This is a genomic window from Acinetobacter sp. YH12105 (genome assembly GCF_013419095.1).
In the GTDB taxonomy this organism is placed as follows: Bacteria; Pseudomonadota; Gammaproteobacteria; order Pseudomonadales; family Moraxellaceae; genus Acinetobacter; species Acinetobacter pseudolwoffii.
Window position 1 is genome coordinate 1 of record NZ_VPAU01000024.1, and the last position, 44,252, is coordinate 44,252.

Below are 44,252 nucleotides of genomic sequence, written 5' to 3' on the forward strand. Positions count from 1 at the left end.
CGTTGAATTTCTTTGTCAGACATAGTGATCAGCATCTATATTTCATATCCAGTCCATGATGTTTAAACCATCATAAACTAGACATTTTTATTGGTGAGAATATAGACATTTTGAATGGTGAGTAACATTTCAACTTCGTATAACGTGTATTATGTTAATTTTAGATTTACTAAAACTATTTTTTGAGAACTAGGCTGTTATGGGAACTGTAAAGCTCAAATCTTCTGATGAAGTTTTTCAATTAAAAATTAGTCTGCTAGGTAGTGATCCTGAAATCTGGAGAACTATTCAAATTTCATCGGCAGCTACTTTATCTAGGCTCCATAAGGCAATTCAATCTGCTTTTGATTGGGAAGATAGCCATTTACATGAATTCACGACTATTAAGCATGAAAAGATCAATAAAAGACAAAAATTGAAAGAAGTTCTACGTGTAGGTAAAAAAATTATATATACATATGATTTTGGCGATTGTTGGGAACATTTGATTACTGTAGAAAGCAGACAATCTCCTGATTTAAATAAAAAATATCCATGTTGTATAGATGGTCAAAATCATGCTCCATTTGAAGATATTGGAGGAATTTTTGGATATCTTGATATTTTAGATGCATTACAAGACCCCAAACATCCAAGATATGACGATTACATGCAAATTATCGAGGATGAAATAGGAGAGATAGAGTTTGATCCGACCTACTTTAATTCACATGATATTAAGTTTTAAACCTGATTTAACATAATGTTGATTATACGCAATACACTTGTTAGAACCCATTTAAAGTGTCTATATTCTCACCAATAAAAATGTCTGGTTTATGATGGTTTTTATCACCATGGACTGGATATAAAATATAGATGCTGATCACTATGTCTGACAAAGAAATTCAACGTCTTGCAGTTCTGCAAGACGTTCGAGATCATCGTATTACCCAAGTCCGTGCTGCTGAAATCCTGAATCTTTCCACCCGTCAAATTACCCGGTTATTGCAGAAGCTCAATCAAGATGGTGTTTCAGGCATGACGCATGCCAGTCGTGGTCAACCGGGCCATCATCGCCATGACGATTTATTAAAATCGCAATGTCTTTCCATTATTTCTGAACATCTGCTGGGCTTTGGACCTACCTTGGCGCATGAGAAGCTCAGCAGCATGTTTGACCTGAATATCCCGGTAGAAACGGTTCGGCGCTGGATGACTGCAAATGACCTTTGGATTCCGCGATCCAAACGTCTAAAACGCCCATACCAGCCACGCTATAACCGTGATTGCTTCGGTGAGCTGATCCAGATTGATGGCTCATATCATGACTGGTTCGAAGGACGCGCTGCTAAGTGCTGTTTATTGGTGTATATCGATGATGCCACTGGAAAGCTGTTGCATCTACGCTTCTGTGAGGCGGAAACCACCTTCGACTATATGCTTTCAACCCGAGCCTACATTGAACAATACGGCAAACCTCTGGCCTTTTATAGCGATAAACATTCAGTCTTCAGGGTGAATCAAAGCAGCAAGAAAGACACCAAGATTACGCAATTTGGGCGCGTACTCAGCACCCTGAATATCGATATTATCTTCGCTAATTCACCACAGGCCAAAGGCCGTGTAGAACGAGCCAATAGAACGCTTCAGGACCGTCTGATCAAAGAAATGCGCCTGGAAGGCATCTGTTCGATTGAACAAGCGAATGCCTGGCTACCCTGCTTCATTGAGCAATTCAATCAGAAGTTTGCCAAGATGGCCTTTAATCCCAAGGATCTACACCGGACTGTCACTGAAACAGCCGAAGAATTAGATGATATTTTTACCTGGCGTGAACCCCGCAGAGTCACGAACAGCCTGACCATTACTTATGATAAATGCGTATATCTCCTGGAAAACACGGAAGAAAACCAAAGATTGATTGGCAAGTATCTTGAGTTCCTTGAATACCCGGATGGTACAGTTGCAATTGAATATCAGGGAAGAAAAATCAATTACAGCATCTTCGATAAATTAAGTCAGCTTAACCAGCGAGAGATTGTTGAGAATAAACGTTTAGGTGCTGTTCTCAATCATATTCAACAACAGCACGAAGAATTAGAACAGCAAAACAAACGTAATCGTTCTCAAAAGATGCCAAGCAGACGTGCACAGAAAACAGTAATCAAAGAACGAAATCTGAATCCTGTACTTGACTTGGAAATGTCTGTATAGGACATTTCTATTTGGTTTTAAGGTAGGACATTTCTACTTTGGAGTTACAACACTTGTATATTAATTTAAATATCAACTACTTAATAAAAATAGAAAAATCCAAAAATGCCCAAAAAGCCGATTTTGAAACAAGTCGGCTTTTTTATGAACGGTTTTGATATTTTTTGCCAATAAAATCGGTTGAAAAACGATCAATTTTGGCATTTTCCCAATGTTATCAAATCTTCCAGGGTGAAAACTATCCCCAATTTCTGTGGATGAAATTTAGGCTATTTTGTAGGCCTAGGCTTACGTGAATCTCGGCCCTTTGCTGCTATGCGGCATACTGGAATTTTCATATTATTGAATGGTCAGGAACAGGAAGTTCCATATAATAAAAAATAAGCACCAGGATGGCGCTATATAAGACATGCAAGAGCACAAAGACCTAATGTTCCAATAAAAAACCCCGGCAGGATGCCGGGGTTTTTTATTTGTATAAGCTATTTAAATAATAGCTTGTTCTTTTAAATGAGATAGTGCAGCAAGAATATATGATGAGTTGAAGGTTACATCGGTATAGGTTGATGGAGATCGACTTCCAGTTTCCTTAAAAATCTTATAAAAATTATCAATTTCATCAGTGCTTAAAGGGCGAATATTATCTTTGTTATTGTGAACAAATAATTTTCCGTCCTCACTAAACATAATAAATTTAGATTTTCTAGATTCAGTTTCTAAATTAACTGGTGTAGAAAAAAATTTAACGAGAGTTTCATATAGATTAATATTCATGTAACTTAACCCTTTGTTTTCATGTATATATTTTTTCGATAAGCTCTCAATACTCATAGAAATAGCTTCTCTGGCTAAAAATGATTTCGTTCTTTGACTCTTTTCAGCCAGTTGATCTAACTGTTTTTCTAATTCTACAGGTAATCGAAGCATCAACATTATAAACAACCCAATCTAAATGTATATCAATTAGAGTATATCATTAAGATGATAGTTTCAAATTTTTTGAACCGCTCTTTCTCTGATTTCAGGGGTATATTTTAATTTTGTCATCGGGATAGTCTCTCAGAATATTGACTCTCCGACAAACCCGGTACGGTTCAAAGCCCTCAAGAATAGCTTTGTGCAACAAAGCCATCTTTCTCTAAAAATCTAAGATGAGTTGAATATAGCATACATTCAACTCAACTAATGAGCCGAATGTGTTGGTTAATTAGCTCATCTATTTATCTAGGACAGTTTTAGAATTTTTCCTGATTCCATCAGATCTCTAGGGGAAAAGTTATCCCCAATTTCTGTAGATAAAAGCGGGACAACTTTTAGCCTTTTTTGTACGCCCTGGCGCACAGACATTTAGGGATTTTGCGGCTAGGGGATCTGTGCTTTTTTACTTATGATGAAATCATGCAGGAACAGGAAGTTCCGGAACAGAAAACAACAACGATAAGTTCTAACACTAGGATAGTGAGGGTAGAATAGCAGCTACCAAAGATCGCACTGTAAAAAACCCTGGCAGGATGTCAGGGTTTTTTATTGCTTGGATTCTCAGACGAAATGCAACAGAGATTAATTTAGGTAGGAAGTGGGATGAGATAGTATCTTGCTTCCAGACCGACCAAAGTCAAAGTTGCACAATGAAGTGGGATTGATTAATAGCAGACAGTGGTAAATTAATTTGGAAAATTTTCCCCCGAATATCTTTTATTCCAAAATTTTTCAGGCGTGCAGTATGCATTTTTAAATACTTTTCTGCATTATCTTGACTATCAAACAGGTAAATTCCCCCTGCTTCCTGAGCATCGCTATTTTCTGTCCATATTTTCCAGATCATGCCAGCTTCCTGATTAATACTTTCTGCAAGTGTTTGATAGGCGCGACTCATCTCTTCTCCAAATGGGCCTGGCGTCGGAAAGTCTACCTGAAGAATAACAGCCATGGTTTTATCCTCTACCGTCCAATAGCAATCTTCATACTCTAGCATTTTGCTAATGATTTTAAAGAAAAATTAGTCCTAAAATTGACTATTAAAAATTTTTGAATTTACTAGGCACCGTTGATATTTACTATTTATAATTAAAACTATGAGAATAGCTTCAATAAAATTAAGTAAATTTGAATTATGATGAATGGATAAATTACGCAGAATAACTTTTAAATTTTACCAGTGTTGATCTTTCAGCATGGTACGAGGCATATCGAATAGTGAAATTAGGTTTGAAGATTTGATTTTACTACTTCGCTATTTGTTAAGCTAAAATGTCAACACACCCTAATATTTCATGATCATCACTGGTAATTCGGTTGAGCGAAGTACAGCTGTGGCCACACTTCCGAGTCTCCATTTTTTAAAACCTCTGCGACCATGCGATCCCATCACAATGAGATCAGCCTGTATCTGTTTGGCAGTTTTCACAATACTTTCTTCAAACACTACACTTTTTAGGACTTTAGTTTCAACTTGAACGCCCGCTGCATATGCAATTTCACTTGCTTGTTTTAATACCTCTTCTGCATTCGCATAAGCTTGAATAAAGTGTTCTTTCATTGGAGCAGAGACATAATAATAATAGAAATCTGCATCTGTAAATGGATCTTCAGAAACCAGACTGATGAAGGTCAATCTGCTATCGAATACCTGAGCAATTTCGACCGCATGTTTTACCGCGGAGAATGAAACTTTTGAACCATCAACTGGTACTAAAATATTCTGGTATGACATCGATAATGCTCCAAATACGAACTTTCTATTCAGTTATAGATAACATAAGCATGTTAGCGCTTCAATTTAAAGCATTAAACAATATCAAATTTATCCGGAATACTACTTAACTAAAAAATAAGTGAATAGCTTTTTGGCTGCTATTCACCTGATGATCAAGACTGCTTAACTTGGCAAGACGTATCCCTTTTCCCTAATTAAACGTACTGCTGCATCACATACTTCTACATCATAAATCGTTCCACGTCCTTTTAAGATTTCTGCAAGCGCAACCTCTATGCCTAAAGCAGGACGGTATGGGCGATGTGTAGCCATTGACTCGATCACATCGGCCACCGTCAGAATACGCGCCTCAGGATGAATCTCATCACCTTTTAATCCTTTAGGATAACCTGTCCCATCCATGCGTTCGTGATGCTGACCAATGATTTCAGCAATTGGAATATTGAAAGGAACATCCTTGAGAATTTCATAACCAGCCTGCGCATGACCTTTCATCATTTCCATTTCCAGATAGGTCAGACGAGTAGGTTTGGTCAGAATTTCTGAAGGAATTGAAATTTTACCAATGTCATGTACCAATCCAATTTCTTCCATTTGCAGACAACGTTTTTCATCCCAGCCCATTTCTTTGGCAATGGCACTGGCAATCAAGCCTACACGGCGTTCATGTCCCGCGGTATAAGGATCGCGTAATTCCACCATTATGGACACAGCTTGTAAGGTGCCATACATGGTTGCTTCCAACTGCTCAAGCTGTCGGGCAATCTGGTCCTGTGCCTGCTTTTGCTCGGTAATGTCCTGTGCCATCACAATCGAGGCTGGCAAGCCATCATCCCAAGTGATGCGACGGCTATGCAGGGCAAATTCCCGGATCTGGCCATTTTGATGTCGGAACGGAACCACACAGGATAGGCTCGAATATTCTGCAGCCTGATCCTGCTCTTGGTTAATCAGTGCCGGTGTGTCTGCGGCCATGGTGCTAAATTCCAGAATATTATGTCCAATGAGTGCTGCAGCAGACCTGCCCAGCATATTGGCATAACTCGGGTTGACATACAGATAGTGATTGTCGCGCAGCACATACATCCCGACCACGGTTTGTTCCACCATACCCCGGAAACGCTGTTCACTGTCTCGTAATGCCTGTTCAGTTTTGCGGATGGTGGTCAGATCATTCCAAGCCAGAATCACATCATTGCCGACAATCGCCAGTGTTCGCTGAGCAATACGCTGACTACCATCTTTAGCTAACAGAGTAATTTCAGGAAATTGCACCTGTTTACCGTTTTTTGCCAGTTGCAATGCCTCTTCCCAGTTCTGCTGCATAAACTGTCTTTGCTCTGGATTAGGCGCCACTTTTTCCAGCCAGGCTTCCCGATTTTGAAAATCTTCCAGACTATATCCCAGCCATTTTTCATAGGCCAAATTAACCGCAAGAATTCGTTCATCCTGTACGGAAATAATATGCATTGGCACGGGAGACTGCAAAAATACCTGTTGGAAACGTTGTTCCATCTGCTGAGAATAGGTCTCGGCAGTTTTACGCTGTTGCTCCGCTGAAAAACGCTCCAACGCAGAAGAAATGTCCCTAGAAAGATTTTGCAACAGTAGAATTTGCTCCTCATCAAATTCTCCTTGCCTTGTAGTATACACCCCCACTAGCCCCCAGAAATGTCCATCAAGCAACAACGGGATTAATGCTGCCTGACTTATCTTTTCCTGTTTTAAGTACTGTCTCCATGCCTGGTATTCTGGTGAAACATTCTCGTCCGCGTCATTGATCAAGGAATAGGCATAGACATCTACCTCTGGACTGGTATTTTTCACCTGATGCAATGGAGTATTTTCATCTTGCTGTAAGAGAGTGCGTAAAGTGGGCATAATATTTGCGCTAATATTATGATGGAACTGAATCATCAATGGACTGTCAGCTCGATCCTCTGCTTTGATTGCAATTAAAATTTTAGCAAAACTACCCAGATTCAACAGCACCTGCTGCAACTCGGTTAGCAAATCTTGCCGATTCTGGCTATGCGCAATCACCCGGTTGGTTTCAATGAGCAGCTGATAGAGATAAGTCAACCGTGCTACACGCCTTTGTGACTGTATCCGGGTATATACATCGGTAATCTGACCGGTGATATGATCGATTAAACTCTGCTCTTCATCTAGAAAAGTCGGGGCATCCGCTGCCGGATCATACCAGATGCTTAAGGTGCCGAATTGCTGAGTCTCATTGGCAAAGACTGATTGCAAAAAAGGCATCTGAGCCGGAGGGGCTGTGCCAAAAACACCCCAGTCACTATCAATCTGCAGCTTAACCCGCTCCGGAGAAGAGAAGCCGGAAGGGATTGTCTGCATCACTTTGTGCAACAGCTCGCTCATGCCGGTATGGGTATTATTGCAGAGTTGATTGATCTGATTCAGACATCGCACTTCTTTTACACGTTTCTGCAGATCCTGCAGCAAAAACTGGCGATCGGTAATATCGTGTACCACCATGACCCAGACGGTTTTTTTACCCAGGCGTTCTGCAAAAGGTGCCACATGACACTCGACCGTTTTGTGATCCGGCAAGGTCATCTGGATTAAAAACTCTTGCGGTGCCTGTTGCAATCGGGAGCACACCGGGCAATCTTCGGCCTTTACCCGAGGATCATGCACCAGTTCATGCACAGAGCGTCCGCTCAATTGTGTCGCTGCAATGCCGTGCAGCTGGGCGGCCGCTAAGTTGACCTGCTGAATCATTTGGCTAGAAGTGACAATATAGGTTGGATCAGGAATGGTGTCATAAGTGCTTGCAGCCTTGGACAACATGCTAAAAGGCTCTTTAATGGTCGATTCAACCAGCGCCATATAAATAAACCAGTATGAATAAACTTTCAGAATATGCCCCAGCAGATTGGCATCGGCATATACGGACACATATTGGGTAAAGGCAAATTCAGAAGCCATCATGGTCAGCATGGAAAGACTGACACCAAACGCCAGTTGGGCTGATAAATATTCACGGCGCTGCCACACCAGTACTAGCGCAATTGCCAGAACCGCAATAATCAGATATTCACTATAGATTTTAAAAGGGGTCAGGCCTTGCCCATCAACAAAGGCGGTTGGAAAGAAACCCAACATGACTGCAGTCACAATCCCGACACTGAACAGACCAAAAAACAGGTTCAAGGGGGCAGCTTTGATCACGCGTGTCAGCATGAATGGCGCGGCGAGCATGGCAAAGGCCTGCAATAACCGGGCACCAATCCATAATTGAGTGGCCTGATTGGCACTGTCCACCGGAAGAATGTGCATGCCTTTATATAGCAGGGTGTGGAACAGGTCAATAAATCCACACCAGCCAATCGCGATGGCAATCAAAACAACAAAATAATTTTTAGTAAAATGCCGTGACACCACGGTCACAATCAGCGCTGTGAGCGCAATAATGATTGAAACCAGTTCCGCTACGGTATGAGCAAACAGAAAACCAAAACTTTGATCGGTCCACCAGATCACCAAGGCAAAGAGCGTTGGAGGAATGACCATCATATAGGGAGAAATAAACGATTTGAGGTCGAATACATCCGGTGTAAATAAGTCACGAGATGATTTAGGCATACATTTCCCCCGCGAGATTCGCAAATGGTCTTATTAAAATAATGTGGTTCAAAGTTTTGTGTTAGCTGAATATTTACATGATAATTATATCATTAGGCCGATGAGAATAATCTATGTTTAAATAGATCAAACTTGTTGACAGCAGATCAGCGATACGGCGTATTGAAATTTCACACTGAACAGTTTTAATCAATAGATGCCTAGAAGCTAGCGCGTACAGTTGCGTCCTTCACGCTTGGCCTGATACAGTTTTTGATCTGCCATTCTCAGCACTTCCTCGACATCCTCAGAACTATGCGGCCAGTAAGCAATCCCAATAGAAATGGTCACTATACCAATTTCTCCCATTTCCGTAATTTCAACTGCTTTTCGTAACCGCTCCGCTGCCTGAAAAACTTTTATGGGATCTGAAGCAGCCATTAAAATAATAAACTCCTCTCCTCCCGAACGGCAGCAGACATCATTGTCTCGGAAATGATATTGCATCACATTCGCTAGCCTTTGTAAGACAATATCGCCTTTGTCATGACCATAGGTATCATTCACCTTTTTAAAGAAGTCGATATCTGCCGCCAGCACAGCAAAATCGGTACGCATACGCACAAACTCTTCGATAAACAGGTTCATTCCACGGCGATTGTATAAACCAGTTAGGGGATCAGTATTCACTGATTGATTCAGCTCATCAATTTTTTCATTGAAATTTTGACAGCTCAGCATCAGAGAATTTTTGAATTGATTGACTTCAAAATACGAAGGTTTAATTTCGTTGATTTTATCCTGAACATCCTGCCGACTGAGCATACTGGCCATTTTCGCCAAATGGTTTAAAGGCAGTGCAATCAAGCCCGATAAACGCCAGACCACAAAGAAAATGAATAAATAGAATAGGCTAATCCCGATGGATACCTTGATAATAATACTGTTGGCTTGAGCAAATAGCTCCTCAATCGGCTGCTGTGATACTACAACCCAGTTCACGCTGGGAATATGCGAGAAACCGACCAGACTATCTATGCCTTTACTGTTCATCAGACGGAAACTGCCATCCTGCTGCGGCAGCATCGTGGTTAATCCATCACCCGCCTGGACTTCCTGGCCAATTTGCCGAGTATCGGCATGAAAAATGATCTGATTTTGGTCATCCATGACATAGGTATAATTTTTCTTGTAGCCATATTTGGAGGCCAGCATTTCACTGACCAGATTCTTGCTCTGCAGATAAATCGTACCAGCGACAAAGCCCAAGTACTGCCCCTGGGCATCGAAGATCGGTTCAGAAATAATCACGATCAATTTTTTGGTTGAAGACCAGTACGGCGAAGAAATATAAGTTTGCTTGCGCTTGATCGACTCGGTAATACCGTGGGTTGTATAAATCTGTTTAGCATCAATATTTAAAGTGGTCGGGAAAAATGAAATGATGCGTCCTTCTCGGTCAGCCAGAAAAACACTGTTGAAATTACCGGATTGGCTTTTGAGACGTGCCGCTTCCGTGTTTCTCAAGCTTGTATTAGTAAAGTCTTTACCGAGTAACTTCGCACTAAAGCTTAAATTTTTTAAGATTTCTTCAAACTGGTAATTGGTATGCGCAGCAATTCTGGATGAATATTCCGCATTCAAGGCCAGAGAATTATCGATCAGGCGCTCTTTCACCGTATAGTTGACAAAAAATAAAGCAAAGACAAACAGACAGGTCACACTTAGAATCGTTAAAAGTAAAATCAAGCTGCGCAGATTTAAACGAGGCGCCAGTAAAACCTGTCTCAATAGGTCAATCCTAAGTGTTGATTTATGATACTTATATCATAAAAAACTGACATGAACTGCTTATTCCTCCCAATAACAGCATCATTAAAATAAGCAGAAATCGGTGGCCGTAAATACGGCTAGATCAATTGAAATTGCTGGCTCCCATTATTTGGACTGCTAAAGATGCCTGATGATCTTTTATCGAATAAAAAATACCCTGTTATCATTTTTTCATGGAGAAAGGCTAAAAAATCTTTGTTTTTGTGATATAAATCACATTATTTTACTTCCTTAAAAGATTGAATTCACTACAAATGGATTTGGATTCCCATGCAAACATACATTCCTTATCAGCTGCGGGTACAATTAAAACAAATTGATCCTATTCTTGATAAGCATTGGCAACAACAACTGCTGTCGATCCTCTCTGCAACACCGCAAGCGCTACATCAAAAAATAGAAGATCAGTACCTAAAACCCAAGAATATCTCGTGGAACTACCTGACCAAAGCCTTTGAGTTTACCGGCCATACCCGCCTGAAAGATCTGCAGCTCAATACGCAAAATCCTGAACTCGTGCAACTTGCACAGCGCATCAATAGCACTTTCAGCTTTCTGCAAGGCTATCAAAGTGACTTTCAGGTTGCAGACTACCTGGAAAGCATTGTCCGTGAAATTAATCAAATCGATCTGGACAATCCCGCCGATATTCAGGCACAACAACTGATCAAAAAAGCTTTTCTCTACGATGCTGCATTGATCATTCGAGAGTTAGATTTTTCTATTTCTGCCAATCATCGGCATTTGGATCTTGAACAAGTCCGAACGTTTATCTTTGAAGTCTTCATGAAAAGTGAAATTCTGGGCAGCTGGTTTGCCCATATTTTGCCGAGTGAATATGCCGAACAGGAACTGGCGATTTTTCAGGATTATTTTATTCCGCAGCAACAGGTTCGTGACTTTGAAATTATTGAAACCTTTCAATATTACTTTGTCCTGAACAGTTCTTATGACAGTTTAGTATCTGCCTATTCCATTCGTCGCTTTTTAACTGAAGAAAGCTTTGGTAAAGAAGATCGGTTCTATATCAGTGGTTTGGTGCTTGACCCGGAACAATTGGATCAAGCAGATTATGTTGAAAATTTTAAACAGCTGATGACACGAATTATTGGTATTCAACGTAAAATGAATCCACATATTGTGGAACTGGTTGAATCGCTGCATCAATATAATCAGCAGAATCTCATCCCAAGTTTAAAAGAAATTTTAAATATCCAAAGTTTTGCCATCGATCATCTGGTGAAAGAACATCTGGAAATTTTGGAGAAAGATTTATCCTTAAATATTCTCGAACCTTTTCTCAAAGGCTTGAAAAACAGTGTGCAGCATACTGATGAACTAGAATATTGCTATTTGAATATTTTAAGATTAATCAATGAGTTTCTGCATCAGCTGGAAATTTTATCGCAGCAACCGATGCTGCAGTTTAATCCGCATGCGCGTCTGTTCAAATATCGCTTAATTGCCTATTTAAAATTACTGGAACAACGTCGCACCCAAATCTTTGTGATTTTTCATGATGAGTTTCACTATCAGCAACAGGTGCGGGCCGTTTCAGCACCCACCCAGGAAATTAGAGAGCTTCTGAATGACGCGCTTGAACAAACTCGCCAGATCCAGCAGCAAATACGCCAGTTAGAACGTGAAATACAAAATACCGAAAATCGCGGTTTTCTTAAACGGCTGTTTAAAAAACCTGAAAATCATGAATTAAAGATCAATGAACTCAAAAAGAATCTGACTGAGGTTCGCGATCATTGCTATCTCAGAATGATTGCCATGCAAAAGCAGGCCACTCAGGAAAGTGTGTATCTGGAAGCCAAGAATTTAATTCCGGTGATTGACGCTAGAGTGCGCCATTATGCTTTTGCCAATGGTGAAAATGGGGTGACACGTTTGCCACTTCTATTACAGTTACCCGAAGACCGGAATAGCTTCAATATGCAAAGCATTCTCGTGGCTTTAAATTATGAATTTCTGCTTTCTGCGAAAAGTTGGGGAATGTCAAAAAAGGCTTAGACAGGACTGGGGATATACACGTTACTCCATCATTAAAGAGCTTCTGTTTACTGCTCATTTAACAGCCTTTCATCCTCTTCACATTCTGTTCACGACTTTCGGCCTAAAGTATCAGCATAGACCTAATACGGATAGCCAATATGAAACATATCAAAAAAATACTGCTAGCTACCTTGTCCTTACCGCTACTAGTTTTAGCAGGATGTAAAAGTATTCCCAGCTATTCAGGTGATTATGCAAAATCCAGAAACCAAATTCAGGGAACTGCGCTGGATCAGGCTAAAGCCCAAGACATCGGCATTCGCTTTACTTCAGCTTTTAATACTTTAGGTACACCTGCATTTATTGAACGAGCCGGATCACTCTATGCCGATCAGCTGTTTATTAACGATACCTTATCCCAATTTTCATCACGTCAAAATCTACTCCAACATTTTCAAGGGATGAACAAGCGTGTCAGTAACGTGAATGTCAAACTATTAAATACCTCCTATTATCAAGACTCTGCCTACGTGCACTGGCATATGGCCTATGATTTTAAAATGTTTGGCGCAACACGAAGCATGGATTCTTATGGCATCAGTGAAATCAAGGTCAACCGCGACAATAAGATTATTTTTCAGCAGGATTTCTGGGATCCAGCCAATGGCCTGTATCGTTCTTTACCTTATGTCGGAGGAGCTTATTCATGGGTACTGCCTTTCAAAAAATAGGATTAAATACTGGGCTACTGATACTCTGCAGTTTCAGTTCATGGGCACATGCCCAAAATATGAATCAGTGTGGTCGTGGTCCACTTCTGGTAGCTCAGAAACAGGTTGGCGTCGCCCGTTATTATGCTCAGAACTGTACAAAACCCTGGCAAGGCCAGAATATGCAGATTGATTTTTCTTATACAAAAAATATTCCGGAATGGGCTTTCAAGCGTGCAGCGACCCATTTTCTGAAGCGTAATGAGCGAGAGTCTAAACATTTAATAGTATTAGATAGAATCACCCAGCTTTATAAGCCGGTAAAACCGGGTGATCTCTATCGCATAAGCTATCAAGCAGAGACTCAGACCCTGACCTTGATGCTAAATCAGCAGGTGTTAGGCAATCTTCAGCATCCCCTAGCACAACAATATTTTAATATCTGGCTGGGATCGCAGCCATTTAGTGCTAAATTAAAACAGCAATTATTGAATTAGTCTCTGCCGTTATGTCCAAACATTTTATCCTGATGGTCGAAGACCATTATGAACTAGCCTCTACCTTATGCGAGTTTCTGGAAGAACATGATTTTGTGGTGGATCATGCCCGCAATCTGAACGCTGCACGCCAATTACTGAAACAGCAGCGCTATCATATTTTGCTTCTAGACATTAATCTGCCTGATGGTTCGGGTTATGAACTGTGTGAATGGCTGCGTCATGACGAAGGATTGGATTTACCCGTACTGATGTTGACGGCGCGCGATACTCTGGATGACAAACTCAAAGGCTTTAATTCCGGCACGGATGATTATCTGGTTAAGCCCTTTGATTTTAATGAGTTGGTGGTTCGGGTCAAAGCCTTAATCAAACGCTCATTGGGTGAAGTTTCCAGTAGTCGCCTGCAAATTCATGATTTGATTCTGGATCCCGCAAGACAGCAGCTGACTCGGGCTGGACAGACGATTGAACTGCCCCCGATTCAGTTCAAACTGCTGAAACTGCTGATGCGTCATTCACCTAAAGTCCTCACCAAACAGGAAATTATGCTGGAACTCTGGGGTGATGAAGAGCCGGAAAGTGATGCCTTGCGCAGTCACATTTATAATTTACGTAAAATGGTCGACAAGCCTTTTGAGCAGAAACTGATTCATACCATTTCTGGTGTGGGTTTAAAGATTGCTTTGGAAGCTTAAGTCTAAACGTACAAAGCTGAAACTTAGTTTAAATACACTACCACAATCAGACCGGTCGTCATTGCCAGATCAATCTCTGGATGGGTACTGAGATAATACTGCCGGTCAAAGAGTTCGACCCGCCAGCCCAGCTGTTTGCACAACTTCTGTACCAGTTGCAGGCCAATACCATGCCCTTTGATCTCCAGTTGCAACTGCTGGCCAGACAGCTCCTGAACTTTAGAATTATTTGGCAAAGAGATGCCGATTCCATTATCAGCGATCAATACTGTATTTTTCTGTAGAATCACATCAATTTCTGTACCTTGCGAATAATTCAGCGCATTGCGCAAAATATTGCCAAAGACCATTTTGGTCATCGATGGATACAGTTTACGTGGCTGCTCATCGAGGTCTTTTTGTAGGTCGATCTGCATGCCTTTGTTGTGGCTGACACTGTCCAGATCCTGTACCAGATTCTCCAGACATTCTGACAGCATAGTGGGCTCGGCCGTCAGGGTGTTGGTGGTATTTCGGGCGATAGCCAGTAAGGTATCGACCAGCAGCTGCATGTCTTCAATAGTATTGTGCAGGCGGGTAAAGGATTTGTTGTCACCATAGCGTGCCTGACACAGTTGCACATTGCCTTTTAAAATCGTCAATGGCGTGCGCAGTTCATGACTGACATCACCGGTAAACTCACGTTCGCGCTGAATGAACTTGCTGAGCACCTGATGATATTTTTCCAGTGCCTGCTTGAGATATTCTGCTTCCAGATTGGAGTCAGTACGGATGTCCTGAAAAGGCGAAGCCTGATTTTTCTGATGCTCCCAGTCGATATGTTCCAGTGCATTGGCCAGCCGGGTAATCGGAGAAAAATAACGCCGGGCGCGACGGTTCCACCACCACAATACGCTATACAGCACGAACAGGCTGACCATTAGTGGTGCTAGACCAAACAGCCAGACCAGCTTGTTCACGTTACTTTCGCCAAAGACCAGCAGCACATGTTGCCTGTCTTTTTCACCGTAGACGGTCATGCGCTCTTTACCATCGACAAAATGCCGATTTACGCCTTGCTCGAACTGCATGTGCTGAAACTGCACAGGGGGGGTATCATACCAGCGATAACCATACAGGTTTTTGGTGTCGGGAAGTTCGGCGGCCGGATTGCGTTCCAGCCGCTGCCAGTAGTGTGACATTTCCTGTTCCAAAGCGGTGCGCAGCAAAAAGCCTTTGATCACCCAGGCACTACAGGCAATGCCGATCACCACCGACAAGGCAATAAATCCGATTTGCAGCCAGTAGTAGCGGTTAAACACCTCACCGAGAGGATGATCGCGTTTGTCCCTAAACAGCTTTAACATTGATCAATTCCCCGCTGGCGCATTCGATTCATCGTTCAATTATACGGCTTTCTTTTTAAACAGAAAGTGGCCGATCACCCACTCGCGTCCATGCTCATAACCGAACAATTCGGCACAGGCCATAAAGAAAATCCGCCAGCGTTGCCACCAGATGGCCGCATCTGCGCCATAGGTCTGCTGAAACAGGGGCTGCAGCTCGGCCTGCTTTTGGTCCATATTCTCCAGCCAGGCATTTGCCGTGCGTTCATACTGGGTACCGGCCCATTGCCAGTGCTGCTCCAGCTGCAAATGCTGCTGAAAATGCAGGAAAGTTGAGGCTGCCGGCATCAGGCCGCCACTAAAGAAATATTGCGACATCCAGTCAAATTCATTTTTGACTTCAAACGGATAATGCAGGAAACGGTGACAGAAAATATGGCACCAGAGCAAGCCATCAGCTTTGAGCCAGCTGCTGATATTTTCAAACAGTTTCTGGTAGTTGCGCACATGCTCAAACATTTCCACCGAAACCACACGGTCGAAAGCAGCCGATTCCAGTTGCAGTACATTGACATCGCAAGTGATCACCGTCAGGTTTTCCAGTTTTTTCAGACGGGCCTGTTCCTGAATATACTGACGCTGGGTCGAGGAGTTCGACACTACAGTGATGTGGGCTTTGGGATAATGCTCGGCCATATACAGACTGAGTGAGCCCCAGCCGCAACCAATTTCCAGAATATCCTGTCCATCCTGTAACTGTGCACGCTGACAATAGCTGGCCAATGCTGCTTCTTCGGCCTGATCCAGTGTGGTATGCGCCTGTTCAAACAGGCTGGCGCTGTACTTCAGCCGCTTGCCCAGCACCGCCTGGAAAAATGCGGTGGGCAGTTCATAGTGCTGTTCATTGGCTTTGTCGGTCTCGATGGCAATTTCGCTGTTTTTCAGCATATGCAGCACATCCATATAACGCTGTGCCGCCAGTGCCGGGTCAAAGCGCCCTTCCTGTGCCAAACGTTTTTTGCTTAAAGTGCGAATGCCTGCGCGAATCACCGGGTCGGGCACTTTGCCGCTTTCGATCAGTTTTAAAGATTTTTGAATCATAAAGTCCATGTATTTACCTACTCTTTGGGTGGCCACGGAATAAACATTGAAGTTCGTCGTTGATAGTCTTTATAGTTGTCGCCGCGATGTGCCAGCGCCTGTTGTTCACTAAACGGAATTCCGGTGATGTAGTACAGAAACAGCCACATCAGCAGCGGATAAACCCATAATCCATACACACCTGCTGCCAGACCGAGAACCGGATAGACAAACCAGTGCAACCATTCAAAAAAATAATTCGGATGACGTGAATATTTCCATAAGCCTTGGTCCAGGGTTTTGCCTTGGTTTTGTGGATTCAGTTTGAAACGGTAGAGTTGCTGGTCGGCTGTGCTTTCCCCGATCAGCGCCAACAGCATGATCATGCCTGCCACCAGCACTGTAGCCTGTGTCCAGTCATTCCACTGCTGGACCGGAATATTGAGCAATTCCAGCATCGGGTAGGAAAACAGTGCCACCAGCCCGGCCTGAAACATAAAAAAGGCCAGAAAACCGAGATGCTGATAACTGCCCATGGCACGGCGCATATTGGCATAGCGGGTATCTTCCCGGGTTTCATTGGCATAACGGCGCAGCAGATGCCAGGTTAAGCGTAAAAACCAGATGCCGCTAAATACACCCAGAAATACCCGAACCAGCAGCGGTGCAGTTTCCATGACCCAAGCCGCAATGATGACATTAAGCGCAATACTGAAACTCCAGGCCACATCCACCAGACCCGCTCTGCGGTTATAGGTCACCAGTACCCAGCTACACAGCATGATGAAGACATTCAGCAAAAATAAATCCAGCAGCATATCAGTCCTCCTGTTTTATCGTGGCCTAGTAAGCACTGGCTTCAAACAGCAGATGTACATCACTGATGACGCCTTCGCGGAAACCACCCTCGCAATAGCATAGATAAAAATCCCACATACGGATAAAGCGCTCATCGAAGCCGAGTTGCAGTACCTGTTCACGTTGTTCCAAGAAGCGCTGACGCCAGCAGTGCAAGGTTTGGGCGTAACTTTGGCCGATATCTTCAAGATGCTTGAGACGCAGTTTTTGCTCGGAAGCGGACTGGGTCATGATACTGATGCAGGGAATAAAACTTCCCGGGAAAATGTAACGCTTGATATAGTCCACGGTATTCAAGGCTCTGGCATAGCGGGCATCTTCAATAGTGATGGCCTGAATCATTGCCAAACCATTCGGTTTCAGCAATTCACGGCATTTGTTGAAATAGGTCGCTAAGTACTGCTCACCCACGGCCTCGATCATTTCTATCGAGACCAGCTTATCGTATTTGCCTTTCAACAGACGGTAGTCTTTCAGCTGGACATCCACGCGATGGGATAATCCCGCTGCCTCTATTCGCGCGACCGCTTCCTCATATTGTGCTTGGGAGATGGTAATGGTGGTGACTTTACAGCCATAATGCTGCGCGGCATAAATTGCAAAACCACCCCAACCGCTGCCAATTTCGACCAAATGATCCATTGGTTGCAACTGCAGTTTCTGGCAAATCAGTTCTTTTTTATAATCGGAGGCCTGTTCCAGACTCATGCCCGGCTCTTTGAATACCGCACTGGAATACATCATGCTGGAATCCAGGAACAGCTTGAAAAAGTCATTGCTCAAATCATAATGCTCGGCAATATTCTTACGGCTGCCATCAATCGAGTTTTTGCGGGATTTGTACCAAGTCTTTAGGAAGAATTGGCTGGCCTTTGCTAAAGTGTTCTGATTCATCCGGTCCAACACATCGCGATTGCGCGCCAGAATGCGAATCACATTGACCAAATCATCACTGCTCCAGTAGCCACGAATGAAACCTTCTGCAGCACCTAGTACACCATTGCGGAACAGTAGATCCATCAGGCGGCTATCATGCACCTGAATCACGGCATACAGATCACTGCTCTCTCCCACAATCCCGTTCCAGACGCCTTTAAAAATCAGCTGACCATGACGTAATTTCAGTAGATGGCGCAGTACCACCGGCAGTGTGCTTTCTTCTCCCATAAACAGTGTTTTCATAACAAGGTGTTTCCTTTTTCTTTGCGAGGATGCCGGTAAAATGGAATTTTTTTCTTCCATAAGCGAAAGGCATGCAGATAAATTCCACCGACCATCCTGAAGGGCTCAAGAACTTTCAGCACAGCATAGCGATGCTGTTGTGAAGGAACTGTGATGGCTTGCAACGAAAATTGCATGGTGGCATCAAATTGCAATATTCCCTGTTGGAACAGCTGCATATGAATCACATTGCTTTGATCGGAAAAGCTGAATCGCCAGCGGTAATCCAGCGCCATCGGCATGAAGGGCGATACATGAAAGGCCTTTTTGAAATCAAACTGGTGGCTCTGGTACGGCGTATGTTCGGTCACATTGTTCCGGCAGTCATGGATATAGACCTGACGTTCATTCCATGGCGTATTGGTAATTTCGCTGAGGATAAAGATCAGCTGGTCGGTGGCATCAAAGACCAGATAAAACACCACAGAATTAAAGCGAAATCCGAGTGTACGTGGCAAGGCCAGAACCCGGATGGACGCAGCATGCGCTAGCAGATAATTTTCCCGCTTGATCAGCAGACGTGCGACCTTCTGCCGAATCGAACCACATTCCATGGTCAGAAAATCACGTTCATCCAGGGTCAGGAAATTCCAGCGATTGCAAGACCAGAGCCAGGATTTTTCAGTAAAGCTTGAGAGCTGATCCGGATCAAACCATAGATAGGTTAGCTGGGTCTCAAAAGCATGGGCTTTGGGCAAGAAACGGCGATGCCGGATTTCGGCAGAGGCAATCGCCAGTGGATACATTTGCATCATATCCTCCTAGGCGGCCTGCTCGGCCTGTTTTAAGAGCTGATCGACCACCCATGCAGCGCTACGAGCACCATCTTCATGAAAGCCCCAGCCCCAGTAAGCGCCACAGTATGAAGTGCGGTTCTGGCTATTGATCTCGGCCCAGCGTTGTTGTGCTTCAATCGCTCGCGTATCAAATACCGGATGTCGGTAATGCCGTTCTACCCAGATTTTTTTCGGATCGAGGGTGAAATTAGGATTCAGAGTGGCAAAGACCTGAGTCTTGCATTGCAGGTTTTGCAACTGGTTCATCCAGTAACTGAAACCATAGTGCATACCACTGTGCTGGAAAGGTGTCTGTTCAGCTGCCTGACTCGGGGTCACATGCACATGCCAGCTGGCCCACTGACGTCTGGATCTGGGCATAATACGGGTGTCGGAATGCACCACCATGCGGTTAGCCTGATAGCGGAACTTGCCCAGCACGTCCAGCTCCTGCGCTGTCGGGTCTTTAAGTAGTTTCAGGCTGTCGTCAGCATGACTGGCAAAGATCACCCAGTCAAAACGTTCGCTGCCCTGTGTTGTTTCAATCAGTACATCATTGGCACTGCGTGAAACAAGCTGCACAGCGGTTTTGCGGAAAGTTATTTTTGATTGGGACTGAATCGCACGAATGTAGCGAGCCGATCCACCCTTGACCGTGAGCCATAACGGCCGGTCTTTCAATTGCAACATGCGATGATGCTGGAAAAAGCTCACCACAAATTTATAGGGAATCTGTCCGGCCTGTTCCACCGGACAGGACCACAGCGCTCCACACATCGGATAGAGATGCTCTTGACGAAAGGCATCGCTATAACCATGTTGATTTAAATACTCATCAATACTGAGTTGTGCATCGACCTGTTCCACATCCAGATCTTTATTGGCCGCATAGAAACGGAACAAATCCGACAACATCGCGCGAAAATCAGCATTAAAAAAATTTTGCGGTCGGAACAACAGCGAGAATTTTTTTGAAGGATTGTACTGTAAGCCACTGACCTGATTATTCACCGAAAAGCCCATGTCACTGCTTTGCGATTGAATCCCAAGTTCTTTTAGCATCGAGCAGAACAGCGGATAGTTATGCTCATTAAACACAATAAAGCCACTGTCCACCGCAACTTGTTCACCATCGATATTCAGTTGATGGGTATCGGTATGACCACCAAAGTAGTTATTCTTTTCAAAGACTGTGACTTCATGCACTTTGCTGAGTTTCCAGGCGGCATACAGACCGGAAATACCTGAACCAATAATCGCAATTTTCATGGTGATTCCTTCGATTGAATCGTGTGAGTGCCTGTCCGGGCAGCTTTTTTGTGTTTTCTGGACTGCGCAATTTTACTGACGTCATAGACCCGTGCCGGAATCGGCTTGAGGCCCCAGACCAGTCCGAGCCAGGACATGATTTTCAGCAAGTAATAGGTGACATCAATTTGCCACCAGTAAAAGCCTTGCCGGGTACTGCCTGCATAATAGTGGTGATTGTTATGCCAGCCTTCGCCCAAGGTAATGATGGACAGGAATAAGTTGTTGCGGCTGTGATCCTCCGTATCAAAATCACGGCTGCCGTAATGATGCGCCAGTGAGTTAATACACAAGGTGGCATGGATCAGTAACACGGTAGAGACCACAAATCCCCAGACCAGCAATTGCAGGCCGGACGTCCCGAGTTGAGGTAAAGCCGTGGCCAGCCACTCCCCTAGCGCATAAATCCCGCCGGCAGTCAGCAGCACCACGATTAAACTGAAACGGTCCAGCCAGATCAGCTCCGGATATTTCAGCCAGTCCTTGATGACTTCTTTACGCGTAGCAAAGTTATATTCATTCAGAAACCAGCCGACATGGCTATACCAAAAACCATGCGTGGAGGAATGCGGGTCTTGCAAGGTATCGGTATAGCGGTGGTGATAACGGTGATGCGCCGCCCACCATAGTGGACCACGCTGTGCACTCATGGTGCCCAGTAATACAAACAGGAACTGTACCGGGCGTGAGGTCTGAAAAGTCTTATGCGACAGATAGCGATGGAAAAAAGCTGTAATGGAGAACATTCGGATCAAGTAGAATACGAGCATAAAACCAAGCGCAAACCAGGATACCTCGACCCAGAATACCGCCAGGCAGGCCAGATGCAGCAGAATAAAGGGTAAAATCCGGACCCACTGAATCTTGCTGTTTTCAGCCGTCAGTGTTTCGGTTGGTGTCGATATAGACCAGCTATCTATCCATCGCATCAGACTTTTCAACATGGACTCATCCTATTTCGAGCAACTGTCTTTATTCCATTTGATGAGTCTAATCAGTCAGATATGAATTTTATGTGAAGTGAAAAAAAGCCGAACTGTAAGAGACTAAGCAGTTCGGCCAAAGGGTAGCAGATTAATGCGGTAATTTGATTAACTTTGTGATGTCGTAGCCATAGTGTCTCGCAGTCTCCAGATAGGACTGATAAGTTGCTTCGTCCAGTTGTGGTTCACGCGACAAAATCCACAGGTATTTGTTACTTGGTCCACCGACCAGTGCCACTTTATATTCTGGATCCACGCGTAATACCCAGTAATGACCTTTAGTAAACGGGATCCACCTTAAACCTGGAGGTAAAAAGCTGACCTTGAGTTTACTGTTGCCCTTATTTTGCGGATAAGCCACTCCTTCAGAGCTAATCATCTCACCATTGGCAATCCGACAACTATTTAACACACTCATGGTCTGATCGGCATTGACCTCATATTGTGCAGAGATATCCGATACACATTTACGCTGAAAATACATCGGTAAATGCGAAATTTCATACCACTTGCCTGCATACTGCTGGATATCCACCTGATCGACTGCCTGAGGCGCAACCGTTTCCGCTCGAGTCAGCATGCTTAAGCTCATGAGGGTCAGTGCCGTAACCGCAAAAACTGACTTGAATAGAGTATTCATTTTTAAGCCTTGAATGATTTCAGGACTAAGATAACCCAGGTGGATGTGAACAAAGCGTGAAGACAAAATCATGTGATCTAGCAGGCGTGCTGCTGAAAAGCCCTAGGCTATTTTCTAGGTTAAAGCCATTCTTTGCTGTCATCTGCTACAGGGGTATCATGCATCACATGCTGAATCATGGCATAAGCGATACTGCCCTTGAAGGGAATCTCAGGTAACTGATCAAACTTGAAAAATTGCACGTCGCTCAGTTCATCTTCCTGAATCTGAATCTCACCCGAGTGATACTCTGCCCTGAAGGCCATCATCAGGTTGCTGGGAAACGGCCACGGCTGGCTGGCCAGATATTGAATATTCTTGATCTGCAGGCCGACTTCTTCCTGCGTCTCACGGCGTACTGCCTCCTCCAAGGTTTCGCCGACTTCAACAAATCCAGCAATCAGGCTGTACATCTGGGTTTTATTGCGGGCATTTTTCGCCAGCAGAATTTCATCTATACCCCGGGTGATGATGGTAATCACGCAGGGATTCACCCGGGGATACTGGTTATAGCCACAAGATGGACAGACCATGGCATACTGGCTGGCGTGCTGCTGGGTGGCATGGCCACATTTGCTGCAAAAGCAGTGATTACGGCGCCACTCCAGTAACTGTACGGCACGGCTGGCCTGTTCAAACTGCGGCCTGCTCCAGACCTGCACCAGTTGCCGAATCGGGATCAGTTGATAACCCTCGGGTACTGGTTCATCTTCTTTTAGATCCCGTGCAATGACCTGGCCATTTTCCGACAGGTTCAGGTCGTGCTGCAGTCTTTCCACTTGCGGCAACTGGAAATGATCATCCACCAGCAATTGCTGCTGTCTAAAAATATATGCTTTTGAATGCATGCTCATGACAATCCCCGGATTAAAAAAAATCCCATACAGAGGGGTGTATGGGACAAAACTAAGGAAGCTTACATGGAGTAACTTCATGGAAGATACTAGGCGCAGGCTGCCTGAATTACAACTATAATAATTTGTATCTTTTTGATTAAAATCACATAATTTTCACATCGTTTATGAGTTAAGAAATCATTAAAAATAAGGCTTATAAAATGAGTAAGATTTTAGCTAGATAAATGAACTTGCGTTCACGTGAGGACGATTTCTAGTGATTTCTATCGGCAGCGGGATAAACTTAAAGTTGCGGAACAAATAATCCACCCATGCCCAACAGCTTCTTAGCCAGATAGATGAGTTATAAACCATGAAAAAACAGCATCTCCCTGAAAAAACCTGTATTCACTGCTTGCGCCTTTTTACTTGGCGCAAAAAATGGCAACGCTGCTGGGAGGAAGTCAGATACTGTTCTGAACGATGTAAACGTGAGTCCAAACGGCGTTCAAAACAAAGCGCTTAGAAACGTTTATACTGCCGCGCACAATAAGCCCGAATGACATCGGGGGAACGCAGTTGCAGATGTTTAGTTTTTCGGCCGGTGACTCGTTCACGCCACATTTTAAAACTTGATGCTTTCATATTTTTCCGCATCAAGCGAATCACTGCAGTTTCATTCAAGCCAAACTCACGCTGGATGGCTTCAAATGGGGTGCGATCTTCCCAGGCCATTTCAATGATCCTTGACAGATCTGCTCCCACATATTCAATTACTTGACGCACCACATACCTCTGTTTACTTTCATTTTTAAAATAAAAATTGAGCGATAAAATTTAACGCTATCTCTCTCTGTCTGGGTCAGATCAAGCTGACCAAACTCATCTTAAAAAAACGAAGATGAAGATTTTGTGATTTTTTGCGTGGATTGTATTTTGTTGCTGTCCTATCGGGCCTTCGATCTCAGCGTGTGGTCCAAATACCTGCTACCAAAGCCTATGCCTGGGATTGTTGTTAATGACATCGCCTAGATCAGACGGTATGCTGATGCTAAAAACACCTTGGGGAAATTGTGCTCGAAATTATTGCCCAGCTCTGCGGCGGTATTGGTCTATTCTTGTTGACATACTCCCACCACTTTCGCTTTACCTCAAGTGGGGGATTCTAAAAGCAAAAGCTCTTAGGCGACTTCCTCACGGATTTCGCTTGCTTTCTGCTTCGCAGGGCGACCTTTACCGCATCGACCCTCCACAGACAAAACGGTATGTCCTACCGCTAAAATGTTGCGAGAAGCGTTAATATCTGCATTCGCAACATATCCACACGAAACACACTCAAACTTTGCCTGAGTGAGCCTATTTTCCTTTGCAATGTGACCGCATGAGCTACAAGTCTGACTTGTATATCTAGGGTCAATTTTAACGAGTAAACCACCTCGCCATTGCTGTTTGTACCCCAACATGCCAACAAGCATTGACCAACCTTGATCTAGGATTGACTTGTTCAAGCCTGACTTGGCTTTCACATTCTTTCCTTTTTTCTCGATTGAGCCTTGTGCTGATTTCGACATATTGGCTACCTTTAAGTCCTCAACTACGATCATTGCGTGTTTTTTGCTGAGAGTTGTGGTGACTTTATGCAAGTAGTCATGCCGAATATTGGCAATATGATGGTGCAGTTTATTGATCTTTAAATTGAGCTTTTTCCAATTTTGGCTGAACTTGGTTTTCTTTCTCAACTTGCGTTGGAATTTGGCTATTTTTACCTGATTGGCTTTAAAACTATTGATCGGGTCGAATACCTGACCACTAGACGCTGTAATTAACTTTTTAACACCTAAATCAATGCCAATCGCTGATTTCGATGGATGGATTGGTGCGTCTATTGTGTTTTCAACACCAAAAGAGATATACCACTTACCAACATGCTTTGAGATTGTGACGTTCTTAATCTCGCCTAAAATATCTTGTGATTTTCTGAATTTCACAACGCCAATGTCATTAGGCAACTTAACCTGATTACCTTTAACCCAACAATATCTGCCAAATTGAACAATACGGATTGAATCATAACCATCAGATTTCTTTTTAAATCTTGGCATGAGTGGTCTAAGCTGAATTTCACTGCCATCGGTCAATTTAAAGAATTTTGGCTTCTTCGCTTTGAATGGTTTTTGCTTTAACTTGGCTTGTTCTTTTTTATCAAAAAATTTAGCCCAAGCATCACCAAGATCACGGACTTTTTGTTGAAGTGAAACGCCATTCGAGCTGTTTTCTAAAAAAGCACATTCAGGTTTTTTGCGTAATTCAGGAATTTTATTGACTAAATTAACTTTGTTGATTCGCTCATTTCTAGCAAGCATCTCAAATGATACAGCTAAAATTTGATTCCAAACAAAACGTGCAGAGCCAAGCAACTTGTTTAAAACAAGCTCCTGCTCTGCATTAGGCTCAAGCCTAAATTTGTACGCTTTGTTGATCTTCATTTCGCATTAAAGCTATTTAGATACAGAAACTTAATGAAAATTATTCTATCATATTGCACTGAAAAAACACCAAAAAAATTCGTGAAATTCACCTCCACCCTGACTGTCGGGTGGAGTCCTCTTTCACACTAAAGATAGGGTATTTTCACTTGAGAATAAGAAGCGATAGAAATGGCTTTTGATTGGGATCCTCTCAACATTGGGTCTGTAACCAATTTACAATATTGATAATCTCTTGATTTGAATTATTTTTCCTAACGATTGCATAGAAGTCAAAGTTGCAATAGGTAAATTCAAACGGCGCAATAATTCTGCCACTTAATATTTCCTTTTCTACCAAAATCTGGGGCGCTATAGCAATCCCCAATCCTGAAACAGCCGCCTCTATCATTAAATTGAGACGATCAAAATATCGATCATTCGATTTAGTCTCAAGGTTTAGATGGGATCGTTCAAACCAGATCTGCCAGGCATTCTTATTGGAATAAGTGTGAAGTAATGGGTGCTCAAAAAGATCATGAATACTAGTGAGAGCATAGCTTTCACCTTTACAAACTGGTCCCATGTTGTCCGGAAATAAAAGAAATTTATCCAAAAACTTAGGCAGCATTTCATCTACATTCAAACTATTGATAAAAATATCAATTTTTTCTTTTTCCAGTAGCTTTAGGTCGTTACAGGTCATCAATTTAATAGAGATATTAGGATAAAGGCTCTCTAGTTTTTCCAGTCGTGGAATTAACCAGTTCGCCATAAAGCTATGAGAGGCACCGATTACGATTTCTACTTCTGACGCTTTGTGAGTTAATTCAAATACACATTCTTCCAGCTCATTGAAGAAGTGAGTACAAAGACGGGATAAGTCTTCTGCATCCTGAGTGAGAGTAATCGTTGATGAATGCCGAATAAATAATTTTTTATCCAACCATTCTTCGAGCTGTTTGATTTGATGGCTGATTGCACTATGAGTGACACACAGTTCTTCCGCAGCCAAGCTGAAGCTTTGATGTCTAGCGACCGCTTCAAATGCTTTAAGTGAATTTAAGGGCGGTAAGGTTCTACGTTTCATGCTGTAAATTTTTCTAACATCATAAATCAAAAATATATCAATTATCAGGAAAATGGAAATCTTTTAAGATCCAATCAATGTTGAAATTTTAAGAGAAAGACAATGACAACTCCTTATATCGGTCAGGGTCCTGATCAAGGTGGTTTTTTCGGTAAATTTGGTGGCTGCTATATGCCTGAAAGCCTGATGCCAGCTCTACAAGATTTAGAACAAGCCTTTAATACCATACGGAATCAACCTGAATTTTGGGCTGAATATCGACAGATTTTAACCGACTTCGTGGGTCGCCCTAGCCCGCTATTCTATGCAAAAAATCTAACTTCCTACGCAGGGGGAGCCAAAATATATCTCAAGCGAGAAGATTTGAACCATACCGGCGCCCATAAGATCAATAACTGTGTGGGGCAAATATTATTGGCTAAATTCATGGGTAAAACCAGAATCATTGCTGAAACAGGTGCAGGACAGCATGGTGTTGCCACAGCAATCGTCTGTGCACTCTTTAAGATGAAATGCACGATCTATATGGGTAAAACAGATATTCAACGTCAGCAACCGAATGTTGAACGTATGAAATTACTTGGTGCTGAAGTACAAGGCGTAAAAAAAGGCCGTGGAACCCTGAAAGATGCTATGAATGAAGCCTTACGTGACTGGATCAGTCATGTCGACACGACTTACTATCTGCTAGGAACTGGTGCTGGCCCGCATCCCTACCCGACTATTGTGAGAGAGTTCCAGAAAATTATTGGCATCGAAGCCAGAAACCAGATTCTTCTTAAAGAAAATAAACTCCCAGATGCTTTGGTTGCTTGTGTCGGTGGGGGTTCCAATGCATTAGGACTCATGCACCCCTTTCTAGAGGATACCAATGTCAAAATGTTTGGAATTGAAGCTGGCGGGAAAGGCACTGATAGTCATGAACATGCTGCCTCGATTTCCAAAGGTCGAGTCGGCGTCTTGCATGGTAATTTGACTTACTTACTGCAAGATTCAGACGGGCAAATTCTAGAGGGACATTCCATATCCGCAGGACTGGATTACCCTGGGGTTGGCCCTGAGCATTGCATCCTGTTTGAAACAAGCCGCGTGACTTATGCAGCAGTCAAAGATGAAGAGGCTGTACATGCCTTTCAACTACTGAGCCAGCAAGAGGGCATTATCCCAGCGCTGGAAAGTTCTCATGCTATTGCCTATGCCATCAAACTTGCGAAAGAAATGCATCCGGAACAGACAATTATCATCAATTTAAGCGGTCGAGGTGACAAAGACTTAGACACAGTCAAAAAGTATCTTGCAGGAGCACGCGCATGAACCGTTTAGATCAAAAACTAATGCAATTAAAACAGGAAAATCGCAGTGGTTTAGTCTGTTATTTTACTGCCGGAGATCCTGATTTTAATGAAAGTTATCGTCTATTTAGTCAATTGGGTCAAGCTGGAGCTGATATCATCGAAGTGGGCATCCCATTTTCTGATCCTGTGGCCGATGGAGAGACCATCCAGGCTGCTCATGTTAGAGCACTCGCTTCTGGTCAGACCGTGCATCGAACCATTGAGCTCGTGAAAGCTATCCGTTTACAGGATGAAACCACCCCGATTATTTTAATGACCTATTTAAACCCGATCATACAATATGGTTTCGAGAAGCTGGTTGCGGATACCGAAAATTTGATTGAGGGGATTCTGATCCTAGATGCCCCTTATGAATATCGGGAAAAATTTAAACAGATATTAAATGAAAAAAATATGCATTTAATTGCAATGAGCGCACCCACTACTCCAGTTGAGCGATTGAAACAAATCTCAGCCAGTGCGACAGGATTTTTATATCATGTTGCGGAAAATGGTCTCACCGGCGGTACTTTAAATCTGACCAATCTTGAAAAAAAGATTGCTGAAATCAAACCAATTTTTAATATCCCGATTGCTATTGGCTTTGGGATTAAAGATGAAAGTCATGTGAAAGCCTTAGCCAATAAAGTTGATCTGGTGGTGATCGGTTCGGCACTGGTGGATACCTTTTTTAAGCAAGGTGTAGACGCCACATTAGAAAAAGTTAAAATTTTTTCACAAATTCTGAAAGAGAAATCTTAGTTTTTCTTTATGATCCTTAATAGAGAATTTATGGCATAAGGTTTTCACCTTCTTATGCTATATTCCATAGTTTACCTCCTCTCCCCCTTAAAAGAGGAAGAGAAAGTAAAATAAATTAAAGAAAGCTTGGCAAACCTTTAGCAGGATCTGTTTCACGTGCCGCTTGAGCATCTGCTACAGTCATACCTAAGGCCTTAGCAACGCCTTGCCCATAAGCTGGATCGCAAGCATAACAGTTGCGGATATGACGGTATTTGATGAAATCTAGCGCATCACCCATCGCTGCGGCCGTGTTATTAAACAGGGCCTGTTTCTGCTCATCATTCATCAAATTGAACAGGGCACGTGGCTGGCTGAAGTAATCATTGTCATCTTCACGGAAGTCCCAGAAATCAGCATCACCGGTAATCTTTAATGCTGGTTCTTTAAACTGAGGTTGTTCCTGCCACTGGTTAAAACTGTTCGGTTCATAATGTGGCAATGAACCATAGTTGCCATCCATGCGGCCCTGACCATCACGACGATTAGAGTTTACAGGGCAGCGTGCAGCATTGACCGGAACCTGTGAATGATTTACACCAACACGGTAACGCGCTGCGTCGGCATAATTCACTAAACGTGCCTGTAACATACGGTCCGGTGAGTAGCTGATGCCCGGTACAAGATTACTAGGTGCAAAGGCTGCCTGTTCTACATCCTGGAAATAGTTTTCCGGATTGCGGTTCAGCTCAAATTCACCGACTTCAATCAGTGGATAATCGCCCTTCGGCCAGACTTTGGTCAGGTCAAATGGATGATAAGGCACTGTTTCGGCTTCCAGTTCTGGCATGACTTGAACGTACATTTTCCATTTTGGATAGTCGCCACGTTCGATGGCATCAAACAGGTCGGTCTGGCTGCTTTCACGGTCTTTGGCAATCAAGTCTGCTGCTTCAGCATCGGTCAGGTTCTGGATGCCTTGCTGGGTACGCATATGGAATTTCACCCAGAAGCGTTCATTTTGGGCATTGATAAAACTGAAGGTATGGCTGCCAAAACCATGCATATGACGGTAGCCAGCAGGAATACCGCGATCCGACATGACAATGGTCACCTGATGCAAGGCTTCAGGCAATAATGTCCAGAAATCCCAGTTATTGGTGGCACTGCGCTTGTTGGTTTTCGGGTCACGTTTGACTGCTTTATTCAGGTCAGGGAACTTGCGGGCATCCCGCAGGAAAAATACCGGAGTATTGTTGCCAACTAGATCCCAGTTGCCTTCTTCAGTATAGAATTTCAGGGCAAAACCGCGAATATCACGTTCTGCATCGGCCGCACCACGTTCACCCGCCACCGTTGAGAAACGCGCAAACATTTCGGTTTTTTTGCCGACTTCAGAGAAAATTTTAGCGCGGCTATATTGGGTAATATCATTGGTCACGGTAAAGGTACCGAAAGCACCTGAACCTTTGGCATGCATACGACGCTCTGGAATCACTTCACGGACAAAGTTGGCCAGTTTTTCATTCAGCCATAAATCCTGGGCAAGTAAAGGTCCACGCGCACCTGCCGTCATACTGTTCTGATTGTCGACCACAGGGGCACCAGCTTCAGTAGTCAGGTGGGTAACAGGACATTTTTTAGGGTCTTGACTCATACTATTAACTCCCGTTTCTTTTCATTTAAATTGCCGAGAGAAACTTAAGATCTCCATATTCTAGTTTACGATTAACTAGCGTATTAAAATATTAAACTAAAGAGTGTCTACAAAATCGGTGGCTATTCAGTACATGGTGCCATGGGATTCTTGGTCAACAGTAGCCCAAATTTATTGATAGCACTGAAAGCATTTCAGGAATTTATTCCCACCCGTATCAGCTTTGCACGTTTAAATCTTGAATACACCGAACATTCAGTCAATATATCACTGTATTTTGATTTTCAACTGTCTGAACAGGTGCATCGTCTATTGGCTGAAACCTGTGCCGTGATTTTATTTGAGTGTGCTGAATTTATTGTTGGACGCCCTCTCCATGACGCTCAAATCTGTTTTGCGCACGCAGAACCCGACTATCACCAAGCCTATGCGCAGTATTTATCGGGCGCTTATTCTTTTTCCGCACCTGCAATCAAAGCCACCTTTCCTTTCAGTCTATGTCACATTCCGAATGCCTCGGCCAATCAAGACAGTTATTTACTCGCGATGCAACAATGCGAAAGCATGCTACAGCAGCTCAAACCGGGCAAGCAAAGCTATGTGTATATGATAAAAAAAATGATGCTGTCGAGTTCGCTACATGAACTGAGTGAAGACCAAATTGCAGCGGCATTGTTTATGAGTAAACGGACATTGGCACGTCAACTTGCCGCAGATGGCACAAGCTTTAGGGAGATTCGAGATGCAATTTTGTCGGAGCAAGCACGTCGTTATTTAACAGACAGTACTTTATCTGTCGATGCGATTGCAACGCTATTAAACTATCATGACAGTTCTAACTTTAGACGCGCATTTAAGCGTTGGTTTAACGTTACACCGAGCCAATATCGTAATCAATATAGTTAAACTTTGGGTAAAGTTCATTGCATAAGCAGGTGAAATATTTTTTATCATTCAAAATTGACCTGATTGAAGATTAATTTTTTTCTGTATTCATGACCATCCCTGATCGGACGGCTAAACATCATGTCGTTCGAATAAGACCTTTAAATCAGCCATTTGTTATAATTTCGATATTCAATGAATGGCAAAATTAAATGGATCATTTGCAGAAGTTACAGATATATGTGCGTGTGGTTGAAACCCAAAGCTTTACTCACACTGCTGAGACATTGGGTGTGCATCGTCCACTGATTTCCAAAGCCATCAAACAGCTTGAACATGAATTGGGGGTGAGATTACTCAATAGAACCACCCGTAAAGTCAGCATGACTTTAGAAGGTGAAGCTTTCTATCACAAAGCATTGCAACTCCTTAAAGACTTCGATGCTATTTTTAATAGCTTTCAGCCAAATCTACAGACTCAAAATATATCGGGTAAACTGCGCATCAACGTACCCATCACCATTGCCAAAGCCATTCTGATTCCTCATTTGGCAGAGTTTAAACAACAATATCCAAATATCGAGTTGATTCTAGAATCCTCTGATTCCTTAGTGGATCTCATTGATCAAGGTGTCGATTTTGCAATTCGACTCGGCTACTTAGATGACTCAACCCTCATTGCAAAATCACTTGGACAAGTTGAAATGATCACTTGTGCTGCCCCTTCTTATTTAAAAAAATATGGCACACCGCATACCTTAGATGATCTAAAACACCATCAAGCCATCAATTATTTTAGCGGTAAACAACGTAAGGTTATGAATTGGCAATTTATTGTGAATCAGAAACTTGAAGAATATAAATTGGATTCAAGTATTTTAGTCAATGATTCAGAATCATTTTTAAGCGCAGCCTTACATGGTTTGGGCTTAATTCAAGGGGTTCGTCATGCAATACAGCCCTATCTCGAGAATGGCCAACTCATTGAAGTGTTATCAACTTATCAAAATATGCCTAAACCTATTTCTTTGCTCTACACTCACCGTGAACATTTACCTGCACGTATGCAAGTCTTTATAGATTGGATTGAAAGGATATTTGCAAGAGATTGTGATAAAAAATAGAACCAATCTATAAATAGATTGTTTATTTATCTGATCTGTTTGAACCACTATGCTAATTCCATCTGTTAAACATATGGAAAAGAAACATGTCTAAAACTGTGGTGATGCGTGCTATCGGTGGTGCTGAGGTCCTACAAATTGAAGATCTAGAAATTCCTGCTCCCAAAGCACGTGAAGTACAAATGGCAGTCCATGCGATCGGCTTAAATCGGGCTGAAATCATGTACCGTACCGGTAATTATGTGATTGAACCCACTTTTCCTTCTGTACTTGGCTATGAAGCCGCAGGTATCGTTACAGCGATTGGCGAAGGTGTTTCAGAGTTTAGTATTGGCGATGCAGTGAGTGTCATTCCATCTTTTGGTTTTGATGAATATGGTACATACGCAGAACTCATCAATCTGCCAGTCCATGCTGTTGTAAAACATCCTAAAGATTTGACATTCCAACAAGCGGCTGCAAGCTGGATGATGTTTGTGACGGCTTATGGTGCATTAGTACATTTTGGCAACTTACAGAAAGACCAATATGTTGTTATTGGTGCTGCATCTAGCAGTGTTGGCGTGGCAGCAATTCAAATTACTAATATGTTAGGCGCTACCCCAATCGCATTAACTCGTACTAGTGCTAAAAAGCAGCAACTGATAGATCTAGGGGCTAAATATGTGATCGCTACTGAGGAGCAAGATTTAGTAAATGAATTGAATCGTATTACCAATCACCAGGGGGTAAATATGGTGTTTGATCCTGTAGGTGGTCCAGCTGTAGGTAAAATCATGCAAGCTATGGCTAAACAAGGCACATTCTTCCAATATGGTGCGCTTGATACACGTGATATCCAAATGAGTGTTATGGATGTTTTAGGCAAACATTTAACATTACGTGGTTATGAGCTCTTTGAAATTACCACTGATTCCAATGCGCTAGAACAGGCAAAACAATTTGTTTATCGTGGTTTGGAGTCAGGTCAGTTATCACCTTTAATTGACCAAGTCTTTAATTTTGAGAATATCCAAGAAGCTCATAAATACATGGAAACAAATGCCCAAATCGGCAAGATCGTAGTTAACGTTCAGTAATTTAGATGCCCTATACTGCCATCTATAGGGCATTTTAGTTCCAATACAATATTTTTGGTTAGCCGAGTTTCATCATAGATCTGACCACACTCGATGCCGTGATCGGGTTATTTAATGCTGTTTTACTAGAGCATTAAATAACTCAAATCACGGATAATTAGTTTCAGCGGGCATTTACTTTACTAGTTTTCTGTCAATAGATCATGGTTAATATATTAAAAAACTAAGGCTCTTATAAATCGTATAAAATAAATAATACAGAATATAAGTAGTTTACTTTACAATATTTCAGTCTTAATAATGCTTGAATCTAATTTTATATATTTACTAATATATTCTAATTAAAACTTGGATTTCATAACCATTAACTATACAGTACAACTATCAATAAAATCTCCCCACCATTGCATCATTTCCACGCGCTGATTGAAATATTCTGCATGATTATAACTTGCACGGGTTTTATTTTTATCAGTATGAGATAGTTGTGCTTCAATCCAATTTGATTGAAATAAACCAGATTCATTTAATATGGTACTAAATGTTGAGCGTAAACCATGAGATGATAGTTCATTTTTAGTATATCCCATTTTTCTAATAATCAAGTTCAGGGTATTAAAATGAATAGGTTTATGATTATTACGGGGGCTAGAAAATACATATTTTTCGCCATGAGACCAAGCGAGTGCTGATTTCACAACTTCAAGTGCTTGATCAGATAGTGGAACTAAAAAGTCAGGAATATCATGACCTAAAATAACTTTTCTTCTATATTGTTTAATATGTAAGGCCGGTATTTTCCATATTCTTTTATCCAGATCGAAGTGATGTGGTTCAGAAAGCAGTAATTCTCCACCACGTACGCCTGTATATAACTTAAATAATAGGGCTTTTTTAATGATAGGATCTGTATTAATCTGATTCAATCTAGCTAAGAAATTAGATAGTTCATCTGAGTTCAAATGAGGATAATTTTTCTTAATCTTATTATTAACTAATATTTTATGAAGCCCATTTGCAATATTATATTCACAATACCCCATTGCTACAGCATAATCATAAATCTGATTTAAATAACTGTAAGCTTTCTTTACAGGTTCTTTTACATTTCTAGATTCTATATTTTTAATAACCTTAACCAGATCATATCTTTTAACTTCAATAAATGGCGTTAGTCCAATATTTGGATAAATATCCTGATCTAAACATTTTTTTGCAAGCTGAATTACACCGCATCGTGGTTCATCTTCAAAGGAATTTTTAATTTTAAATTCTAACCACTCTTCACAAATATCCTGAAAAGTTTTGATGTCTTTTTTATGCAGCAGTTTATTTTGATAATCATTAAATTTATATTCATCCCGGACTGATCTGGCCTCTTTCAAGGACATTACAGGATATTCGCCCAACTTCATGCGAGGACGTTTATTTGTCCCTACAAGTGAATAGCGGTAACTCCAAGATTTACGTCCATTTGGTTCTATCTTTAAACTTAAGCCGTCATCATCTGCCAGAAAATAGACTTTTTCCTTTGGTTTAGCCTGGCGTACCTTAATTTCCGTAAGACTCATGAATATTTAACCTAACCACAAATGACACTGCGCAATTCAATTATAGCAAATTTAAGCAATTTTCATATGATGCGTATCATACGCATCACATATTTCTATAAGTAATTGTTAAATAAAATTTATATTTAGATTGGCTAGTCCTTAGTAACCAATTAATTAACCATTAATTTTGCAAGTCTTAAATTGGCATTTGAAGTGTAACCCCATGTTATGACTATTCACATTTCTGCTCTATGATTCATGGTTACTTATTAGTTATGTTATTATGTCAGGAGCGATACAAGAATTAGGGTAACCTTATGGAAATAGCGAATACGAAATGAACCGTACCGGGTTTGTCGGAGACTTTTTTATTTAAGTTAGGCCACCTGACCTAACGGGTTAATCTTATCATAGTACATTGCTTCAAACTCAAAAGGCGACTTGTAACCCAGTGCACTGTGTACACGCTTTTTATTGAACCAATCTACCCAGTTTAGTGTCGCAAGTTGTACATCTGCTAAACCTTGCCAATCTGCTTTTAAATATTCAATCACCTCTGTTTTGTATAAGCCATTCACCGTTTCAGCCAAAGCATTATCGTATGAATCACCAGTTGTACCGACTGATGCTCGTAAATTTGCTGCTTCTAAACGATTGGTATAGCGAATCGAAAGATATTGCACACCCCTGTCGGAATGATGAATCACATTCTTTGGCATGCCTCGATCGTGCAATGCTTGCTCCAATGCATCGAGCACCATATCTGTATTCATCCGTGTAGATACTTTCCATCCAACAATTGCTCGTGAGAACACATCAATAATAAAGGCGGTATAGACCCAGCCTGAATGAGTTTGAATATACGTAAAGTCACTGACCCATAATTGGTCAGGTCGATCAGCACTAAAATTACGTTTCACTAAATCATCTGCTCGTTTTTGATCATCTCGGTTGCGGGTAGTGTGTTTGTTCTTACCACGCCAAACACCTTGTATATCTAGCTTCTGCATCAATCGAGCAACTGTACAACGTGCAATAACATAGCCTTCACGTTTCAATTTTTGCCAAACTTTACGTACACCATATCGACCTAAACTTTCCTTCCAAATTCGTTTAATTTGTTCAGCATGATGCTCATCATGTAGATCTCGTTTCGCTCGATGTTCTGGATTTACTGTGAGATCTAAAGTCCGGTAATAGGTTGAAGCTGCGATCGGTAAAATCCTACAAATCGCATCAACACCATATCGATCTTTATTGTTATGGATAAAATCCACCATTATTTGTATGGGCGGTCGAGCTCCGCCTGGGCGAAAAAAGCGGCTGCTTTACGTAGAATTTCATTGGCACGCTTTAATTCTTTAATTTCACGTTCCATTTGCTTCATTTTTTCTTGATCAGATATCTGTTGTACTTTAATAGGATTTTGCTGATCTAAATGCTTTTGATGCCAGGCACGAAGTGTTTCAGGAGTACAACCAATCTTAGGCGCAATTGCTGTGATTGCAGCCCAAGTAGAAGGATAATCTTTTTCAGATTCAATTAGTAATTGAACCGCTCTTTCTCTGATTTCAGGGGTATATTTTAATTTTGTCATCGGAATAGTCTCTCAGAATATTGAGTCTCCGACAAACCCGGTACGGTTCTATCTTTGGTAGAGTTGCAAAAAACATTACCAATTTCAGATAAAGATTTTAGATAGCCGCTTAGCTTACTGAATAACTAAAAATCCTCAGCATCTTTAATTTATTAAGATGAGTATTTCTCATCTTAAGCTGAATTTATATCGTTTTACTCACTTTCTTATTCACGTTTAAATATAGCCATTCAGAAATTTAACTTTTTATAAAATTTTTAGGTGGCAATCTCCATGAGTACAGCATTTGAGTGTTCAATTAAACGTATCCGTTTTGATGAGAATTATACACCAGCAGAAAACACACGTTTAACCACAAACTTTGCCAATTTGGCACGTGGGGAAAGCCGTGAAGAAAACTTGCGTCGTACCCTTGCGATGATCAACAACCGTTTTAATAGCTTGGCAACCGTTGATAACCCGAAAGGTGATCGCTATTCACTTGAGATTGACATTATTTCTGCGGAAATTGATATTGAAGGTAATGGTCAAACTTTCCCATTTATTGAAACACTTAAAAGTGTTGTGATTGACCATCAAACAGGTGAGCGTATTGAAGGCATGATCGGCAATAGCTTCTCATCTTATGTGCGTGATTACGACTTCAGCGTGGTATTGCCACAATTGGGTTGTGGTGTAGGTGAAAAACCTGAAGATTTTGGCAATCTACATGGCAAGCTTTATCAACATTTAGTCAATTCAGATGTATTTAAAGCAGAATTTAAAAAACAACCTGTCATTTGCTTAAGCGTTTCAACCTCTAAAACGTATTTCCGTACAGCCAACGTACATCCTATTTTGGGTGTGGAATACAAAAATGATGAATATTCACGTACCGATGAATATTTTGCCAAAATGGGTTTACGTGTACGCTACTTTAAACCAGAAGGTGGTAATGCACCATTAGCATTCTATTTCGCTGGCGATTTAGTCCGTGATTATACTGATTTTGAATTGATCAGTGCTATTGCGACCATGGAAAGTTTCCAACGGATCTATCGTCCTGAAATTTACAACACCAACTCTCCTGCAGGTGTGGTGTATCAACCAAGTCTAAGCTATGGCGATTATTCACTTACACGTGTGGTCTATGACCGTGTGGAACGTGGTGAGCTTGCAGTTAAACAAGGTAAATGGACGGAAGAAAACTTCATTAAGCCTTATCAAGACATTTTAAATGAATGGGCTGCAAATTTCGAAGTCGAAACAGCTGCTTAATCCATTAAATTGATAAACAGATTTACGAATTTAGACAAAGAAGATTAGACATGGCGCTTACACAACCGAAACTTTTACTCCCAACTTCAACTGCGGGTAGCTTGCCAAAACCGTCTTGGTTAGCTGAACCTGAAAAATTATGGTCTGCATGGAAGCTTGAAGGCGAAGAATTATTAGAAGCTAAACGTGATGCTTTGAAATTATCATTACATGAGCAAGTCACTGCAGGTATCGATATCGTGAGTGATGGTGAGCAAACCCGTCAGCACTTTGTAACCACGTTTATTGAACATCTTGAAGGTGTAGATTTCGAAAAGCGTGAAACCATGCGTATTCGTAATCGTTATGATGCAAGTGTACCTTCAGTTGTGGGTGAAGTTTCTCGTAAAAAAGCAGTGTTTGTAGACGATGCGAAATTTTTACGCAGCCAAACCAGTCAGCCAATTAAATGGGCGTTGCCTGGTCCAATGACCATGATTGATACACTTTTTGACGGACACTACAAGAGCCGTGAAAAACTGGCTTGGGAATTTGCCAAAATTTTGAACCAAGAAGCTTTAGAACTTGAAGCAGCAGGCGTAGACATTATCCAATTTGATGAACCTGCGTTTAACGTATTCTTTGATGAAGTGAATGACTGGGGTGTACCAACCTTAGAACGTGCACTTGAAGGTCTAAAATGTGAAACTGCAGTTCATATTTGCTATGGTTACGGCATTAAAGCCAATACAGATTGGAAACAAACTTTAGGTAATGAATGGCGTCAATACGAAGAGTCATTCCCGAAACTACAACAATCTAAGCTCGATATTATTTCACTTGAATGCCAAAACTCACGTGTACCAATGGATTTGATTGAATTGATCCGTGGTAAGAAAGTGATGGTGGGTGCCATTGATGTAGCAACTAGCAAAGTTGAAACTGCAGAAGAAGTGGCGAATACCTTACGTAAAGCACTTCAATTTGTTGATGCAGATAAACTCTATCCTTCAACCAACTGTGGTATGACACCACTTTCTCGCCAAGTTGCACGTGGCAAGCTTGAGGCTTTAAGCGCAGGTGCTGCCATTGTTCGTAAAGAGCTAGAAGCTTAATCAAACGTAGTCTCGTGCGAAGCAGGGGCAAATTATTGCAAGATGATTTGTTCTACTTAAAGCACGAGCACGTGATATGTACATTTGAGATGAAAGAGATGATTGAAGCAACAGACTTTAGAAATGCAATGTCTTTACTCACCACAGCAGTGAATGTTATTACGACTGCGAGTAAAGCAGGTATGCATGGATTTACTGCATCTGCCGTATGTAGCGTGACGGATACACCGCCAACGTTATTGGTCTGTATGAATCAATCCTCCCGTTCACATGCCCATTTTGTTGAAAATAAAGTCTTGGCTGTAAACGTACTAAGTACTCAGCATGAACAGCTTTCAAATGCTTTTGCTTCAAGTAAATTCAGTTCTGAAGAGCGTTTCAACTTAGGTGAGTGGAGTGCGTTGGAAACTGGTTCACCTATTTTGCAAGATGCCTTGGTCAGTTTTGACTGTGAAATTCAGGACATTCAGCAAGTGGGTACACACAGTATTTTCATGTGTCGTGTGCTTCAAGTTCAACAAAGCGATCAAGAAGAAAGCCTGGTGTATTTTAACCGTGCTTATCATCAAGTGGGTCAGTTGGAACACGCTTAATTCAACGCCTTAATCCTTTCATTTTTTAAAGTTAGTCTATTGTGGAACTTATAACCTTTTTAGTCATCGGTGCTTTTGCTGGTTTTGCAGCAGGGCTGTTTGGTGTCGGGTAAGCGTCCGCTGAACCCCATACCTATTTTTTAATTTTGGTCGGATTTCCAGCGGTGTGGCAGTAATTCTTCTATTTGGGTGACTTTATGCGTCGGCAGCCTTTTCAGCACATCACTTAAATAGGCATACGGATCCAGTCCATTCAGCTTTGCTGACTGGATTAAAGTCATGATATTGGCAGCTCGTTGGCCGCTGCGCAGCGAGCCAGCAAACAGCCAGTTCTTACGTCCCAACGCCCAGGGGCGCATCTGATTTTCAATCCCTTGCGCAGCAATGCTGCTCATATCTATAGGCAAATTGCCATCATTCAGATAGCGGCAGAGTGCCTGCCAACGTTTTAGGCTGTAATTGATCGCCTTGGCAGTTGGAGAACTCGATGGCACCGCCAGATAATGTTGGCTGAGCCATTCATACAGTTGTTGCATCACCGTTTGGCTATGCTGTTGCCGGTATTCGCGGCGATGTTCTGCTGTACCATCGGTCTTTTTCCTGAGTTCTGCTTCTATGGCATACAGTTTCTGAATCAGCACTAATGCCTGTTCAGCGATCTGACTTTTCCCGGTCACATGCAGTTCATGAAATTTACGACGTGCATGTGCCATGCAGCCCACCTCAATGACCTGGCCTGATTTAAAGCGTGCTTTATAACCACTGTAATCATCACAGACCAGATGACCCTGCCAGCCATTCAGGAACTCTTCAGCATGCTGACCTGAACGGCTATCCTGAAAGTCATAGATCACCGCTTGAACTGGATTGTACTGTGTAGTGGCATAGGCCCAGACATAACCTTTCTTCGGTTTTTTCTCATCATCACCCATCCGCATGATGGTGACCGGCGTTTCATCGGCATGGATCACCCGCTGTTGCAGCACCACCTGTTTTAAGGCATTGGCCAGAGGTTCCAGTTCCACACCGCAGCAACCAATCCAGTCAGATAAAGTAGATCTGGACAGATCAATGCCCGCCCGCTGATAGATCAGGCGCTGACGGTACAGCGGCAAATGATCGGCATACTTCGATACCAGCACATGGCTGAGCAATTCAGGTGAAGCAATGCCTTTATCAATCACATAGGCAGGCATCGCTTGCTGAGTCAGAGTGTCGCACTGATCACAGACCCATTTGCCACGGACATGCTGTTCCTTGTAGAACTGTGCCGGTCTGAAATGCAGTTTTTCACTGATATCTTCGCCGATACGACGTAACTGGCAGCCACAACTGCATTGGGTTGATGCAGGTTCATGCTCAATACGGATGGTGTGTAGATGATCTGGCAGCAGTCGACGTTTAGGTTTGTTGACTGTGGCTTTCTGTGTCGCTGCATCAGTTTTATCTGCATTCAGCCGCTCCAGTTCCAGATCAACGGCTGCGATATCCTCTTCGACTGCTTCGTCCCACAGATGGATTTGTTTTGCTGTTAGGTGTTCATTCTTTTGGACGAATTTGTGCTTTTTAAACAGAGCCAGTTCATGCTCGTATTTTTGAGTGAGAATAGAGAGATGTTGGTTGCATGCTTCCAGATGTTGAACTTTGCCATCTAATTGTTGATTGGTGACTTCCAGATGTTGAACTTTGGCATCTAATTGCTGATTTGATTGTGCCAAAGACTGATGCTGCATCGCCAATTGCCGGGTAAATTCCAGCAGTTGCTCATGGGTCAGTTGGTTTAAATCAGGCAGCGTTTTCATGACCGCAGTATGCCTGAGGTCATGAAGAGAATGAAATAGAACGTTTGGAGAATAGCAGAATGTACGAGCCTGGTTTAGAGCATCGTCACCACCTGCTGTCGTCCAATTCTCTGCCAGGGTAAACCCTGGATCAGTGCCTGCAACTGCTCTGGGCTGAGGGCTACGGTTTCACCCTGGTGAATCTGAGCCCAGTGAAATTTACCCTGTTCCAGCCGCCGGGCACACAGCCAGATGCCCAATCCATCATGCACCAGCACTTTCATGCGATGGCCACGCTTATTACAGAACAGGTAGGCGCAATGCGGTTTGATCGAGCCAAAGGCTCTCAGCACCTGAGCCATGGCAGTATCCATACCCGCACGCATGTCCATCGGCTGGGTAGAGAGCCAGATTTCATCGATATGGATCATGTTGCAAGTGCCTTGAGTAATTCTGCTAAAGCAGATATTTCTGATACTTGCCATTTCAAGCCAATTTCTGCTTTTGAGTGGGGTAAAGTAATTTGAACCGTTAACATGTCAGTAGGAGTAGGATCTAATGGTGCAGAGCAAGATAAGGCAATAAATGCAGGTTTATTCGGTAGTGGTGAGCGATCATTCCCTGGCTTACCATCAATTAAGCGAATCCATTTGGATACAAGATTTGTATTCAATCCATGTTGCAAAGCGACCGAAGCAATTGAAACGTTCGGTGCTTTAAGGCAAAGGATTTCTTTCTTTGCTTCGAGAGGTTCATGTTCATCAGGGTTGTTACGTCGTAAAGGCTGTACGGCCTTATTTGTCTCGGAGAGTGGTGGCAGTCCAAACAACAAACCCCATGACCATAACTTATGGGGCTTGTTGGCTATTTTGCTGCGTATTGTGTGGCTTTTTGTGATTAAGCCTTACATCGCTTCACGTTGTGCTTCATCTTCCAAATAGTTTTCTAAAGAATCATCTAGCGCATATAACCATGGCGTGTGATGTGGCTTAGCCATTTTTCCAGTCATTACTGAGCGATAGACTTTATCTCTAAAGCCCATAATGTTTTCTTTTTTATGCTTTTTCCATTGCATGAAAATATCATGCACTGCATCAATATTGAATGATGGATAGTCCGTCTGCGCAATCAGGCGTTTGATGTAGTCACCTTGGAAGCGGGCAGATTGTTCATCGTTCAATAGGCGCTGCTCTTTTTGATGTAAGGTCTGCGTATGGCTCTGCATTTCTGCCGTGCTTGGTAAAGCAATTTTGCCCAAAATCACATCACGGACAAACCATGCTTGCGCATCGAACATATTGAAGGTGTACCATTGATCTTGCATGCCCAAGTAGAACAAGCGAGGATTCTTTTCCCACACCACACCCTGATATAAACCCTGCGGATAAAGGCAGTTATGTGTTCTGAGGCGTAGGTTATCTTCAATAAATGGGAAGTGGTGCAAATAGCCTGTGCATAAAATAATGGCATCAATTTTGGCAGATGTTCCATCACTAAAATAAGCAGTATTTTCATCTACACGCAGTAATTGTGGCTTTTCAGACCAGTTTTTAGGCCATTTAAAGCCCATGGCTTTACTACGATAGCAACTGTAAATTTGCTTAGCACCGTATTTATAACATTGCGAACCAATGTCTTCGGCAGAGTAGCTGCTGCCAACCAATAACACAGACTTGCCTTTAAATTCCAGCGCATCACGGAAGTCGTGTGCGTGTAAAATGCGACCATGGAATTGATCAAAGCCTTCATAAACAGGAACGCGTGGGGTAGAGAAGTGTCCAGATGCAACGACAACATAATCAAATTGTTCTGAATAATGCTGTTGTTGTGTATAATCTTCGACATCTACCGTGAATTTTTGCGTTGTTTCATCATAGGCAATATGCTGAACGGCACTATTGAAACGAACTAAATCTTTGACCTGTGCTTTTTCTGCACGGCCTTTGATGTAATCCCACAGTACTGCACGTGGTGGATATGAAGCGATTGGTTTTTTGAAATGTTCATCAAAAGTATAATCGGCAAATTCTAGCGCTTCTTTGGGGCCATTTGACCATAAATAGCGGTACATACTGCCGTGGACAGGTTCCCCATGTTCATCTATACCAGTGCGCCAAGTATAGTTCCATAGCCCGCCCCAATCATTTTGTTTTTCGAAACATACAATTTCAGGAACTTGTAGACCTTTGGCCTTTGCTGACTGAAACGCTCTTAATTGGGCCATGCCACTTGGGCCAGCACCAATAATTGCAATTCGATCCATTGCTATCTCCATTAGTTTTGAGTTCTTAATTACCTCTCCAATTTTGAGTGTCACAATTTAGGATTTGAAATATAAGCATTATAAAGATAAGCAAATACAATCCTAAATTGAGCGATTAAAAATCTGTTCAAAATAGGATGTGAATTAAAAAAAAGAAAAAATAATAAAATGTGCTAAAGACAGTAAAAATTACCTAAGCAATTCATCTTTATAAAAAACACATTTTTTAAGAAAGCTGATCTTATCATAATTTCTGATTAATTGTGGCTTTGCTTAGTTATAAAAGTGAATTTAAAGTCATTCCATTAGGGTCTGTTGACATTTTCTGTTCAAAAAAATAGCGAGAAAGTAAAATTTAATCGCCAAACCAAATTTACTTCTCGCTATGCCTCGTACAATGCTGAATGATCAACACTGGTCTAAGTTACTTT

General features: G+C 42.2%; 39 protein-coding genes, 1 pseudogene and 1 other annotated feature. Of the genes and pseudogenes, 15 read left to right on the forward strand and 25 right to left on the reverse strand.

The features are described from left to right. Positions 1–199: 199 nt before the first annotated feature. Both FTU44_RS13700 and FTU44_RS13705 read left to right on the forward strand, forming a co-directional pair. Positions 200–727, forward strand: coding sequence for a plasmid pRiA4b ORF-3 family protein (locus tag FTU44_RS13700; protein ID WP_000537572.1), 528 nt, complete (start codon positions 200–202; stop codon positions 725–727). Positions 728–858: 131 nt separating this feature from the next. Then, positions 859–2,196 carry an ISNCY family transposase gene (locus FTU44_RS13705; RefSeq protein WP_180000756.1) on the forward strand — a complete coding sequence of 446 codons (1,338 nt, stop codon included), beginning with the start codon at positions 859–861 and terminating at the stop codon, positions 2,194–2,196. Between the two features lie 486 nt (positions 2,197–2,682). Here the strand turns inward: FTU44_RS13705 and FTU44_RS13710 are convergent, their stop codons facing one another. From FTU44_RS13710 to FTU44_RS13735, 6 genes and pseudogenes are all read right to left on the reverse strand, one after another. Further along, complete coding sequence (locus FTU44_RS13710; protein ID WP_257226511.1) at positions 2,683–3,129, reverse strand: hypothetical protein; 447 nt, start codon at positions 3,127–3,129, stop codon at positions 2,683–2,685. A 682-nt stretch (positions 3,130–3,811) separates the two neighbouring features. Further along, positions 3,812–4,126: a monooxygenase gene (locus FTU44_RS13715; RefSeq protein WP_071852326.1), complete on the reverse strand. Its 315-nt coding sequence runs from the start codon at positions 4,124–4,126 to the stop codon at positions 3,812–3,814. A gap of 147 nt (positions 4,127–4,273) precedes the next feature. Further along, a pseudogene (locus tag FTU44_RS13720) lies at positions 4,274–4,384 on the reverse strand (IS5/IS1182 family transposase); the annotation flags it as partial. A gap of 75 nt (positions 4,385–4,459) precedes the next feature. Then, on the reverse strand, positions 4,460–4,909 hold the full coding sequence (locus tag FTU44_RS13725; RefSeq protein ID WP_180000747.1) for a universal stress protein: 450 nt from the start codon (positions 4,907–4,909) through the stop codon (positions 4,460–4,462). Positions 4,910–5,074: 165 nt separating this feature from the next. Then, a complete protein-coding gene (locus FTU44_RS13730) occupies positions 5,075–8,524 on the reverse strand; it encodes an MASE3 domain-containing protein (protein ID WP_074382668.1) in 3,450 nt (1,149 codons plus the stop codon). A 207-nt stretch (positions 8,525–8,731) separates the two neighbouring features. Next, on the reverse strand, positions 8,732–10,294 hold the full coding sequence (locus FTU44_RS13735; protein ID WP_074382669.1) for a sensor domain-containing diguanylate cyclase: 1,563 nt from the start codon (positions 10,292–10,294) through the stop codon (positions 8,732–8,734). A 312-nt stretch (positions 10,295–10,606) separates the two neighbouring features. Between FTU44_RS13735 and FTU44_RS13740 the strand changes: the two genes are divergently transcribed. From FTU44_RS13740 to FTU44_RS13755, 4 genes are all read left to right on the forward strand, one after another. Further along, a complete protein-coding gene (locus FTU44_RS13740; RefSeq protein ID WP_180051150.1) occupies positions 10,607–12,355 on the forward strand; it encodes a hypothetical protein in 1,749 nt (582 codons plus the stop codon). Positions 12,356–12,495: 140 nt separating this feature from the next. Beyond that, positions 12,496–13,068: a nuclear transport factor 2 family protein gene (locus tag FTU44_RS13745; protein ID WP_100535546.1), complete on the forward strand. Its 573-nt coding sequence runs from the start codon at positions 12,496–12,498 to the stop codon at positions 13,066–13,068. Beyond that, entirely contained in the window at positions 13,044–13,544 is a 501-nt protein-coding gene (locus FTU44_RS13750; RefSeq protein WP_180000483.1) for a chalcone isomerase family protein, read from the forward strand. Before FTU44_RS13745 ends, FTU44_RS13750 begins: the two co-directional genes overlap by 25 nt. A gap of 11 nt (positions 13,545–13,555) precedes the next feature. Next, positions 13,556–14,242, forward strand: a complete 687-nt coding sequence (locus FTU44_RS13755; protein WP_071852188.1) for a response regulator transcription factor — start codon at positions 13,556–13,558, stop codon at positions 14,240–14,242. A 23-nt stretch (positions 14,243–14,265) separates the two neighbouring features. On the opposite strand, the gene FTU44_RS13760 is transcribed toward FTU44_RS13755, so the two are convergent. The 9 genes from FTU44_RS13760 to nudC all read right to left on the reverse strand — a co-directional run bounded on the left by FTU44_RS13760 (position 14,266) and on the right by nudC (position 23,326). Continuing rightward, a complete protein-coding gene (locus FTU44_RS13760; protein ID WP_180000481.1) occupies positions 14,266–15,588 on the reverse strand; it encodes a HAMP domain-containing sensor histidine kinase in 1,323 nt (440 codons plus the stop codon). Between the two features lie 39 nt (positions 15,589–15,627). Further along, on the reverse strand, positions 15,628–16,677 hold the full coding sequence (locus FTU44_RS13765) for a cyclopropane-fatty-acyl-phospholipid synthase family protein (protein WP_100535549.1): 1,050 nt from the start codon (positions 16,675–16,677) through the stop codon (positions 15,628–15,630). Positions 16,678–16,685: 8 nt separating this feature from the next. Then, positions 16,686–17,465 (reverse strand): DUF1295 domain-containing protein, encoded by a 780-nt coding sequence (locus FTU44_RS13770; protein WP_180000478.1) that lies wholly within the window; start codon positions 17,463–17,465, stop codon positions 16,686–16,688. A 25-nt stretch (positions 17,466–17,490) separates the two neighbouring features. Further along, positions 17,491–18,687, reverse strand: coding sequence for a cyclopropane-fatty-acyl-phospholipid synthase family protein (locus FTU44_RS13775; RefSeq protein ID WP_180000476.1), 1,197 nt, complete (start codon positions 18,685–18,687; stop codon positions 17,491–17,493). Then, a complete protein-coding gene (locus FTU44_RS13780; protein WP_180000474.1) occupies positions 18,684–19,478 on the reverse strand; it encodes a DUF1365 domain-containing protein in 795 nt (264 codons plus the stop codon). The genes FTU44_RS13775 and FTU44_RS13780 overlap by 4 nt, the downstream gene beginning before the upstream one ends. A gap of 9 nt (positions 19,479–19,487) precedes the next feature. Continuing rightward, on the reverse strand, positions 19,488–20,771 hold the full coding sequence (locus FTU44_RS13785; protein WP_180000472.1) for an NAD(P)/FAD-dependent oxidoreductase: 1,284 nt from the start codon (positions 20,769–20,771) through the stop codon (positions 19,488–19,490). Beyond that, positions 20,768–21,754 (reverse strand): acyl-CoA desaturase, encoded by a 987-nt coding sequence (locus FTU44_RS13790; protein WP_180000470.1) that lies wholly within the window; start codon positions 21,752–21,754, stop codon positions 20,768–20,770. The genes FTU44_RS13785 and FTU44_RS13790 overlap by 4 nt, the downstream gene beginning before the upstream one ends. A 130-nt stretch (positions 21,755–21,884) precedes the next feature. Beyond that, on the reverse strand, positions 21,885–22,433 hold the full coding sequence (locus FTU44_RS13795; protein ID WP_100535594.1) for a lipocalin family protein: 549 nt from the start codon (positions 22,431–22,433) through the stop codon (positions 21,885–21,887). Between the two features lie 119 nt (positions 22,434–22,552). After that, positions 22,553–23,326, reverse strand: a complete 774-nt coding sequence (gene nudC, locus FTU44_RS13800; protein ID WP_180000466.1) for an NAD(+) diphosphatase — start codon at positions 23,324–23,326, stop codon at positions 22,553–22,555. 355 nt (positions 23,327–23,681) lie between these two features. Between nudC and FTU44_RS13805 the strand changes: the two genes are divergently transcribed. After that, complete coding sequence (locus FTU44_RS13805; protein ID WP_100535555.1) at positions 23,682–23,834, forward strand: DUF2256 domain-containing protein; 153 nt, start codon at positions 23,682–23,684, stop codon at positions 23,832–23,834. Here FTU44_RS13805 and FTU44_RS13810 read toward each other — a convergent pair. The 3 genes from FTU44_RS13810 to FTU44_RS13820 form a co-directional block, all read right to left on the reverse strand. After that, on the reverse strand, positions 23,831–24,082 hold the full coding sequence (locus tag FTU44_RS13810) for a TIGR03643 family protein (RefSeq protein WP_373683532.1): 252 nt from the start codon (positions 24,080–24,082) through the stop codon (positions 23,831–23,833). The two genes, FTU44_RS13805 and FTU44_RS13810, sit on opposite strands and share 4 nt — an antisense overlap. 407 nt (positions 24,083–24,489) lie before the next feature. Further along, positions 24,490–25,794 carry an RNA-guided endonuclease TnpB family protein gene (locus FTU44_RS13815; RefSeq protein WP_159138905.1) on the reverse strand — a complete coding sequence of 435 codons (1,305 nt, stop codon included), beginning with the start codon at positions 25,792–25,794 and terminating at the stop codon, positions 24,490–24,492. Between the two features lie 193 nt (positions 25,795–25,987). Then, entirely contained in the window at positions 25,988–26,863 is an 876-nt protein-coding gene (locus tag FTU44_RS13820; protein WP_100535557.1) for a LysR substrate-binding domain-containing protein, read from the reverse strand. Positions 26,864–26,965: 102 nt separating this feature from the next. Between FTU44_RS13820 and trpB the strand changes: the two genes are divergently transcribed. Continuing rightward, positions 26,966–28,177, forward strand: coding sequence for a tryptophan synthase subunit beta (gene trpB, locus FTU44_RS13825; RefSeq protein WP_100535558.1), 1,212 nt, complete (start codon positions 26,966–26,968; stop codon positions 28,175–28,177). Next, a complete protein-coding gene (gene trpA / locus FTU44_RS13830; protein ID WP_180000711.1) occupies positions 28,174–28,959 on the forward strand; it encodes a tryptophan synthase subunit alpha in 786 nt (261 codons plus the stop codon). Before trpB ends, trpA begins: the two co-directional genes overlap by 4 nt. Before the next feature lie 115 nt (positions 28,960–29,074). Here trpA and FTU44_RS13835 read toward each other — a convergent pair whose 3' ends face one another. Further along, positions 29,075–30,595, reverse strand: coding sequence for a catalase (locus FTU44_RS13835; RefSeq protein ID WP_049590605.1), 1,521 nt, complete (start codon positions 30,593–30,595; stop codon positions 29,075–29,077). A gap of 141 nt (positions 30,596–30,736) precedes the next feature. Here FTU44_RS13835 and FTU44_RS13840 point away from each other — a divergent pair, with 141 nt between their 5' ends. The 3 genes from FTU44_RS13840 to FTU44_RS13850 all read left to right on the forward strand — a co-directional run bounded on the left by FTU44_RS13840 (position 30,737) and on the right by FTU44_RS13850 (position 33,683). Beyond that, the gene (locus tag FTU44_RS13840; protein ID WP_100535561.1) at positions 30,737–31,501 is read left to right on the forward strand and encodes an AraC family transcriptional regulator; all 765 of its coding nucleotides are present in this window, start codon (positions 30,737–30,739) and stop codon (positions 31,499–31,501) included. 191 nt (positions 31,502–31,692) lie between these two features. Continuing rightward, positions 31,693–32,604, forward strand: a complete 912-nt coding sequence (locus FTU44_RS13845; protein WP_100535562.1) for a LysR family transcriptional regulator — start codon at positions 31,693–31,695, stop codon at positions 32,602–32,604. 86 nt (positions 32,605–32,690) lie between these two features. Then, on the forward strand, positions 32,691–33,683 hold the full coding sequence (locus FTU44_RS13850) for a zinc-dependent alcohol dehydrogenase family protein (protein ID WP_159138988.1): 993 nt from the start codon (positions 32,691–32,693) through the stop codon (positions 33,681–33,683). A 368-nt stretch (positions 33,684–34,051) separates the two neighbouring features. Here the strand turns inward: FTU44_RS13850 and FTU44_RS13855 are convergent, their stop codons facing one another. After that, positions 34,052–35,254, reverse strand: a complete 1,203-nt coding sequence (locus tag FTU44_RS13855) for an integrase arm-type DNA-binding domain-containing protein (protein ID WP_159138989.1) — start codon at positions 35,252–35,254, stop codon at positions 34,052–34,054. 359 nt (positions 35,255–35,613) lie between these two features. Next, positions 35,614–36,833, reverse strand: a protein-coding gene (locus FTU44_RS13860) for an IS3 family transposase (RefSeq protein ID WP_180051153.1) whose coding sequence is annotated in 2 segments (ribosomal slippage) — positions 35,614–36,557 and positions 36,557–36,833 — 1,221 coding nt in all. Because the reading frame shifts where the segments join, the coding sequence is not laid out codon by codon here. Continuing rightward, positions 36,442–36,558 (reverse strand) — a sequence feature (AL1L pseudoknot). It overlaps the preceding gene by 117 nt. 273 nt (positions 36,834–37,106) lie before the next feature. On the opposite strand from FTU44_RS13860, the gene FTU44_RS13865 reads away from it, so the two are divergent. The 3 genes from FTU44_RS13865 to FTU44_RS13875 all read left to right on the forward strand — a co-directional run bounded on the left by FTU44_RS13865 (position 37,107) and on the right by FTU44_RS13875 (position 39,777). Continuing rightward, positions 37,107–38,090, forward strand: a complete 984-nt coding sequence (locus FTU44_RS13865) for a putative oxygenase MesX (protein ID WP_159138861.1) — start codon at positions 37,107–37,109, stop codon at positions 38,088–38,090. Between the two features lie 50 nt (positions 38,091–38,140). Continuing rightward, a complete protein-coding gene (locus FTU44_RS13870) occupies positions 38,141–39,184 on the forward strand; it encodes a methionine synthase (protein ID WP_004733166.1) in 1,044 nt (347 codons plus the stop codon). Between the two features lie 98 nt (positions 39,185–39,282). Continuing rightward, positions 39,283–39,777 (forward strand): flavin reductase, encoded by a 495-nt coding sequence (locus FTU44_RS13875; RefSeq protein ID WP_005093807.1) that lies wholly within the window; start codon positions 39,283–39,285, stop codon positions 39,775–39,777. A gap of 140 nt (positions 39,778–39,917) precedes the next feature. Here the strand turns inward: FTU44_RS13875 and FTU44_RS13880 are convergent, their stop codons facing one another. The 4 genes from FTU44_RS13880 to FTU44_RS13895 all read right to left on the reverse strand — a co-directional run bounded on the left by FTU44_RS13880 (position 39,918) and on the right by FTU44_RS13895 (position 43,821). After that, a complete protein-coding gene (locus FTU44_RS13880) occupies positions 39,918–41,579 on the reverse strand; it encodes an IS66 family transposase (protein WP_180051155.1) in 1,662 nt (553 codons plus the stop codon). A gap of 74 nt (positions 41,580–41,653) precedes the next feature. After that, the gene (gene tnpB / locus FTU44_RS13885; protein WP_141667068.1) at positions 41,654–42,043 is read right to left on the reverse strand and encodes an IS66 family insertion sequence element accessory protein TnpB; all 390 of its coding nucleotides are present in this window, start codon (positions 42,041–42,043) and stop codon (positions 41,654–41,656) included. After that, complete coding sequence (locus FTU44_RS15250; protein ID WP_227523651.1) at positions 41,986–42,390, reverse strand: IS66 family insertion sequence element accessory protein TnpB; 405 nt, start codon at positions 42,388–42,390, stop codon at positions 41,986–41,988. The genes tnpB and FTU44_RS15250 overlap by 58 nt, the downstream gene beginning before the upstream one ends. Before the next feature lie 72 nt (positions 42,391–42,462). Beyond that, a complete protein-coding gene (locus FTU44_RS13895; RefSeq protein WP_159516660.1) occupies positions 42,463–43,821 on the reverse strand; it encodes an NAD(P)-binding domain-containing protein in 1,359 nt (452 codons plus the stop codon). Positions 43,822–44,252 lie beyond the last annotated feature (431 nt).

Bases quoted from the DNA above. Each gene is read 5' to 3' on its own strand.
- trpB (WP_100535558.1), top strand. From the start codon at position 26,966: ATGACAACTCCTTATATCGGTCAGGGTCCTGATCAAGGTGGTTTTTTC.
- FTU44_RS13710 (WP_257226511.1), bottom strand. From the start codon at position 3,129: ATGTTGATGCTTCGATTACCTGTAGAATTAGAAAAACAGTTAGATCAA.
- FTU44_RS13895 (WP_159516660.1), bottom strand. From the start codon at position 43,821: ATGGATCGAATTGCAATTATTGGTGCTGGCCCAAGTGGCATGGCCCAA.
- tnpB (WP_141667068.1), bottom strand. From the start codon at position 42,043: ATGGCAAGTATCAGAAATATCTGCTTTAGCAGAATTACTCAAGGCACT.
- FTU44_RS13840 (WP_100535561.1), top strand. From the start codon at position 30,737: ATGGGATTCTTGGTCAACAGTAGCCCAAATTTATTGATAGCACTGAAA.
- nudC (WP_180000466.1), bottom strand. From the start codon at position 23,326: ATGAGCATGCATTCAAAAGCATATATTTTTAGACAGCAGCAATTGCTG.
- FTU44_RS13880 (WP_180051155.1), bottom strand. From the start codon at position 41,579: ATGAAAACGCTGCCTGATTTAAACCAACTGACCCATGAGCAACTGCTG.
- FTU44_RS13765 (WP_100535549.1), bottom strand. From the start codon at position 16,677: ATGGACTTTATGATTCAAAAATCTTTAAAACTGATCGAAAGCGGCAAA.
- FTU44_RS13750 (WP_180000483.1), top strand. From the start codon at position 13,044: ATGGGTACTGCCTTTCAAAAAATAGGATTAAATACTGGGCTACTGATA.
- FTU44_RS13815 (WP_159138905.1), bottom strand. From the start codon at position 25,794: ATGAAGATCAACAAAGCGTACAAATTTAGGCTTGAGCCTAATGCAGAG.
- FTU44_RS13795 (WP_100535594.1), bottom strand. From the start codon at position 22,433: ATGAATACTCTATTCAAGTCAGTTTTTGCGGTTACGGCACTGACCCTC.
- FTU44_RS13730 (WP_074382668.1), bottom strand. From the start codon at position 8,524: ATGCCTAAATCATCTCGTGACTTATTTACACCGGATGTATTCGACCTC.
- FTU44_RS13700 (WP_000537572.1), top strand. From the start codon at position 200: ATGGGAACTGTAAAGCTCAAATCTTCTGATGAAGTTTTTCAATTAAAA.
- FTU44_RS13785 (WP_180000472.1), bottom strand. From the start codon at position 20,771: ATGAAAATTGCGATTATTGGTTCAGGTATTTCCGGTCTGTATGCCGCC.
- FTU44_RS13780 (WP_180000474.1), bottom strand. From the start codon at position 19,478: ATGCAAATGTATCCACTGGCGATTGCCTCTGCCGAAATCCGGCATCGC.
- FTU44_RS13740 (WP_180051150.1), top strand. From the start codon at position 10,607: ATGCAAACATACATTCCTTATCAGCTGCGGGTACAATTAAAACAAATT.
- FTU44_RS13745 (WP_100535546.1), top strand. From the start codon at position 12,496: ATGAAACATATCAAAAAAATACTGCTAGCTACCTTGTCCTTACCGCTA.
- FTU44_RS13835 (WP_049590605.1), bottom strand. From the start codon at position 30,595: ATGAGTCAAGACCCTAAAAAATGTCCTGTTACCCACCTGACTACTGAA.
- FTU44_RS13845 (WP_100535562.1), top strand. From the start codon at position 31,693: ATGGATCATTTGCAGAAGTTACAGATATATGTGCGTGTGGTTGAAACC.
- FTU44_RS13760 (WP_180000481.1), bottom strand. From the start codon at position 15,588: ATGTTAAAGCTGTTTAGGGACAAACGCGATCATCCTCTCGGTGAGGTG.
- FTU44_RS13875 (WP_005093807.1), top strand. From the start codon at position 39,283: ATGATTGAAGCAACAGACTTTAGAAATGCAATGTCTTTACTCACCACA.
- FTU44_RS13725 (WP_180000747.1), bottom strand. From the start codon at position 4,909: ATGTCATACCAGAATATTTTAGTACCAGTTGATGGTTCAAAAGTTTCA.
- FTU44_RS13870 (WP_004733166.1), top strand. From the start codon at position 38,141: ATGGCGCTTACACAACCGAAACTTTTACTCCCAACTTCAACTGCGGGT.
- FTU44_RS13775 (WP_180000476.1), bottom strand. From the start codon at position 18,687: ATGAAAACACTGTTTATGGGAGAAGAAAGCACACTGCCGGTGGTACTG.
- FTU44_RS13790 (WP_180000470.1), bottom strand. From the start codon at position 21,754: ATGTTGAAAAGTCTGATGCGATGGATAGATAGCTGGTCTATATCGACA.
- FTU44_RS13770 (WP_180000478.1), bottom strand. From the start codon at position 17,465: ATGCTGCTGGATTTATTTTTGCTGAATGTCTTCATCATGCTGTGTAGC.
- trpA (WP_180000711.1), top strand. From the start codon at position 28,174: ATGAACCGTTTAGATCAAAAACTAATGCAATTAAAACAGGAAAATCGC.
- FTU44_RS13805 (WP_100535555.1), top strand. From the start codon at position 23,682: ATGAAAAAACAGCATCTCCCTGAAAAAACCTGTATTCACTGCTTGCGC.
- FTU44_RS13755 (WP_071852188.1), top strand. From the start codon at position 13,556: ATGTCCAAACATTTTATCCTGATGGTCGAAGACCATTATGAACTAGCC.
- FTU44_RS13715 (WP_071852326.1), bottom strand. From the start codon at position 4,126: ATGGCTGTTATTCTTCAGGTAGACTTTCCGACGCCAGGCCCATTTGGA.
- FTU44_RS13705 (WP_180000756.1), top strand. From the start codon at position 859: ATGCTGATCACTATGTCTGACAAAGAAATTCAACGTCTTGCAGTTCTG.
- FTU44_RS13865 (WP_159138861.1), top strand. From the start codon at position 37,107: ATGAGTACAGCATTTGAGTGTTCAATTAAACGTATCCGTTTTGATGAG.
- FTU44_RS13820 (WP_100535557.1), bottom strand. From the start codon at position 26,863: ATGAAACGTAGAACCTTACCGCCCTTAAATTCACTTAAAGCATTTGAA.
- FTU44_RS13855 (WP_159138989.1), bottom strand. From the start codon at position 35,254: ATGAGTCTTACGGAAATTAAGGTACGCCAGGCTAAACCAAAGGAAAAA.
- FTU44_RS13850 (WP_159138988.1), top strand. From the start codon at position 32,691: ATGTCTAAAACTGTGGTGATGCGTGCTATCGGTGGTGCTGAGGTCCTA.